We start from the raw sequence: 53,754 nt of genomic DNA, 5'->3' as shown, positions 1-53,754 counted from the left end.
GCTCGGGACGATGCTTCGCATCGCCCGGGGCGCGTCGACCTCTCCCGCAAGCGGGAGAGGTAACCGAACCAGCCATTCGACTTCGGCTTTTTCGGCCGCCCTCAGCTCTCCATCGCATTCAGCTTCTGCAATCTCTCCTGCATGACCTTCTTCAGATCATAGCCCGGGCGACGGAAGCTCGCATCGCGCGTGGCGAGGAAATCGCGCTGGGACTTGCGCAGGCCGTCCGCCGAGCGCTTGCTCGCGGATTTCAGCACCCGCTCGTAGGCCTCGGCGATCTGGCGGTCGAGCACGCCGAGCTGCTGATCGGCGCAGATCACCTTCTCGACCTCGCGCTTGGCGGAGGCGCAGTCGAACGACGGTTCGCTGGGGGCGGCGTTCAGCACACTGCGCGGCTCGCCGCCGAATTTTGCGATCTCGGCGATCATCGCGCGGCGGCCGTTGAGCGCGTTCTCATTGGCGGGATCGAGCCGCAACGCCACCTCGTAGTCGGCCAGCGCCTTCTTGCGCTCGCCCATCTTTTTGTGGAGCACGGCGCGGTTGTTGTAGGTCTTGGCAAAATTCGGATCGAGTTTCAGCGCGTCGTTGTAGTCCGACAGCGCAGCACCGAGCTCGCCCTTGAACTGGTAGGAGTCGCCGCGGTTGGTCAGGAAGTTCACCCGCTGCTCGAGACGGATCGCCTGATCGTAATCGGCGATCGCCTTGTCGTACTCCTTCATCGCGGCATAGGTGAGACCGCGGTTGTCGAAATACTCCGGCACCTTTGGATCGAGCCGGATCGCCTCGCTGTCGTCTGCGATCGCCTTGTCGAGCTCGCCGAGCTTCTTGTAGGCGGCGCCGCGGTTGGTGTAACTGCGCGCCCGGCTCGGATCGAGGCGCAGCGCCTCGCTGAGGTCAGCGACGGCCTTGTCGTAGTCGCCGCGCAGATAGAAGGTCGCGCCGCGGTCGGACCAAGCCTGGGCGAAATCCGCCTTCAGCTTGATGGCCTGATCGTAGTCTGCAATGGCGCGGTCGAAGCGATGCTGGTTGGTGTAGACGACGCCGCGCGACTCGAAAGCCTCCGGATCCTGCGGATCGAGCTCGATCGCCTTGGTCAGATCCGCCGCGGCGCGGTTGAGGTCGCCGCCGGCCTCGCGCAAGAGGTTGCCGCGCACGCGCCAGGCCTTTGCATTCTTGCCGTCGAGCGCGATGGCGCGCTCCAGATCGCGCAGCGCCTGCGACTGGCCTCCGGAGGTTCGCGCATTGGCTTCGGCGCGAGCGACGAGCGCCACGGAGCGTTCAGACGGCGGATTTGTCGCCTGGTCGATGATGGCGCTGCACGCGGAGATCAGGTCCGCGGGAGCAGCCTTGCTGCCGGGCACGCAATCGGTGCCGGCGGCGGCTGGAGCGACGAGGGCTACGCTCATTGCCGCGCCGAGGAAGAACGCGCGCAGCGAAATTTTGGCAAACGAGGGCATTTGCGCGGAATAGGGCGTGCCGCACATGGCATAGGGCTCCGTGACGTCGGGTTCTCACCGTTGTCGCGGCTGGCAAGGGATGGGTTCAAATCGGGGCATGTCAGGGCCGGAGAACTGCCTGCACACCCTCGCCCCGCTTGCGGTAGGGCTATCGCATATGATCTCTTGGAGCGGCTTGAGCAAGCGCCTCGTCCTTCGAGACGCCCGCTTCGCGGTCTCCTCAGGATGAGGCTAATTGGCATCGGGCTCGTTGAAAGCTGCCGCGCACTCCGCCCTCATCCTGAAGGAGCCCGCCAAAGCGGGCATCTCGAAGGATGGCCGCAGGGAATCCGCTTCCATATGCGATTGCACTGCCGCTTGCGGCGAGAGGAGAAGGTCCCGTCAATATCCGTCCACCCCGTTCAGCCGCTGCAAGCGCTCCTGCATCGCCTTCTTCAGGTCGTACCCAGGCCGGCCGTAGCCGGCGTTGCGGCGGGCAATGAAGTCGTCCTGCTCGCGTTGGAGCGCCTTGGCCTCGCCTGCATTGCGCGCCTCGCGGACCACGCGGGCATTCGATGCAAAGATCTCGCGGTCGAGATCGGCGAGCTCGCGATTGCCGCAGATCGCCCTTTCCACGGCGCGTCGCGCTCGCGCGCAATTGAAGCTGGGCTTGCCGGCGACTGCCATCTGCGCCCCGATCCGCTCGAGCTCGCGCGCCATCGCCTTGTGATTGGCCCGGGCCTTCTCGTGGTTGGGATCGATTCTGAGCGCCGCGCCGAAATCCTGCACCGCCTTGGGCTTGTCGCCCTTCTTCAGCCAGAGCTCGCCGCGCGCGTTGAAGATGTCCGCGAGGGTGGGATCGAGCAGAAGTGCGCGGCTGTCGTCGGCGATCGCGCGGTCGACCTGGTCGTGACGCGCATAGAACGCGCCGCGCGCGATCAGCGCCTTGATCAGGTCTTCCTTCGCGATCTTCTCATTGTCGATCACGGCCGCGCAGACCGTGATGGCCTTGTCCATGTCGTCGGCCGCGGTCGCCGCGAGGCATGGCGCGACGTCGACCTGCGGCACCGCGACCGGCTCGCCGCCCGTCGCGGCATGGGCCGCGGCGAGCGAGAGCGCGCAAAGCAGCCCGGCACATGACAATCGAATGAGAAAAGAACGCATGCTCGTTACAGTCGGAAAGTCTTGCCTTCAGCCTATCGTCAGCCTTGTCGTCGGCCTTGCCTTCAATCTTGCCTTGCTGCCCCACTATCCATCATTACGGCCGGATTGGTGCTAGCTTGTGGCGCCGCTCAAATCGGTTTCGGGGATCATCGTGTCGACATTCGAATGGATCATCGTGCTTCTGCTCGGCGCCGTTGGCTTATCGGCGCTGGCGCGGCGGATCAAGGTCCCCTACCCGACCTTCCTCGCCATCGGCGGCGCGCTGATCGCCTTCGTGCCGTCGAGCCCGTCCTGGACGCTGGAGCCGGACCTGGCTTTGGCGCTTTTTGTCGCACCGGTCCTGCTCGATGCCGCCTTCGACACCTCGCTGCGCGATCTGCGCAACAATTGGGTTCCGGTCTCGACCCTGGTCGTCGCCGCGGTCGGCCTCACCACGGTTGGCGTGGCCTATGTCGCGCACCGGCTGATGCCCGACATGCCCTGGGCCGCCGCGGTCGCGCTCGGCGCCATCGTGGCGCCGCCGGATGCCGCGGCCGCGGTCGCGATCCTGAGCCAGGTGAAGCTGCCCCACCGCATGGTCAAGGTCCTGGAGGGCGAGAGCCTGCTCAACGACGCGACCGCGCTGCTGATCTATCGCATCGCGGTCGGCGCGGTCGCCACCGAGCACCTGACATGGAGCCAGGTCGCACCGACCATGGCACTGGCGCTGGTCGGCAGCGTCATCGCCGGCCTGCTCGCAGGCCGCATCATTCCGCTGTTCATGGAGCGGGTGACGGAGGCGCCGAGTGCCATCATCGTGCAGTTCGCCACCACCTTCCTGGTGTGGATCGCCGCCGAGCATCTCGGCCTCTCCGGCATCCTTACCATCGTGGTCTACGCCATCACGGTCGCGCGCACGGCGCCGGCGCGCATCCCGGCGCGGCTGCGGGTGCCGTCCTATGCGGTCTGGGAGACGACGGTGTTCGTGCTCAACGTGCTCGCCTTCATGCTGATCGGCATGCAGATGCGGCCGATCTGGACGCGGTTAGATGCCGACGTGCGTTGGGAATATTGCGTCGCTGCCGCCTGGATCCTGCTCACCGTGGTCCTGGTCCGGCTGTGCTGGGTGACGTTCTACCGCACGACGCTGCGCGTGTTGGTCGCCCACGGCTTCTATCATCCGAAGGATCCAAGACAGGTCGCCTCGGCCAAGGGCGGTCTCATCATCTCCTGGTGCGGCATGCGCGGCCTCGTCACGCTCGCCACCGCCTTCGCCCTGCCGGAGAACTTTCCCTATCGCGACTTCATCGTCTTCATCGCCTTTGCAGTGGTGCTGGGTTCGCTGGTGATCCAGGGCTTGACGCTGCGGCCGCTGATCCTGGCCTTCGGCCTCAAGGACGATGATCCGGTCGGCATCGAAGTCGCGCGCGGACGCGCCATCGCCTATCGCGCCGCGCTCGATGCCATCGAGAGCGATCCATCGGAGGAAGCGGAGATCCTCAGGCTCGAATATCGCGCCATCCTGATGCAGGCCGAGACCGATCCGAACGGCGGCATCGCCAATGGCGAATTGCCCGCCGATCCCCTGCGCCGCCGCGCCATCGAGGCCGCGCGCAAATCGATCTTCGATCTGCGCGCCACCGAGGTGATCGGCGACGACGCCTTCCACAAACTCGAGGAAGAGCTCGATCGCGCCGAATTGAGCGCGGGGGGATAGGCCAAATCGGCCGTCGTCCCGGACAAGCGAAGCTCCAGACAACGCGCAGCGTTGACGGGAGCGGAGCGCCGATCCGGGACCCATAACCACAGGATGTGGTTTGACGAAGACTCGGAGTTACCAGCTCGTGCGGTAACTCAACCCTGTGGTTATGGGTCCCGGATCTGCGCGCGCTTGAGGGCGCGCTTGTCCGGGACGACAGCGGAGGGTGAACGGCAGGCGTTTGAACCAAACCGCTCCTTGCCAGACTCATTCCAGATGACGACCCTGATCGATGACCGTCGTGTCCGCGCGCGAGATGCGTCGCCTGCACGATATTTTTATCTCCACATGGCGCTCGCTTGCGCCGCCACCGCGTTTCTGGGCTTTGCACCGACCTATTGGGTGCCACTCGCCAACCGGACGTTTTCCGCAAGCCCCGTGATTCATTTTCACGGACTGTTGTTCTTCACCTGGTCGCTCTATTTCGTGCTTCAGACCTGGCTCGCAGCGTCCGGTCGCGTGGTCAATCACCGCTCGCTTGGCATCGCCGGTGTGTCGCTGGCGACCGCGATGACGATATTCGGCTTCCTCGCCTCCGTGCATGTGATGCAGCATTCCGCGGCGCTCGGGCAGAAGGAGGCCGGCATCGCATTCTCGATCGTGCCGATGAGCGGGATCGCGTTCTTCGCAATGGTGTTCGTGCTCGCGATCATGAACACGCGCAGGCCCGAGGTCCACAAGCGCCTGATGCTGCTCGCGGCGGTCTCGATCCTCGATGCCGCGATCGCGCGTTGGTTCCTCACCTTCCTCGCCCCTCCCGGACCGCCGGGCCCGCCGCCGGTGCCGGTCACCATCGCGCCGGCTGTCGTCGCCTCGCTTCTGCTCGTCGTCGCCATGGTGCGCGACTGGCGCACCGAGGGCCGCGTCCACCCGGTCTACATTTACGGCACGCTCGCGCTGCTGGCGGTGAAGGTGCTGAACTGGCCGGTCAGCGAGACGGCGGCCTGGCACGCGTTTGCGGGCGGGATTCTGGCGCTGGCGCAGTAGACGGCAGCCGAATATTCAGCGTCGTCCCGGCGAAGGCCGGGACCCATTACCCCGAATGCTGATTGTTGGAGCTGGCTGGAGCCACCAACCTTCTCAAAACCACTTGCTTGGTTATGGGTCCCGGCCCCCGTGCGCAATTGCGCACTAGGCCGGGACGACGGCTGAGATGGGACTACGCCCCCGCCTTGCAGGTGATCCCGCCGTCCACCACCAGCTCGATCCCCGTCACATATTTCGACTCGTCCGACGCCAGGAACAGTGCGGCGTTGGCGACGTCGAAGGCATCGCCCATGTGGCCCATCGGCACTTGCGCGTCGCGCGCGCGCCACATCGCCTCGACGTCGCCCTTGGCATAGCTCGCGGCAAGGCCGGCGGAGTGCTCGACCATCGGCGTCTTCATCAGGCCCGGCAGGATCGCGTTGACCCTCACATGATGGCGCGCGAACTCGATCGCGGTGGTGCGCGTCATCTGGTTCATCGCCGCCTTCGAGGTGCCGTAGGTGACGTAGGAGATGCCCATGTGGCGGATCGAGGCGATCGAGGAGATATTGATGATCGAGCCGCCACCCTGCTTCACCATGACGGGAATGACGTGCTTCATGGCGAAATAGGCGCTCTTGAGGTTGACGCTGAAGACGCGATCCCAGCTCTCCTCGGTCACCTCGACCACGCTGCCCATCTCGGCGATGCCGACATTGTTGTCGAGCACGTCGATGCGGCCATAGGCCTTCAGGCACGCCGCCACCATCGCCTCGATCTCGGCAGACCGCGAGACGTCGGCCGTGAACGCCGTCGCCTTGCCGCCCTCGCCGGTGATGATCTTCGCGGTCTCCTCGGCGGCCGCACCGTTGCGATCGACGCAAAACACCTGCGCGCCCTCGCGCGCAAAGGTCACCGCGGTTGCCTTGCCGTTGCCCCAGCCGGGACCAATCGAGCCGGCGCCTACCACCATCGCAACCTTGCCCTTGAGCCGATCCATCGCTTTTCTCCTTTGTTGTTCTTGTAGCCCGGATGGAGCGCAGCGTAATCCGGGATCACCGTCCCCGGATTGCGCTGCGCTCCATCCGGGCTACGGATCGTTGCAAATCTTCATCGTGGTGACGTTAGCACCGATCGGATGCCCGACAATCTCCGACAACGTCCGGCACTTGCCGTCATGACAGAGCCGCCACTCCCCCGCCGCGCCCGAATTGCCGAGCACGACCTCCGGCATCGGCGCGCGGTCCGGCCGCCACTGAAACCAGCCGCCAATCAGCCGCGCTTCGGGCGGCGGCTCCATGCCGGGGCCGGTGCCCTTGACGCGGGCCTGCACCAGTTCGAGACCGGCGGGCGTGACGCGCCAATCTTCCTGCCATTCGACCTTCGCGATCGAATGGGTCCAGGCCAACGTGAAGGCGGACAGCGCCAGCGCCTTCACGCCGCCTGCCGTTGCGAAGCAGAGGCTCACACCGCCTCGACCACCGCCGGCGGGCGCTGCCGCCATTGCCACAGCACGAGCGCCGCGGAGAGCACGAAGCCGGCAGTATCGCTGAACGGGAAGTCGCCGAGCAGGCAGAACGCGGCGCCGAGCGCGACCAGCCGCTCGATCAGCGACAGCCGCGTGAACAGGAAGCCGATTGCGACCATGCCGAACAGCGCGACCGCCACCAGCGCCTTCAGGCTCGCGAGCGCGACCGCGCCGTAGAAGCCGAGCTTGGCGGCCATGGGATCGCCGGCTTGCAGCATCAACGCCGGCGAATAGACGAAGATGAAGGGGATGACGTAGCCGGCGAGCGCGATGCGCATCGCCTCCCAGCCGATCTTGTCCGGGTTCTCCTTCGCGATCGGCGCCGCCGCAAGCGCAGCCAGCGCCACCGGCGGCGAGAGGTCGGCCATGATGCCGTAATAGAACGCGAACATGTGGCTCGCGATCAGGGGCACGCCGAGCTTGGCAAGCGCCGGCGCGGCGAGCGCGGCGGTGATGATGTAGGTCGGGATGGTCGGGATGCCGGTGCCGAGCAGGATCGACAGCAGCATGGTCATGATCAGTGCCAGAAACAGGCTCTTTTCGCCGAGGCCAATCACCCAGCCGCCGAAGATGGTGCCGACACCGGTCTGCGACATCATGCCGATGATGACGCCGACGATGGCGCAGGCCATGCCGACGGTGATGGCGGATTTGGCGCTCTCAGCAAGCGCATCGCGGCAGGCGCGCAACGCCGCAAAGCCGCCGCGCACGAAGGCGGTGATCACGATCAGCCCGACCACGACACAAGCAACCGGCACGATCTGAAGCCCGTCGCGCGACAGCGCGGCGACGACGAGCGCGAGGCCGATCCAGAAGATGTAGCGGATGACCGTCGCGGACACGCCGGCCGTGATGCTGGTGCCAAGGATCAGCGCCACCGTCAGCGCAAGGCCCATGCTGCCGGCATAGAGCGGCGTAAAGCCTTCGAACAGCATGTAGACGAGGGCGGCGAGCGGCAGCACGAGGTACCAGCGCGTCACCAGTGCCTTCCAGGCGCTCGGGATCTCCGAGCGCTTCATGCCGACGAGCCCGTACTTGCCGGCTTCCAGATGCACCATCCAGAACGCTGACGCGAAATAGAGGATCGCAGGAATCGCCGCAGCCTTGACGATCTCCGAATATTGCACGCCGAGCGTCTCGGCCATGATGAAGGCGACCGCGCCCATCACCGGTGGCATGATCTGTCCACCCATCGAGGCCGTCGCTTCGACGCCGGCGGCGAATGCGCGGCGGTAACCGAACCTGATCATCAAGGGAATCGTGAACTGGCCGACGGTGACGACGTTGGCGACGCCCGAGCCGGAGATCGTGCCCATCATGCCCGACGCAAACACCGCGACCTTGGCAGGACCGCCACGGGTGCGGCCGAACAGGCCGAGCGAGACGTCGGTGAACAGCTGGATCATGCCGGCGCGCTCCAGGAACGAGCCGAACAGGATGAACAGGAAGATATAGGTCGCCGAGACGTAGATCGGCACGCCGTAGAAGCCCTCGGTGCCGAACGACAGATGCGTGACGATCTGATCGAAATCATAGCCGCGATGGTTGAGCGGCGACGGCAGGTATTGGCCGAAGAACCAGTAGACGAGACACGCGCCGCACATCAGCGGCAGTGCCGCGCCCATCAGCCGCCGCGTGCCCTCGAAGATCAGCACGGCGAGCAGCGTGCCGACCACGAGATCGAGCCGCGTCGGATCGCCGTCGCGGGCGATCAGATCGGCATAGAAGATCCACTGATAGAGCCCACAGAAGAAACCCGCGCCGCCGATCACCCATCCGAGCGCACGGCCGAAATTGCTCTTCGCCGTGAAATTGGCGATCAGGCCGAAGGTGAGCAGAACGAGGAAGCCGACATGGACGCCGCGCACCACCTGGCTCGGCAAATAGTTGAAGGCGGCGACATAGAGCTGGAAGGTCGCAAACGCGATGCCAATCCAGTAGGCGAGATGGCCCCACCAGCCCGGACCAAAGCCTTCCGGAAAGCCGTGCTCGAAATTGTCGAACTCGACCTTGATGGGGGCCTCGGTGGCCTCTGCCTTTTCCAGCATTTCCAATCGTCCTCGGCCCAACGCGTATAATGAGAGTGGCACGGTCTACCCGCGCCGTCATGCCCGGGCTTGTCCCGGGCATCCACGATCTTTCTCGCTTAGCCCGAGAACGTGGATGGCCGGGACAAGCCCGGCCATGACGCTCGACACCGAGAGCTGACTACTTGATCAGCCCCTTTTCCTTGTAATAGCGGATCGCGCCGGGGTGCAGCGGAACCGGGCTCCCTGCCGCAGCAGTCTCGAGCTTGATCTCCTTGCCGGCCGCATGCGCGTTCGCGAGCTCGGGGAGCGACTCGTAGACCAGTTTTGTCATCTGATAGGCGAGATCGTCAGATACCGCGGAACTCGTGACGAGATAATTGACGACGGCAGCCGTCGGCACGTCCTTGTCCTGTCCGGTATAGGTGTTGGCCGGAATGATCGCGGAGATGAAGGGCGGGCCGATCTTGTCGACGGTCTCCTTCGGCACCGACACCACCGTGATCGGGCTTGAGGTCGACAGGTCCTTCAGCGAGGCGACGCCGAGGCCCGCCGATTGCAGCGTCGCGGCGAGCTGGCGGTTCTTCATGAGATCGACGGATTCGGCGAAGGGCAGATATTCGACCTTGCCGAGATCCTTGTAGCTCATGCCGGCGGCCGCGAGGATCGCGCGCGAATTCAGCTCGGTGCCCGACTTCGGCGCCCCGACCGACAGGCTCTTGCCCTTGAGGTCGGCGAGCGTCTTGATGCCGGACTCAGTGGTCGCGACGATCTGGATGTAGTTCGGATAGATCGCGCCGATGGTCCTGAGCTTGTCGAGCTTGGTCTTGAAGCCCGCCTCCTCCTCGCCGTTCCAGGCCGCTTTCAGCGAGTCACCCAGCGTGAACGCCAGTTCGCCGCGGCCCTGCTGCAGCAGGATGAGATTCTCGACCGACGCCTTGGTGGCCTGCACCTGCGTCTTCACGTTCGGAATCTTGTCGCCGTAGATCTTCCCGATCGCGACCCCGAGCGGATAGTAGACGCCGGAGGTGCCGCCGGTCAGCACGTTGATGAAGGATTGCGCATGTGCGCAAGGTGCCGACGCCGCCAGAGCAAGAGCCGCGGCCACGCCGAAGAACGTCCGTTTCATGGTTGTTGTACTCCCCCAAACCGGCGGCGAAATTGGCCGGATGAGGGCAGCGGGTCAACCCATCCAAAAGGCAAAACAGGACTGCGGTAAATGGCCGTTCCGGCTAGATTTTTGGGAACCCGGCGGTGCGGCGAGGTGGCGCAGCGGGATCCGAGTTGCGTTAAGTGCGATAGTGAGAGCGGCTTGCTCGGTCACCTCTCCCGCTTGCCGGAGAGGTCGCGCCGAAGGCGCGGGTGAGGGCTCTCTCCTCTTGGGGATTGTCCCATTGCGGAAACACCCTCTCCCCGACCCTCCCCCGCAGGCGGGGGAGGGAGCGCACCATCACTGGCAAGCCCTCACTGGAACGTCATGTCCAGGCATTTGGAGATGTCGGAGCCGAGGCCTGAGGAGATGATGATACAGCCGCGCACCTTTTGCGCGCTGACGTCGGTGGCCCAGATCGAATAGCCGCCGGGGCCGAAGAACGAGTTGGTGTTCGGCGGCTCGGTCTCGGTGGCGTCGAAATCGTATTTGCCGTCGGTCTCGAAGATGCGCGGCTTCTTGGTGCAGCCGCCGTCGGTCTGCACGTTGATGACTTCCTTGTTGTCGCGGGTCAGCGCCAGCGAGACCTGGCAGCGGAAATATTCCGAGGTCTTGGTGTTGAAGAGATAGGTGTAGGACTTGCAGGTGGCGGTGTTCAGCTTGCCGGGGGCAAGGCCGCGGCTGCACGAAATGCGCTGGTTGTGGCTGAGCTGGTAGTCATCGGCCCGCGCGGCCGGCGCCAGCGCCGTCAACGACAATGCAGCAGCCCAGCAAAGTTTGATCACATGGCGCATCCGAATCATCCCCTACCCATCATTTTGTCGAGTTGCGTTCTAGACGGAAAGCGGAACATAGTCGCGAGGGGACGAAGGGAAAATCACAAACTGCTGGGCAGGACGTGATGCGCTGCGGCGCTTTCGCAAATTGACCCGGAAATGCCGTTCGTGATTTGTTCAAGCCGGCACCCAGCGACGGGGAGGATGGATGATGGCATTTTCAACGAAGACATTTGCGCTTGCTTCAGCAGCACTCGTCACGGTGCTCGGCGCGTTTGCCGCGCCCGCATTGGCGCAAGTCCCGGCAACGCCGTGGGAGCTCAAGCCCGACATGGGCTACGCCTATGACAGGGACGGCAAGACCTATTCCTACAAGATGGGTACCAGCAATGCCGGCGAGCTGCTCAAGGGCGCCAAGAAAGTGCCGAAGGGCACGCTGTTCTTCATCGGCCACAACGGCCAGCTCTACATGCGCACCGGGCCGTATCTCGAAGGCGACGGCAAGTTCAAGTTCGGGCCGGATCAGTAGGCGCAGAGCCGAGAAACTGTAGGGTGGCAAAGGCGCGGCAGCGCCGTGCCCACCATCGGTCAGCGCATTCCGATCGAGAATGGTGGGCACGCTTCCGCCTTCGCTCTTCGAGCTACGGCGGACAAGTCGCTTTGCCCACCCTACGGCAGCTTCGCCGGGACGACACCTGATATCTAAAACGTCGCTGCCAGCTCCCTTGCGCCGGCTTTGCTGCCGTTCGAATCCATGCGCTCATCCGTCACGGCCAGCAGCTTCGCCACCGTGTTGTGGCGGATCGCGACCGGGTTGCGCTCGTAGCCGCCGCGCTGGAAGAAATTCGAAGTCGGCACTTGCTCGCGCATCGCCTGCGGCATCGTCACCATGTCGAGGCCGGTGCCGTCGCCGGTGAGGTTCATCATCTCGAGCTCGGCCGCGGTAAGCGGCCTTGTATAGCCCTTGGCGCGCGCGAACAACACCGAGGTCAGCAGCTTGTGGGTCTGCAGCATCGGGCCGACGTCGACGTCGAGCACCATCGCATGCATGGCCCAGCCCTGCGCCGTGTTGCCGATCTTCTCGTGCTCCGACCACGTATCGGGCACCGACTTCGCATGCGCGACCATTTTCTTCAGAACAGTGAGCTTGTGCTCGAGCGACTGGCGCGCCGGCCCTGAGCTGCGCGCCACCTTGTCCGAAAGCGCGCGGACGAATTCATGGCCCTGCTCGGCCAGCAGCTCGACGCTGTTGGTGGTCAGGAGCTGATTGTAGCCCATCGCAGTCGAGATCGCGCGCTTGCCGCCGTGCTCGATTCCCGCCTGGACGTCGTAGCTGCCGGTGCCGCCGGTCTCGAACGAATAGACCCGCACCGCCTGCTCGCGCGTCAGCCCCGAGGCGAGCGCGTAGCGCGCATAGGCGCGCTTGAACTCGACCTCACTGGTCGGGCGCTGCGGCGTGAACTGATAGAGCTCCTGCGCCGCGCGCAGGAAATCAGCGACCACCGGAATGGGTTTTCGGGGCGGACGCTCCGGCGCTTCCTCCGGCTCCGGGTTCACCGGCCGCTTCGGCCCGGTATAAAGCGGCGGATGCTCCAGCACGTAATCATCGAGGGTCACCTGCTGCCCGCTGCGCCGCTTGGCGTTGCGGGTTTTCCGCTTCTCGGAGATCTGGCTCCAATAGGCGCCCGCCTCGGCGTCGAAGGCGGCGCGCGCCGCCTGGTACTCCGCGAGCTTGCGGCGATATTCGAGCACGGCCGGCGAGGCCCCACCTTGCGCAAAAAACTGCGACAACAGCTGAGCATTGGCATTGCTGACGGCGGGCGGCAGCGCGTCTCCCTCACCGCCGCGCGCGGCGGGCGCGAGCAGCACGAGCGCGAATGGAACCAGCGTCAGGGCGCGTCGAATCGGTGTGTGATGCATGCTGCCCTCTTAGCAGGCATCCGGTAACCGTCACGTTAACGCGCCGTTTACCATCGTCATTTCCAGGCGAACACCGGCTGTTCCAGCTCGGTCACGCGGGTGTGCCGGCCCGCCAGCACCTCGCGGAACTGGTAGATCAGCGCCGCCGTCGGCGCGTGGATCAGGCTCATCTGGTGATGGAAGCGGATCACGCGGCGCGCGCTTTCCGGGATCGCGACGAAATCGAAAGCGTCCTCGCGCTCGATCGTGGCGAGCGCGATGCGATGGACGGACGCGACCTCGTCCGGGTTCGGCCTGATCGCGGCGCTCTCGGCGGCCCAGACCACGACCGGCGTGATCAGATAGCCGGAGCGTGTCGGATAATCGTCGAGCGTGCCGAGCACGTCGGCGCTGGTGAGGCGAAGCCCAAGCTCCTCATCGAGCTCGCGCCGCGCCGCCTCGACCGGCGTCTCGCCGGGATCGCAGCGTCCGCCCGGCAGAGCCCATTGGCCGCGATGGGCGCGCAAGTGCGATGCGCGCAGCGTGAGCAGCAGCGCAGTGTCGTCGCCCTCGCCTGCTGCGGTCAGCGCAACCGCCACCGCGGCACGCTTCAATGCCGGCTGCGCTTCTTCCTCAGGCAGGCGCGCGAAGGCCGCGCAGGCATCCGCGATATTCCGCCGTGTGGCATCGTCGAACGGTCTCATGATGCTTGACTACACCACGTCCGGCCTCGATGAAATGAGATCGAAGGTCCGCACCGGAATGGACGACGACATGACCAACAAGGCCGCCGCAAGGCTGAAATCAGACGGCTGGACCATCCTCGAGACCACGGGCTTCATGCACCTGATCGGCCCTTTGTGGGAGCGCAAGGTCGACGGCCATTACGAGTTCGCCCTCGCCACCGAGGACAAGCACCACAACCGCCGCGGCATGGTCCAGGGCGGCGTGATGATGACCTTCGCCGACCGCACCTGCGGCATGACCGCCCGCTACCTTTCCGGCAAGGAGTTCATGGCGACGGTGCAGCTCGACACCCATTTCGTCGAGGCCGGCCAGATCGGCGACATCCTGATCTCCCGCCCGCGCGTGGTGCGTTCGACCCGCAGCCTTATCTTCATGAGCACCGAGGTGACGGTAGACGATCGCTGCATCGTGATGGCGAATGGCGTGTTCAAGATTTTGAAGGGACCGGCGTAGGGTTCGTTCTCCGCCGCCCGCCACATACGCCGTTGTCGTCCCGGCGAAGGCCGGGACCCATACTCACAAAAGCAGTTTGGGCGAGGACTCGTAAATTCGGTACGCCTAGCGCCCGCAATCGATAGCTTTCGCGGTATGGGTCCCGGCCTTCGCCGGGACGACGTCGAGAGATTGCGGAGCCCAACAGGAAACGTCATTGCGAGCGCAGCGAAGCAATCCAGCATCTTTCCGCGGACGCAGCTCTGGATTGCTTCGCTGCGCTCGCAATGACTGACGTAGCTGGCTATGCTGGCACCAACGCAAGCGTTGAGGAAGCAACCATGCAATACCGCCAGCTCGGCCGCAGCGGCCTGAAAGTGTCGCCGATTTGTCTCGGCACCATGATGTTCGGCGGGCCGACGGATGAAGCCGCGTCCAAGCAGATCATCGCGAAAGCGTTCGATGCGGGGATCAACTTCATCGACACGGCGGATGCCTATTCGAAGGGCGCATCCGAAGAGGTCGTCGGCCGCGCCATTGCCGGCAATCGTCACGCCTGGGTGCTCGCCACGAAGCTCGCTAACTCAATGGGCGACGATCCCAATCGCGGCGGCCTGTCGCGGCGCTGGGTGTTGCAGGCCGCCGACGAGAGCTTGACGCGGCTCGGCACCGATCACATCGACATCTACTACCTGCACAAGGAAGACCATGCGACGCCGCTGGAGGAGACGGTACGCGCGATGGGCGACCTGATCCGCGCGGGCAAGGTGCGCTATTTCGGCGTCTCGAACTACCGCGCCTGGCGCGTCGCGGAGATCTGCAACATCTGCGACCGGCTCGGCATCAACCGGCCCGCGGTGAGCCAGCCCTATTACAACGCGATGAACCGCATGCCCGAGGTCGAGCACTTCCCGGCCTGCGCCTATTACGGCCTCGGCATCGTGCCCTACAGCCCGCTCGCGCGTGGCGTCCTCACCGGCAAGTACAAGCCCGATGCCGCGCCCGACAAGGAGACGCGCGCGGGCCGCAACGACACCCGCATGATGCAGACCGAATGGCGGCCGGAATCGCTTCAACTCGCGCAGGAGATCAAAGCCCACGCCGAGAAGAGGGGCATTACCGCCGGCCAGTTCGCGGTCGCCTGGGTGCTGAACTCCGCCTTCGTGACATCCATCATCGCTGGTCCCCGCACCGAGCAGCAATGGGACGACTACATCCGCGCGCTCGACTATCGCTTCACCGCGGAGGACGAGGCGCTGATCGACCGTCTGGTCATGCCGGGCCATCCCTCGACGCCGGGCTACAACGATCCGGCCTATCCGATCGAGGGACGCCGCGCGCGGACGGCTTGAACTCCGGAGACGACCATGGCGCTTGAAGACCGCTACGGCCTGCCGCTCTCCACCACATCCGATGCGGCAGCATCCGCCTATCGCGAGGGCGTCGACCTCATGCTCGCGGGGTGGACCGGCACGGCGGAGGCGCTGGAGCGCGCGATTGCGGCCGACCCGGATTTTGCGCTGGCCCATATCGCCCGCGCCCGCGTGCATGCCTTCTATCAGCAGGGCGATCTCGCGCGCAGCAAGGCGGCGGTCGCGCGCGAACTCGTTGCGAAGCGCGGCACGGAGCGCGAGCGCTCCCATGTCGAGGCGCTAGCGCTGGCAATCGAGGGCCGGCTGCCCGAGGCGATCGCAGCGATGCGCGAGCACGTCGAGACGTGGCCGCGCGATGCATTGGTGCTGTCGCTGCCGCTCGGCGCGTTCGGTCTGTTCGCATTCTCCGGCATGGCCGATCACGATCGCGCCCGGCATGAGCTCTGCGAGCGCGTTGCGCAGCACTATGGCGAGGATTGGTGGTTCCTCACCATGTGTGGCTGGGCGATGACGGAGAACGGCGATGTCGCCCGCGGCCGCAGCGTCACCGAGCGCGGCTTCAATCTGCGCCGCGCGAACGCCCATGCCGCGCATGCCGTGCTGCATGCGATGTTCGAGGACGGCTCGATCGAAGACGCCGATCGCCTCGTCGACGACTGGATCCCCTCTTACGACCGCGCCGGAATTTTGCACGGCCACATCCGCTGGCACCAGGCCCTCGGCGCGCTCGAGCACGGCGATGCGGCGCGTGCGCTGTCGATCTATGCCGACGTGCTCCAGCCGTCAGTCACGCAGGCGCCACCGCTCAACGTCGTCACCGACGGCGCCTCGCTGCTGTGGCGCCTGTCGGCCTACGGTCACGCCGTGCCCGAGGCGCTCTGGCGCGATGCCGGCGCAGCCGCGCAAAAACTATTCCCGAAATCCGGCCTGCCGTTCGCCGACGTCCACATGGCGCTGTTCGCCGCCGCAACGCAGAACCACGAGGCACTTGCCGCGCGCCTTGCGGTGATCGAGCAGCGGCTCGCGGACGGCAAGCTGCCGGCCGGCCCGGTGGTGCCCGCGATCTGCCGCGCGCTTCTGGCCTTTGCGAATGAGAATTACGCGGCCTGCGTGCAAACGCTGGCGCCGGTTCTCGCTGACGTCGTGCGCATCGGTGGCAGTCACGCCCAGCGCGAACTGATCGAGGATACCTATATCGTCGCGCTCATGCGCAGCGGCGAGCTTCCGCATGCCCGCGCCCTGCTGGAGGTTCGCCTGCACCGCCGCCCCTCCCTGCGCGATCGGCGCTGGCAGGCGGCGATGGCCTAGCCCTGCCACGAAAAAAACACCGGCCTGACGGCAAGTGCCACCGGATGGATTTGGGGCGATCTCGCGAATCGCCGTTGGGGTAGCGCGGTGGTATTCCAGTCGGGTTCGGCAAGACAAACGGGATCGCAACCAATTTGCGGTTCGATGGTTATCGGACGGAACTTTGCCGTTGCCCCGTGGCATGCGAGCCTGATGATGCGCCTCCGCCGACCGGTCCTGGCCGCAACTCTCATCGCCCTCGCAAGCCCTTGTTTTGGCGAGACTTCCGCCATCCCGGTCAACAATCCGCTGGCGCAGCAAAATTCCTTTATCGACCTGCTGGCGCTGATGTCGGGCAAGTGCAAGACGCTGAAGGTCGCCGGGCGCACCTATGGCTGCAAGACGGTGGCCTACGCCCATGGCGACAAGGGCCGGGTCAATTTCGCGGTCGCGGTCGACGATCCCGCCGACGCAAATCACGTGGTGTCGTTCTCCGGCGAGAACGGCAAGCGCGCCGACGACAATTCCTACGAGTTGCCGATTGATCGCATGCTGCTCAACTCCAAGGACCGTCCAAAGGTCGATGGCCTGCCGGTGCCGGCCGAGCAGACCTCCACCGGGGTCTGCCGCCAGACCGGCAATTTCGCCGCCAGGAAGGTGAACGACGTCACCTGCTCCGCCACCGACAGCGAGGGCCGCAAATACGAGCTCTTGTTCGTGTCCGACGGCACGCCGGTCAGCGTGCGCCGCATCCGGCAGTCGGCGCCGTCGATCCAGGATCCGTTCAAGTAGCGGCATCCTTGCCGCGCTCGCGTCGTCATCAAAGATGTCGCCAACGCGTCAATCGAGGCGAGGTGATGGCAGCATCGCGATCGAGGCCAGTGCTGCGGCAATAAATCCCACGACACGCAATCCTTCGCGCGAACCGGACGTCGCATGCTGCGTCGTTTCGACGCCGCATTAGCCGGAACGCGCCGGATGCTCATCTGTTGTCACACGACATTCAACTGGAGTGATGACATGAAGTATCTCTTTGTCGCGATAGCCATCGGTGCTGCGGCGCTCGCCGGCGGATCGGCGGCGAACGCGGCCAATAGTTCAAGCGCGAAGCAGAACGCGCAAGGCAGCCCATCGACCGACATCAGCGCGCAATACAGGCACCATTATTATGGCCATCGGCACCATCATCACTGGCGCCATCACTACGGCCATTATCGCCCGTATTACCGCAGCTACGGCTATTACCCGCGGCACCACGGCTATTATGGCGGCGGCCCGTACGGATATTACGGCGGCGGTCCCGGCGTGACATTCAGCTTCGGCGGCGGACGCTGGTGAGACAAAAGGCCCGCAGAGATGCGGGCCTTCTTTCTTAGCTCCGCAAGATTATCTCTGCCGTCTCCAGGCCGCTCGTCAGCGCCGCTTCGACCGTGCCCATGTCGCGGCCGCGATAGAGCGCTTCGCCGGACAACAGCACCAAGCCGTCGGCGCGGGCAAGAATCGCCTGCGCCTCGCGCGTCCGCGGCGTCGCCCAGGAATAGGCGCCGCGGGCGAAGGGATCCTGCGCCCAATTGGTCGCAGCCGCCGCCACGAGGTCGCGCGCGATATCCTCAGCTGACCGCTTGAAGATGGCGGCGAGTGAATCGAGCCCGGCCTCGATCAGTCCTTGCGGCTCGAGATGCGACAGCTCCTCCGTCCGCGGGCCGCCGAACCAGCCGGTGAGCAGCGGATGCTGGTCCGGGTATCGCGTCCACCACACCGGAATCACTTCGTTCGACAGCAGGAAGGTCATGTCCCCTAGATCTTCGCTGTGGTCGCGCCACCAGGGCCGCGCGAAGCGGAGCAGGATCTTGATGACGTTGCCGAAGCCGATGTCGTCGGCGGCAGCAAGCCTCGCGCCGACGTGTGCTGGCAGCGCGATCTCGCGCAGCAGCGGCAATGGCACGGTGAGGATCACGCGGTCGCACGCAAGCCCGTCGCCGCTGGCGCAGCGAACCCTCACGGCCCCGCCCTCTTCCTCGATCGCCGACACGGCGCAACCGAGTCGGATCGCAACGCCGCAGGCGCGGCACTCGGCCACCAGAGAATCGATCAGCGCGCCATAGCCACCATTGATGCGCGCCTGCGGAGCGTGACCGCCGTCCATCCACTCCTCGCGCAGCGCCAGCGTCGAGGCACGCGCGGGGTCTGCCGCATCATAGCCCTCGACCATTCGCTCGATGGAATGGCGCAGCCGCGCATAGTCCTCTCCGGCAAAATGACGGCGCAGGAAATCGGCGACGGCGAGATCGTCCTTCAAGTCCCGCAGCGCCGCTTGCAGCTCCGCCTCATGCGGATCGTGGCGGTCCTCACGCGAGAGGCTTGCACCGTCAAAGCTCCATTGCGTGCCTTCGATCTCCTGAAGCGACAGCCCGGACTCGCGCAGCAAAGCCCGCGTGACCGGCGCCTCGCCATGGACGAACTCGGCGCCGCCATCGGCGGGGTAGCCGAACTGCGCCGCCGGCAGCGGATGGATGCGCCCACCACAGCGCTCGCGCGCCTCCAGGATGGTCACGCGTCTGCCCGCACGCGCGAGCTCCCGCGCCGCCATCAGGCCGGCGGCGCCGGCACCGACGATGACGATGTGCTCCGATGGTCCCGACATGCCGGCGCGCTACTTGGCCACGGCCTGCGGATCGTTCTTGATCAGATAGCGCAGCAGCAGGACGCCGCCGCCGAGCTCCCGCGTGCTCTCCAGCGTCATCGCCGTGATCGGCGCGCGCTTGTCGCTGTCCGCTGCCGTCGAATCGAACACGAACGGTGCGCCGCTCGCGCCATCCACCGCGGGGCTGAGGATCAGGTTGAATTCGTCGATGAGACCGGCGCGCAGGAACGCGCCATTGGCAACGCCGCCGCCCTCCACCAGCAGACGCTTCACGCCGAGCTCACGGCTGAGAATGTCCAGCGTCAGCGCCAGATCGATCTCGGACTTGCCGGCAAAGACGTAGGACACGCCTTCGCCGCGCAGCCCTGCGAGATGCGAATCCGGCACGCTCTCGGTCAGCACGACGACAATTGGATCGCCGCCGATATCGGAGCGGCCCCAGCCGATCTTGCCCTGCGCGTCGAGCACGACACCGTAGGTTTTTGCATCGCGTCGTGCGAACCAGTTTTCGCGCGGATATTTCTCGCTCCCGATCGGGTACGGCTTGCCCTTGGCGAATTCCGAGCCGGTGACGCGGCCGATCACCCAGGCGTCGCCGCCGAGCTCGTCATGGATTTTCTCGAACCAGTCCGTGCCCGCACCCTTCGGACGCCAACGGCTGGGATGCGTGCGGCCATCCAGGCTGGAGTGCATCAGGCAGATGACATAAGGCTTCATGTGATTCTCCGGTCTCAGGCCACCGATCCGCCGCCCTTGGCGCGATCGTTCACGATCACCGCGAGCGGATTGAGCTTTGGCGGCGCGACGAGCTTGAGCGTGTTGGTGTCGTGGTGATTGAACGGCGCGCCGCGCACGAACAACTCGGTCTGGATCAGATAGGTCCAGCTGCCGTCGTCGTTGAAGCTGATGTCGCAGCGATAGGAATCGGTGCGGAAGGCCCGCTCCAGGAAATCGGTCGAGCAGATCCCGTAAGCGGTATCGCCGCGCTTCGCGATGACGGAGATCTTCCTGTCGTCCGGCCCGGCCTTGCCCGAGGCGAGCAGCACCTGCCCGCGCGGGATCGCCAGCGTTTGCATGATCAACCCGGTCGCCGGCTCCCATAGCCAGTAGCCGACCTGGTCGTGGAAGGTGATGTCCTCCTCGGGCGTGTTGATGTGGATGTGATAGCGCAGCCCGTAGAACAGCTGCGGCCCGTTGGCCTGCGGATCGATCGGATCCATGCGGATGCGCTCGATGAAGGTGCGCCGCTCCGGCCCCTCCGCCTTCGGATTGACGTCGATGCCCTTGTCCGCCTGCCAGCTGCCGGCGAGACGGCGGAGCGGGCCGAGATTGGCAAGGCCGTCGGGCGAGACCTCTTCGGGCTCGGTGAAGATGTCGGCAGGAAGGGGAAGCATGGATGTCCTCGCGTAGATTGCGAGGAGCAGCAATAGCACGGAGGCGGGAACGCGGCTCGTGCTCAAGTCTCACAATTGCGAATGGACGTAGGCGCCACGCGCAGACGGTTGTGGGAAAGAGCTTGCCAAGGGAGCGAAGCCGGGACGGTCAATTCCATCCCCGAGGGGGAGGATAGCACGCGCGAATTTAAGATCCGCGCTCTGCCTGTCTCGTCACGCGGCCGTCCGCCGTCTCCGCCGCGTGGCGGGAGCTTGCCACGACAGGCCCGCGAGCGGCACGGGCTTGCTGAAGTAGTAGCCTTGGCCGAGCGGAATTCCGAGCGAATGGAGCTGTCTGAGCTGTTCGGAGGTCTCGACACCCTCGGCGACGATCGAGAGCTTCAGGGTCTCGGCAAGCTGCACGATGGATTTCAGCACGGCGACGGTCTCGCGGCGGTCAATCCTGTCGATGAAGGATTTGTCGATCTTGACCTTGTCGAACGGAAAGGCCGTCAGATAGGACAATGACGAGTAACCGACACCGAAGTCGTCAAGCGCAATGGAGACGCCGAGCGCCTTGAGGCGCTGGAGCGTCTTGAGATTTTCCTGGGTGTCGGCGAGGAAAACGCTCTCGGTGATCTCGAGCTCGAGCCGGGTTTGCGGAAGTCCACTCTGCGCCAGTGCGAACGTCACGGTGTCGACGAGGTTGGTGCCGGCGAACTGCAGGGCGGACAGGTTGACCGCGACCTTGACGTCGTCCGGCATGGTCATCGCATCCCGGCACGCCTTGGTCAGGACCTGATTGCCGAGTTCAACGATCAGTCCACCCGCCTCTGCAACCGCAATGAACTCGGTGGGGGAAATGAAGCCCCTGGTGCCGTGATGCCAACGCGCAAGAGCCTCGACCGATTTCACACGGCCGGTGCCGAGCTCGGTCACAGGCTGATAGAACACTTCGATTTCCTCGCGCCAGATTGCCTCACGAAGCTCGATCTCGAGCACGTTGCGCTGATCCGCTTCGGCCTTGAGCTCCACCGAGTAGGTATGGAAGCAGTTCCGGCCGGCGTTCTTCGACTTGTAGAGCGCAAGGTCGGCATTACGAAGGATCTCATCGACGCGGCTGCCATGCTCGGGAGCCACGGCGATGCCGATGCTGCAGCCGATCACGATGGGATGATTGTCGATCTGATAAGGCTCGGCAATGGCCTGAACCAGCCGCGCAGCGAGGCTGGCGGCGCCGTCCTGCATCGCGCCCCGGCCCGGCGCAACGATCACGGCAAACTCGTCGCCGCCGATCCGCGCCGCCGTGTCGGCGTCACGGATCTGCGCCTTGATCCGGCCCGCGACCTGCTTCAGCAAGGCATCGCCACATTGGTGACCGAGCACGTCGTTGACGGACTTGAACTTGTCGAGATCCAGCAGGAGTACGGCGAAGGGAGCTCCCGAGGCGCCGGACGTCGCGAGTGCTTCGTCGATGCGCTCCTTGAACAGATTGCGATTGGCCAATCCAGTCAGACTGTCGTAATGCGCGAGCCTTTCGATCCGATCCTCGGATGCCTTGCGTTCGGTGATGTCTTCATGGGTGGCGACCCAGCCGCCGCCCTCGCGCCGTCCGTAGGAGATATAGGCAACCCGCCCATCCGGAAACTGCACGGTGTTCGAGGTGTGCTCCGACTTGGCGAGCCGATTCTTCAGATCGACCAGGTAAGCCTCGACGTCGAGAACGGCGGTCTGTTTTGCAAACACCTCGCGGAAGTCCATGCCGATCCGAATCTCCTCCGGCACGAGACCATAGAGTTCGAGCCATTGTTGATTGAATGCGATCAGGCGGTCGCTGCCGTCGAACATGCTCAAGCCCTGGGGAAGGTTTCTGAGCGCGTCTTCGAACTTGCTGGCGAATTCGCGCAGCTCGCGCTGGGCGCGATCCAGCGCCTGTCGGCGCCGCCAGTGGAACATCGTCGCAGTCAGAATGATGAACGTGAGCAGCAGCGCGCCGCCGAGATAGACCTTCTGCCTGATATCCGCGCGCGAATAGATCTCGCGTTCCGAGATACCTACGGTGAAGATGAGTGGAAAGAGCCGCGATCTGCGCGCGGTCACCAGCCTGTCATCGCGGTTGGGATGGTTTACGTTCCAATATTGGGCGTAGAAGCCATCCCGCAGCTCGCCTTCGACGCGGTTCGGCGCACGCTGCCCCAACACCGCGTCCTGGTTCATGCCCCGCGCGGCGAGCACGACCTGGTTCGCATTTCTGAGGACCAGCGTTCCTCCAGCGCCGAGCTTTGCGGTGTCGTAGAATCGACCGACGACATCGACGCTGATCGAGCCGACGACCACGCCCACGGGATTCCTGGCAAGATCGAAGAGCTTTCTTCCGATCTGTATGGTCCATTTGTTGGACGCGCGGCCCAGAACCGGTTTCGCCACGTAGAGGCGATCGTCGGCCTGCGACATGGTTTGAATGAAGTGCTCGCGATCGCCGAGATAGAGCGGCGGACCAGAATAGCCCACCGTCGTATCCGTCATGTAGCCATCCGACCCGATCAGCGCGAACTGGACCACGTCGCCGGTGGCGATGCGAGCCTTCTCGGACCAGAACTTCAGGCTGAAGGTCAACGGATCCTGGGCGTAGAGCGCTCGCACCACCAGCAACGACTGATCCACGCGCTCGAAGATGCGCTCGGTGTTTTCCTCGAACAATTCGGCGACGCTGTTGCCGTGCGACCGCGCCTGCTGGACCGCATCCGTCCGTTCCGATGACGTGATCGCGAAATAGCCGATCCAGACCAGGGGCAGGAAGAACAATGCGATCTGCAGCGGAGCATTCCGCAGGATCGTTCTGCCGGCTTTGCGGACGGAACTTGCGGGAATCACGACACGCGCCCTCGCCTCAGCCGCCAGGGCAGAACTGCGCTCGCCGCCAATGATGGCATCGCCTGTCTCCGCCTCGATTGAGACCGCCGCGGCCGAAAGCGGCGCGGGTGCTGTTCATAGCCCCAAGCTAGGCGGGACAGCCTTAAGTTTCTGTTTGGATAATGCTCAATTCTTTAGCTTACAACATCCGTATGACCACGGAGGTCGGCTGTTTTTGAGCAACCACGCGGTATTGGCAGGGCGATACCTTTGGTCGTCTGTACCGGCCGCTCAGATCGCGCGCGCAAGAACGATCGCGCCGGACAGGATGAGGACCGCGCCTGCCGCATAACTCAATCGTTGGCCGAACGGTAGCAGTTTCTCAGCGGCGACATAGAGCGCAATGCCGATGATCCAGGCCAGATTCATCACGCCGCCGACGAACAGCAATACCATCAGAAACCAGCAGCAGCCGACGCAGTAGCTGCCATGGCGAAGTCCCATCCAGAATGCTCCGCGCGTGCCGGGCCGCCAATGCCGGCTGAGAAACAGCAGCGGGCTCTCGCAGTAGCGCAAGCAGGCATGTTTGAGCGGCGTGAGCTGATAGAGGCCGGCGGCAAGCAGGATGATGCCGCCCAAAACCGCGCTGGTGCTGGCCATCGCCATCGACAACAACCCGAAGCGTTCGAGCGCCCATTGCGCCAGGACCGCAACGACACTGAACCCGGCCCATGTCACGAGATAGCCGGCGAGAAAGATCCAGGCATCGATTGCCGCCCGGGATGCAGTCTCCTGCTTGCGCTTGACGGTCGCATACAGGAGAACGGTCGGCGCCGCGCTCGGCGCCATCATCGCGATCATCATCACCCACCACATCACGAGCAACAGCGCTGCATAGAGCGGCGTCCACGGCATTGGCGCCATGTCCGGCATGTCGGCCATCATCTCGGTGTCCATGCCGGCGCCGCCGGCGAGATAGGCCCAGGCGAGCGCCACCACTGCGGCGGTCCCGATCGCGACGATCAGCCGGTCGCGGTGGAGCAGGTGTTCCAGCATCAAGCGCCCCTGCATGGACTTGCCCAGGATAGCGATGGAGAGCTGACACCGAGATCTTGTCTCGATGTCAGCGCCACATCATGCCGCAACGCCCTCGGGCGTCTGCACAACATTGGCGAGCGAGCTGTGCGTGCCCTTGGTCTCGAACGGGATCGCACCGGTCGAGCGGATGTTGGCGGACGCGACCTCGGCAGCCCTGTGCTCGAACCCCTCGGGCATCACCACTTGGATGCGGTGCGGCTCACCCGTCACCGGATTCTTGATCGGCTCGACGTCGGTTTCGAGCACGCCCGTGACGACGAGTTTTGCGACGCGTCCGTCCTTGTCGAAGGAAAATTCGAAGGGCGCAAAAATCGGATCGTGAATGGTGGTCACGATCAGGCTGAAGATGTGGAATAGCGTGCCCTCGGCCGAATGCTTGCCCGACAGAATGTTGAACAGCGCCTGCTGTTGCTCCGGTGTGGCGCGCTCGTCGACGATGGGCTGCATCTTGCCGTTGCCTTCATGCAGCGCGCCGGGGAAATCTACGACCACAGCGAAACAGAGGCCATCGAGCTTGACGCCCTCAAAATGTCCCGCGGTGATCCGCATGCCGACCATGCCCTTGCAGTATCCGTGGGTGGGGGGAGCATTGAAATCGCAGGGGCAACCAAACGCGCAGTTGCAATTCTTCATCCATTCGCCTTCGAGACGCCAGTCCGGTGCAGCCATGGCACATCTCCCAATGTGAGCGGGGAACGCGGCAGCCGTAGAGGATTTTGTTCAGCGTTATGTCGAGGCAATGCGAAAAAGTGCGAGCGGGATCGAGTCCGATCAGAAGGCCGGCATCGCGGGAAAGTCTGTGGCCAGCTGCCATTCACTGTCCTATGGCCAGGAGCATATCAGCGGCAGCCGGGCGCGTACAGCGAACGGACGCGGCAGAGCAGCCGGGCTTTTAGGACGTCCGAAATCAGAGGAATGGAGCTCTATTTAAAATATAGCTGCGAACTCCTATACGATTGAAATATCTATATAATTCCAACCCGCCGCCTTCCCGCTCATGGCCGCAGCGACGGCGAGTGCTTTCCATGAAGGCGGGATTGGCCTCGTCTTGCCATCACACCGAACCGTCCCTGGACCGTCCCTGGCAAAAAAGTCCGTGCAGCGGCGGCGTGCATGGATAGCGCTAGCGTAGCGCGTGCGTTGCGGCCGCCGCGCCTGAGATCACGGATGAGGTGAGCGCGGAGCACTCCGAACCTCCGACTCAGTTGCGGCATTCGAGGGCAAGGCCTATGCTGAAGGCCGGCAATCACGCAGCCGCCCATCGTGCGGCGGGGGCAGCCTCACGGTGGATGGTTGCATCCATCCGAAAGGCGAAGCCATGTCCATCGCCCCCACACTGCATCGGTATCTGGCTGCCGAGAACATCCAGTATGCCGAGATCCCGCACGATCTCACCATGTCATCCACGCGCACGGCGCAGGCGTGCCACGTCTCTGGCGATCGTCTCGCCAAGGCCGTCGTGCTGCGGCACGACGGCGGCTATATGCTCGCGGTCGTGCCGGCATCGCACCATCTCAACCTGCCGGACTTGAAGGAGAGGCTTGGCGAGGATCTCGCCATGGCCAACGAAACCGAGATCAACCAGCTGTTCATGGACTGCGCGCACGGAGCCATTCCGGCGGTCGGCCGGTGCTACGGGCTCGATCTCATCGTCGATGAAAGTATCCGGGCCCAGCCCGAGGTCTATATCGAAGCCGGCGATCACGAGACGCTGCTCCAGCTCACCCATGCGCAGTTCGAGCGCCTGACGGCCAGTGCACCGCATGGACGCTTCAGCATGCATGACTGACGCGGCATGGCGGCGAGATGATCCCGGTACGCACCGTCACGGCGCGCGTGCGGCCGCGCCCGGTTCGATGTATAGTCAATTCAGCGGGGGCTGCGTTCGCAACGGAGGTCCTCCATGAAAGTCAAAGACGTGATGCACAAGGGCGTCGATTGGGTCAGCCCCGACACCCCGATCATCGAGATCGCGAAGTTGATGCAAGGGCACGACATCGGCTGCATTCCGATCGGCGAAGGCGACCATTTGGTCGGGATGGTGACCGATCGCGATATCGTCTGCAAAGGTCTCGCGAGCAAGGACTTCAACGCCGCGCGCATGACGGCGCGGGACGTGATGACCGAAGGCATCCATTGCTGCCGGGAAGACGATGATCTGGCGAAAGCCGTGCATCACATGGAGACGCTGAAAATCCGCAGGCTACCCGTGATCAACAAGAGCAAGCGGATGGTCGGCATGATCAGTCTCGGTGATATCGGCCAATCCGCCACCCCTGATCTGTTGACGCAATGCGTCAAGAGCGTGTCGGCCCATCATCATTGAGGCAACGCCGGCTCGACTCCAGAACTTCGTCGGATCGCTCGCAGCCCCCGCGGGCGCGGGACGCGAAGAGCGCAGCTCGCGCCCATTCCCAGGTCCTAAGGACGTCAGTGAGGATAATCTTGGTCGGCAGGGCAACGCCCTGAACAAACCGTCATTAGCTCGGATGCAGCGACGACGGATACCCAATCTTCCCGGCGCGAGTCATTTGACCGCTCCCCCAGGGGTTTTTGCTGCGCACCTATTAGCGCGTTTTCACGAGAACAGGGATCGAACAAAGAGAGGGAAATGGTGCGCCGCTCCGAACAAAACTTCGAACTCGTATGTCATTGAATGTACTTACGATTTCTCATGACGCCGACGACCCGGCGGTCGTCGGGCTTTTCGCCACGACTCCACGCGCCTTGGCCGTTCGGAGTGATAGGATCAGGTGCCGAGGGCAGATTTCGCGGCGCCGGATCGCGGTCAAGATAACGGCGCTCGAAGCGATCAACTCCAGAAGCAAGCTGACGATCGCGATTGCGATCGGACGATGCGAGAGACGGAGGACGTTATGGAAGCGTGGCGTGACGACAAGGCCCGGTCGACCCTGATTCGCGATGCCGCGGGAAGCGTGCAGCTAGGCAACACGCCCCGGATTTTTGCCGAACTCCTGTTCGGCCACACCAATAGCGAGGATCTCGCCAACCACGACGCCGCTTCGCTGGCCTTCCTGGCCGAGCAGGCCTGGGAACATGTACAGCGGCGCACGGCAGGTCGCGCCGATATCCGCATCGTCAATCCGATGATGCCGGATGGCCGCGAGATCTCCGTGCTCGAAATTCTCAACGACAACATGCCCTTCCTGTTCGATTCCACGCTGGCAGAGCTCGCCGAGCAAGGCATCGAGGTCACCCTGGTCGCTCATCCTATCATCGCGGTGGAGCGCGACGAGCAAGGCAAGCTGGTTCGCTTCCATGGCGAAACCCTGCCGGAGGGAGCGAGGGGCGCGCGCGAAAGCCTCATCCATCTCCACATCACCCGCATCGACGTCGACGCCGACCGCCAAAGGCTGGTCGATGGGTTGACCATGACGTTGAATGACGTGCGCGCCTGCGTAACCGACTGGAAGCCCATGCGTGCCCGCATTGAGGAGGCGATCAAGGTCTTCTCGACCAATCCGCCGCCGCTGCCGATTGACGAGATCGCCGAAGCCAGCCAGTTCCTGCATTGGCTGTGCCTGGACAATTTCACCTTTCTGGGCGTGCGCGAATATCGCTTTTCGCCCGACAGCGATGCGTCGGACGACATCACGACCGGTGAGGGCCTCGGCATCCTGCGCGATCCCGAGGTGAAGGTCCTGCGCCGCGGTCGCGAAATGGTGGTGATGACGTCGGAAATTCGCGAGTTCATGCGGGAGCCGAGCCTCCTCATCGTCATCAAGGCCAACGTCTCCAGCCGCGTTCATCGCCGCATCCGGTTGGACTATGTAGGCATCAAGCTCTATACCGCCGACGGCCGGCTCGAAGGGGAATTGCGCCTCGTCGGTCTGTTCACGTCCGGCGCCTATACCCGCTCGGTCAAGCAAATCCCTTATGCCCGCCACAAGGTGGCGCAGGTGCTGCAGCGCGCCGGCTTCGACCCGAACAGCCATTCGGGCAAGGCCCTGACGCATATTCTCGAAGATTATCCGCGCGACGATCTGTTCCAGATCGACGTCGAAACGCTCTACAATTTCGTCATGGAGATCCTGATCCTCTATGAGCGCCCCCGTGTCCGGGCGCTGGCACGCGTGGACAAGTTCGATCGCTTCGTCTCCATCCTCTGCTTCATTCCGCGCGACAAATACGACACCGACGTGCGCACGCGCGTCGGCGCCTTCCTCTCGCAAGTCTACAAGGGGACCCTGTCGGCCTCCTACGTGTCCTTCCCCGAAGGATCACTGGCGCGCGTCCACTACATCATCGGGCGATATGAAGGTAAGGCCCCGGTCGTCGAGCGCGAGACACTCGAAGCCGGGATCAGCGCCATTGCCGAGTCCTGGGGCGACAAGTTGAAGGTCGCGCTCGCGGCGTCTGTCGACGGCATGCGGGCGCGCATGCTCGCAGGCCGCTATGCCCAGGCCTTTTCCGGCGGCTACACCGAGATATTCAGCGCCGAACAGGCGATCGCCGACATCACCACCATCGAAAAGCTCAACTCAGCCCGACCGGTGACGATTTCGGTTTACCGCCTCGAGGAGGACGACGATCCCAGGCGATTCGGCCTGAAGGTTTTCTCGGATGCCGCACCGCTGTCGCTATCCTATCGCGTGCCGGTGATTGAAAATCACGGCTTGAACGTGGTCAACGAACGCACCTATCAGATCGTGCCGCGCACCAGGCAGGCGCCGGTATGGCTGCACGATATGACAATCGAGACCAGCGACGGCAAGCCGATCGCACTCAGCCATGAATTCAACCATCGTCTGGAAGCCTCGATCATGGCGGTGGTCCGCGATCGCGCCGAATCCGACGGGTTCAACGCACTGATCCTGCGCACGGCCCTGAGCTGGCGGGAAGTATCGACGATCCGCGCGCTGTCGCGATACCTCCATCAGATCCGCGCCCCGTTCACCCAGGACTATATGTGGGAGACCCTGCGCAAGAACGCCGCGATTACCGCCAACATCGTCGCCCTGTTCCAGGGCCGCCTCGATCCGCGCCTTGGACTCACGGTTGCGGAGCGCTCGGCGCGCGAGATGGCCCTCGTCGCCGAGATCGAGGAGCAGCTCAAATCCGTCGCCTCGCTCGATGAAGATCGCATCCTGCGCCGCTTCACTAATCTGGTACAGGCAACCATCCGCACCAATTTGTGGCAGGTCGGTCAGGATGGACATCCGCATCCGGTGATCTCCTTCAAGTTCGACGCCCGCAAAATCGAGGCCCTGCCGGCACCGCGACCACTATACGAGATTTTCGTCTACTCACCCCGCGTCGAGGGCATTCATCTGCGCTTCGGCAAGGTCGCGCGCGGCGGTCTGCGCTGGTCCGACCGGCCGCAGGATTTCCGTACCGAGATCCTGGGCCTCGTGAAGGCACAACAGGTGAAGAACGTCGTGATCGTGCCGGTCGGGGCCAAGGGCGGCTTCGTGCCCAAGCGCCTGCCCTCGCCCTCCAGTCGTGACCACTTCATGGCGGAAGGCACCGAGGCCTATCGCATCTTCGTTCGCACGCTGCTCGAACTCACCGACAATCTTGACGGCGACGACATCGTGCCGCCCGACTCGACCGTGCGGCATGACGCCGACGACCCCTACCTGGTCGTCGCCGCCGACAAGGGCACCGCCACCTTCTCCGACATCGCCAATGCGATCTCGACCGAGAAGCACCATTGGCTCGGCGATGCCTTCGCCTCCGGCGGCAGCCAGGGCTATGACCACAAGAAGATGGGGATCACGGCGCGAGGCGCGTGGGAGGCGGTCAAGCGTCACTTCCGCGAGCTTGGCACCGACATCCAGACCAAGCCGTTCACGGTTGCCGGCGTCGGCGACATGTCGGGCGATGTCTTTGGCAACGGCATGCTGCTCTCGCCGGCGACGAAGCTCATCGCGGCGTTCGATCACCGCGACATCTTCATCGATCCCTCGCCTGATCCGGCGATCAGCCTCGCCGAACGCAAGCGCCTGTTCAACCTGTTGCGATCGAGCTGGCAGGACTACGACAAGTCCCTAATCTCGCAAGGCGGCGGCGTGTTCTCGCGCTCGCTCAAGGCGATCCCGCTTGCGCCGGAAGTGCGCACGCTGCTTGATCTCGACAAGCCGCAGGCCACGCCTTTCGAGGTGATGACGGCGATCCTCAAGGCCCGCGTGGACCTCCTGTGGTTTGGCGGCATCGGCACGTATATCCGCTCGTCCTCGGAAAGCGATGATCAGGCCGGCGACCGCGCCAACGATCCGATCCGCATCGCGGGCGCCGATGTCCGCGCCCGGGTGATCGGCGAAGGCGCCAATCTCGGCGTCACCCAGCGCGGCCGTATCGAGGCGGCGCAGAAGGGCGTGAAGCTCAATACGGACGCCATCGACAATTCGGCGGGCGTGAATACGTCCGACGTCGAGGTCAATATCAAGATCGCACTGGCGCGTCCCGAGCGCGAGGGGCGCCTCACCCCTGGCGACCGCAACGACCTGCTCGCCGCGATGACCGAGGAGGTCGGCGCACTGGTGCTGCGCAACAATTATCTTCAGACGCTGGCGCTCTCGCTGGCCGAACGGAAGGGCGTGGCCGAGATCGGCTTCCTCACCCGCCTGATGCAATCGCTCGAGCAGCGCGGCCTGCTTAGCCGCGCCGTGGAGTTCTTGCCCGACGATGCGGCGATCACTGAACGCACGAGACGCAACCAGCTCCTGACGCGGCCCGAGCTTGCCGTGTTGCTCGCTTACGCCAAGCTGACGCTCTACGACGACCTGCTCGCGACTGGCGTACCTGACGATCCCTATCTCGCCCGCGAACTATCCCAGTATTTTCCGCACCAGGTGCAGGAGAAATTCCCGACAGCGGTGCAATCGCACCGGCTCCGGCGGGAGATCATCGCCACCAGTCTCGCCAATGCCGTGATCAATCGGGGCGGCCCGGCCTGCGTCGTGCGCCTGACCGACGAGACCGATGCCGATATCGCCACCATCGTCACGGCCTTCGTGGCGGTGGATGAATCCTACGGCCTCAAGCGGCTCAATGCCGCGATCGATGCACTCGACACCCGCATCGACGGGCAGTTGCAGCTTGGCCTCTACGCGTCGCTTCAGGATCTCCTGCTCTCACGCATGGTCTGGTATGTGCGCAATGCTGACCTCAATGCCGGTCTGGACGCCGTGATCGCGCGCTTCGGTCCCGGAATCCGGGAGATCGCCGCCGGGCTCGACAAGACTCTGCCGCAGGACTTGCAGGCTGGGCGCACCAAGCGGCGGCGAGATCTGATCGATGCCGGCGTCCCGGCGGGCCTTGCCGCGGACCTCGCCGATCTCGACGCGCTCGTCTCCGCGCCGGATATCGTCACCGTCGCAGAGCGCACCAGCCGGGCCATCGGTGACGCCGCCGCGACCTTCTTCGCCGCCGAGGCCGATTTCAGGCTCGATCGCATCATCGCCGCCGCGCGCAGCGTGCCGGCCAGCGATAATTACGAACGTCTCGCCATCGATCGTGCCGTCGACCAGATCGCGGCCGCGGAAAGAGCGCTGGTCGCCAACATGCTGGCAAACGGCGAATCCGGCCAACAGGCCGCCGGCGACTGGCTCGCGGCTCATCCTGAGGCGATGCGCGTCCGCCGCTCGGTCGAGGAGATCGCGGCCAGCGGCCTGACGCTCGCCAAGCTCACGGTGGCAGCCAATTTGCTGGGAGACCTCGTCAAGACCTGAGGCGCGACGGCAGCACCGCGGTTCGCGACATAGAACGCGCACGAACGCTGATTTCGCAGCCGTCTCTCAGCTTCCAGGAAGGCCTACGAGGTCCGGCGAGCAAGCTCATAGTGCGCCATTCAGGATAAAACCGCGAACTCGTATGTTATTGAATTAGCTATATAATTTAAGACGTAAGCGCATTATGCAACTGAAATCGTAACGCACGACGTCACGACACCTTGCCCGGACGGGGTGGACCATACATTCCGTCCAGACCATGGCGTCGGCCAGCAACCGCTTTAGCCGCGTGTTCTCGTCCTCCAGCGTCTTCAGCCGCTTGGCCTCCGACACCTCCATACCGCCGAACTTCGTTGTTCATTGGTAGATGCTGGCGTCGCTAACGCCACGCTTGCGGCAGATCGGCGGCCGAAACGTCGGCCTCATGCTCTTTCAAAATTCCGATGATCTGCTCTTCCGAAAGGCGGCTACGCTTCCGTGGTCTGGTCCCGGTGCGGCGCGTCATCACCGCAGTCCGCGTCGAAGCGTCGCATCATTCCGAACATTCTTGCCAAACCCCTGCGCAAGACTTTGACTTGTTCCAATAAAAAAGAGCTGATCCGCAACGGATCGCTATTCCAAGGGGAGGAGGCAGCCATGACCAAATCAAAGAAGGGCAGCACTTCGAGCCGCCGCGGCTTTCTCAAGGTCGCTGCTGCGGGTGCCGCCGCGACGGTAGCCGCGCCGAGCGTCGTCAGCGCCCAGGGGCCGATCAGCATGCGCTGGCAAAGCACCTGGCCGTCAAAGGACATTTTCCACGAATACGCCCTCGACTACGCCAAGAAGGTCAACGACATGACCGGCGGCGATCTGAAGATCGAAGTGCTGCCGGCAGGCGCTGTCGTGCCCGCCTTCGGCCTGCTCGATGCCGTGTCCAAGGGCGTGCTCGACGGCGGCCATGGCGTGCTGGTCTATCACTATGGCAAGCAGACCGCGCTGGCGCTATGGGGCTCGGGCCCGGGCTTTGCGATGGACGCCAACATGCTGCTGGCCTGGCACCGCTATGGCGGCGGCAAGGAACTGCTCGAAAAGCTCTATGCGTCGATCGGCGCCAACGTCGTCTCGTTCCCCTACGGGCCGATGCCGACCCAGCCGTTCGGCTGGTTCAAGAAGCCGATCACCAAGCCCGAGGATGTCAAGGGTCTGAAATTCCGCACCGTCGGAATCTCCATCGACGTTTACTCGGGGATGGGCGCAGCCGTGAACGCGCTGCCCGGCGGCGAAATCGTAGCTGCCATGGACCGCGGCCTGCTCGATGCGGCCGAGTTCAACAACGCCACCTCCGACCGCGTGCTTGGCTTCCCCGATGTCTCCAAGGTCTGCATGCTGCAGAGCTATCACCAGAATGCCGAGCAGTTCGAGATCACGTTCAACAAGGACAAGTACAACGCGCTGCCGGACAAGATAAAGGCGATCATCGCCAACGCGGTGGACGCGGCTTCTGCGGATATGTCCTGGAAGGCGATCGACCGCTACTCCAAGGACTATGTGGAGCTGCAGACCAAGGACAACGTCAAGTTCTACAAGACGCCGGATGCCATCCTGAAGCAGCAGCTCGAGATCTATGACGGCGTGGTGAAGAAGAAGGCGGCGGAGAACCCGCTGTTCAAGGAGATCGTGCAGTCGCAGATCGAGTTTGCCAAGCGCGCGACGCAGTGGGAGCAGGATACGGTGGTGAGCCGCCGCATGGCCTACGATCACTATTTCGGGCCGAACGCCGCGGCCAAGAAGCTCTGACGCCGAAATAAAGCCGGCAGGGCGCCGTCCGGACCGACACCCGGGCGGTGCCTTGTGCTATGTTGGGGGCATATTTAATGCCGAACCTTATCAGATGAGCGTACAGCGTTTACTGCACACGATCGACGGCATCTCCACCTGGGTCGGCAAGGCGACCGCCTGGCTGATGATCCTGCTGATGAGCGTCGTCTGCATCGAAGTGTTCAAGCGCTACGCCGTGAACATGCCGACGGCCTGGATCTTCGACGCCGAGAACATGCTGTACGGATCGCTGTTCATGCTGGCCGGCGCCTACACGTTGGCGCAGAACGCCCATGTCCGCGGCGACTTCCTGTATTCCTCGATGCGCCCGCGCACGCAGGCCGCGCTCGACCTCGTTCTCTACTTCGTCTTCTTCATCCCGGGCATCGCCGCGCTGATCTATGCTGGCTACTTCTACGCTGCGGACTCCTGGGCCATCAACGAGCATTCCAACGTCACGGCCGAGGGCCCGCCGGTCTACCACTTCAAGACCGTCATCCCGATCGCGGGCGCGCTGATCATGCTGCAGGGGGTCGCCGAGATCATCCGCTGCGTCGTGTGCCTGAAGACCGGCGAATGGCCGAGCCGGCTTGCCGACGTTGCCGAGACCGATGTCATCGAGGAGCAGCTCGCGCACTCTGAATATGTCGACGAGGAATCGCGCAAGCTCGCCATCGAGGGCGCGCAGCGCATCGATGAATTGGCGCGGCAGCGCGGCATGGGCGGGGACCTGAACACATGAGCGATCCGGCACTCGGCCTGTTGATGCTGACGCTCATCGTCGTCGTCATCATGATGGGCTTCGCCACGGCGTTTACGCTGATGGGCCTTGGCATGTTCTTCGGCTTCATCGCCTTCTACGACCCGTCGCAGAACTGGACGCACAACAAGGTGTTCGAGCTGATGGTCCAGCGCAGCTACGGCGCGATGACCAACGACGTATTGATCTCCATCCCGTTGTTCGTGCTGATGGGCTATGTGATGGAGCGCGGCGCGCTGGTCGACAAGATGTTCTATTCGATCCAGCTCGCCTTCCGCCGCGTGCCCGCCTCGCTGGCGGTCGCGACCCTGATCGTCTGCACATTCTGGGGCATCGCCTCAGGGCTCGTCGGCGCGGTAGTGGTGCTGATGGGCGTGATCGCCTTCAACCCGATGCTGCGCGCCGGCTACGACGTGAAGCTCGCCTCCGGCGTCATTACTGCGGGCGGCACGCTCGGCATCCTGATCCCGCCCTCGGTGATGATCATCGTCTACGCCGCGGTCGCGGGCCAGTCCGTGGTCAAGCTCTATGCGGCCGCGATGCTTCCGAGCTTCTTCCTGGCGTTCCTCTATCTCGTCTATGTCATCGGCTGGGCGATGATCAACCCGAAGATCGCCCCGCCGCTGCCGGAGGAACAGACCCGCGTCCCCGTGCCGGAATGGATCACGAAGTTCTCGACCCTCTACTCGCCGAACCTGTTCGTCGGGCTGTCCAAGGCGCTGTTGTCGCCGACAAAAGCGAAGGCGCTCGCGATCGACGGCAAGCCGATGGGCTATGGCGCGATCGTGCAACACTTCCTCATTTCGCTGGTGCCATTCCTGTTGACCGCCATCACGCTCGGCACGGTCTGGTGGTATGTCGTGATCCACCAGCAGGCCGGCGCCGCGAGCGGAGCCGTCGAAGGCCTGCAGCAGCTCGGCAGCCCGGTCGAGCCGAAGGAGCTGTCGCCCGCCGAAAAGGGACCGGACACCCAGTTCTACATCTGGTTCGCGATATCAGCCGCCGTGCTGGCGGCGTGGACGGCGCGCTCTTACTTGCGCATGAACGGCGAACGCTTCGAAGTGTTGAAGCTCTTGACGTCGTCGGTGATGCCGCTCGGCATCCTCACCGTCGTGGTGCTGGGGGTGATCCTGTTCGGCATCACGACCGCGACCGAGTCCGCCGGCGTCGGCGCCGCCGGCGCCTTCATCCTCGCGTTCCACGCCCGCACGCTCGACTGGAAGCGCACCAAGGAAGCGGTGTTCCTGACCGCAAAGACGACCGCGATGGTGTGCTGGCTGTTCGTCGGCTCGGCGCTGTTCTCGGCGGTGTTCGCCATTCTCGGCGGTCAGGCGCTGCTGGAAAGCTGGGTGCTGTCGCTCAACATGACGCCCGTGCAGTTCATGATCTTGTCGCAGGCGATCATCTTCGTGCTGGGCTGGCCGCTCGAATGGACCGAGATTATCATCATCTTCGTGCCGATCTTCCTGCCGATGCTGAAGCACTTCAACATCGATCCGATCCTTTGGGGCACGCTGGTGTTCGTGAACTTGCAGGCCGCGTTCCTGTCGCCGCCGGTCGCGATGTCGGCGTTCTATCTCAAGGGCGTCGCCCCGAAGCACGTTACGCTGAACCAGATCTTCGCCGGCATGATGCCCTACATGCTCGTCGTGATCCTGTGCATGGTGATCATGTATCTCTGGCCCGGCATGACGCTGTGGCTGCCGAACTATCTGTACGCGAGTTGAGGCGCAGCGGTGAGCACCGGGCGCTTGTCAAACGCAAATGGTGCCCAGGGGCGGAATCGAACCACCGACACTGCGATTTTCAGTCGCATGCTCTACCAACTGAGCTACCTGGGCGTGCTCCAAGAGAGGGGCCAAAGCCCATCGAGCGGGCGGTTTATAGTGGGCTAGAAGCGGCCTGTCCACCCGGCTTCGCCAACAGGCTTCGCCGGGCGCGGCCCGGCTGTGCACAAGGTGACTTGGGCTTGCTGCGGCTGGCACGCAGCGGGCTGAACGCTCAAATAAATATTTGATATTGTTTAGCTATTCTACGTCATCGGTCTCGTCGTCGCGGCCGGGGATGACGTAGGAGCCTTTCAGCCAGCGGTTCAAATCGACGTCGCGGCAGCGCGAGGAGCAGAACGGGCGGGTGGCCTCTGACTGCGGCTTACCGCAGATCGGGCAGGTCTTGAGGGGGGCAGCGGGCGTTTTGACGTGATCGTTCATGGTCGGGGCAGCTTACACGAGGTGAGGCAGTTCAAGCGTCTGCCGGCAAACGGGTTCCTCGGTCGGGCACGCAGGCGCGACGCCAGGGCCCCGCGGGCCAATTCTACTGTGCATAGGGTTGTGTTCGCGTTTGTTGTCGGCGGCGCTGTGGTGCTCACACCGCGGTGGCGTTGAGCCAGCCGAAGCGGGTCGGAAAGCCCTCGCCGCCGAGCAGGGCCGTGGTCTCGTACAGCGGCAGGCCGACCACGTTGGTGTAGGAGCCGACCATCTTGACCACGAACGAGCCGGCGATGCCCTGCACGGCATAGCCGCCGGCTTTGCCGCGCCATTCGCCGGAGCCGATATAGGCCTGGATGTCGTCTTCCGAGAGGCGCTTGAAGCGGACGCGGGTCTCGACCAAGCGCTGGCGGAAGGCCTCGCGCGGCGTCACGAGGCAGATCGCGGTGTAGACCCGGTGGTTGCGGCCCGACAGCAGCCGCAGGCACTGCGCGGCTTCGTCGACCAGGTTGGCCTTGGGCAGGATGCGGCGGCCGACCGCCACCACGGTGTCGGCAGAGAGGATGAAGGCGCCGCGCAGCTCGTCATCCAGCTGCACCGATTTCAGCGCCGCATCGGCCTTGACCCGGGCGAGGCGGTTGGCGCAGGCGCGCGGCAGCTCGCCCCGCTTCGGCGTCTCGTCGACGTCGGCCGGCCGGAGCGCGTCCGGCTCGATGCCGGCTTGGTTGAGCAGCGACAGGCGTCGCGGCGAACCGGAAGCAAGTACGAATTTGGGGCGGCCGAGCATCAGGTGATTTGGGGGATGAAGCAGGAGTGAATTGCGCGCGGAACCTATCGGAAGGGGGCCGTTTTCACAACCCGGGAACCCGGTCTTTACTGATTCGTGGCTTCCGACATGCGTGTGCCCGCAGTCTGTGACGCGGGTGTTACGCCTTCTTCGCCTCTCCCCCCGCGCGGGGAGAGGCCGGAATTCAAGCGTGCTTGAATTCCGGGTGAGGGGGACTCTCCACGATTCTCACTATCACCGTTCTCGCGGAGACTCCCCCTCACCCCCAACCTCTCCCCGCAAGCGGGGCGAGGGGGAAGATACGCCGCGTCCGGGGCACGAGATCAGCCTGACGCAGCGCCCGCCTTCGCGAACCGCCGGCGGATGCGCATCAGGAGCTGATCGCAGACCTCGCGATAGGCGGCGAGCTTCTGGTCACGGCTGCCTTCGATGGTGGTGGGATCCTGCGTCGGCCAGTATTCGACGTCGGCGGCGAGCGTGCGGGTCAGCTCCAGCGCCCTGTGGTGCGCCTCCGGCGACAGCGTGATGATGAGGTCGAAGTTCAATCCCTCCCAGTCCTCCAGTTCCTCGAAGGTCTGCGGCCTGTGGGCGGAGATGTCCTGGCCGAGCTCGGCCATCACGGACACCGCAAACGGATCGAGGTCGCCCTTCCTGGTGCCGGCCGACCTCACGTAGAGGCCCTGCGGAAACATGTGCTGCAACAGGCTCTCAGCCATCGGCGAGCGCACGCTGTTCATCGCGCAGGCGAACAGCACCGATTGCGGATCGCGTGCGCGTGGCGGACCCGCCATCGCACTTAGCCTCTTTCGATAGAGGGCGTGGCCTTTTCGGAAAACCGCTGCACACTTTTCCGGGCCATGCCCTAGCCCTTCCAGTGCAGGACGGTAATGAGCGTGAACAGTCGCCGCGAGGTCTCGAAGTCGACCCGCACTTTGCCCTTCAGCCGCTCCTGGAGCGTGCGCGATCCCTCGTCATGGATGCCGCGGCGGCCCATGTCGATGGCCTCGATCTTGTCCGGCGTCGCGGTCCGGATCGCCTGATAGTAGCTGTCGCAGATCATGAAATAGTCCTTCACGATCCGCCGGAACGGCGTCAGCGACAACAGATGCGCGACCACCGGTGTGCCGTCCTCGCGGCGGATGTCGAACATCAACCGGTTGCCGGTGATGCCGATATGCAGCGTGAACGGGCCCTGCCCGTCGGCGCCGTCGGGCGCGAACAAATTCTGCTCGATCAGGTCGTAGATCGCGATCGCGCGCTCATGCTCGATGTCCGGCCCGGAACGGCCGATCGAGTCTTCGTCGAGCGTGACGCCAACGATGCGATTGTTGGAGTCGTCCTGTTCGGGCGGCTTTATCATGACAGATTGAGGCGCAGTCCAATCGAGCGCGAATGGGCGTCCAGCCCCTCCGCTTGTCCGAGCGTCATCGCGGCCGGGCCCAGCGCACGCAGCTGATCCGGGCCACATTTCAGGATCGAGGTGCGCTTCATGAAGTCGTGCACCGACAGGCCTGAGGAGAATCGCGCCGAACGCGCAGTGGGGAGCACGTGGTTGGAGCCGCCGACATAGTCGCCGATCGCCTCCGGCGTATGTGCCCCCAGGAACACCGCACCGGCGTTGCGGATCTTTGCGGCGAGCGCATCGGGATCAAGAGTCATGATCTCGAGATGCTCGGCGGCGATCGCATCCGCGAGCGGGATGGCGTCAGCAAGATCCTTGACCATGATGATGGCGCCGAAATCAGCCCACGAGGCGCTGGCGATCGCGGCGCGCGGCAGCGTCTTCAGCTGCGCTGCGACCGCCTTTTCGACGTCGGCGGCAAGCCGCGCGGAATCGGTGATCAGGATCGATTGTGCGCTGGCATCGTGCTCGGCCTGCGCCAGCAAGTCCGCGGCGATCCAGTCGGCATTGCCGGTGTCGTCGGCGATCACCAGCACCTCGGAGGGACCGGCGATCATGTCGATGCCGACCTTGCCGAACACCAGCCGCTTGGCGGCGGCGACATAGGCGTTGCCGGGACCGACGATCTTGGCGACCGGCGCGATCGTTGCGGTACCGTGCGCGAGCGCGGCCACCGCCTGGGCGCCGCCGACCCGGTAGATCTCCGTGACGCCGCCGAGCGATGCCGCCGCCAGCACCAGCGGGTTGAGCTTGCCGTCGGGCGAGGGCACCACCATGACCAGGCGCACAACGCCGGCGACCTTCGCGGGCACGGCGTTCATCAACACCGAGGACGGATAGGCCGCGGTACCGCCGGGCACGTAGAGGCCGGCGGATTCGATCGCGGTGTAGCGCCAGCCGAGCTCGACGCCGAGCGGGTCGGTGAAACGCTCGTCCGTCGGGAGCTGGCGGCGGTGATAGGTCTCGATGCGGTCGCGCGCGAGCTTCAGCGCGTCCAGCGTCGCGGCATCGCAGGCCTTTGTCGCGGCTTCGATCTCGGCGGCGGTGACGCGCAGCCCCGATGCATCCAGCGCCAGCCGGTCGAACTTTGCCGTGGCCTCGAGCAGGGCCGCATCGCCCCGCCTGGCGACATCGTCGACGATCGCGCGCGCGGCGGCCTCGACGTCGGCGGAGACCTCGCGCTTGGCGGCGAGGAAGGCCGCGAATCGCTGGTCAAAATCGGCGCTGCTGCGGTCGAGACGAACGGGCATTCTGGCTTGGCTTCTGGCTGGTCTTTTGGGCGGATTGGCTCACCCGACCCCCTGCTCAATGGCGCGGCGGGGAAGCGGCGTCAACCCTTGGGAGATGTCGTCCCGGCCTAGTGCGCAATTGCGCACGGGGGGCCGGGACCCATAATCCCAAGGCTTTGTTGTTGAACACGGATGTGGCTCCGACTTGCTCAATAATCACCATCGGTGGCTATGGGTCCCGGCCTTCGCCGGGACGACGCTTGAGCTAATTGGCTGGTATACCGGCCACTTCACCCCTCCCCGTCGATCCCTGACCCCGTTCCCAGCGCGTCCGCCCCGAGGTCGGTCAGCTCGCATTCCAGGCATTCGACGTCGAGGCGGATGGCGCCGCCCTGGGCGAACAAAAGCAGGGCACTGCCGCCGGGCTCCTCGCTGCGGCCATCCTGGGGGTGAAACTCGATGCCGACGAGGTCCAAGACTTTGTCCGGCGTGGCGAGGTCGATGTTGCGCGATTTGCAGGCAAGCACGCGGTCGAAGCGGAGCGCAGCGACCAGCCGGCGCGGCTCGGCCTCGCCTTCCAGCGTCTGCTCCCAGTCCAGCCGGCTCATGCCGATGACAAGCCGTTTCTCGCTCTGCCGCCAAATGATGTCGGAGGCCTGGACACGGGCGTCCTGGACATGGGTCGAGATCACCGCGAGATCGTCGGCGTCGAGTGCGATCAGTTTGAGCTGGGGAGACATCGCCGGCGCTTCTCCTTCAGGGCGGACGGGGCTCAACGCGCGCGGGCGCCGAAATTTCCGCGGCAAGCTAACTGTCCCGTAGACTAGAGGCTATTGATATCCTCCATCCTCCATCCTCCATCCTCCGTCTCCAGCACGTTCCGCGGATACCCCTCCCGGGCGGCGCACCCCTCACCCGTCTCGCCGCTACGCCATAGCCGATGCGAAGCATCGGCGTTCTAAGGACGGCGGCCGAAGGCCGCCTATGCCACCCTCTCCCGCAAGGGGCCCGCAAGGGGAGAGGGTAATCGTGAAGCTTTACTCCTTGAAGAACGCCAGGAGGTCCGCGTTGATGGTCTCGGCGTGCGTGGTCGCATGCCGTGCGGGAAGCCCTTATAGGTTTTCAGGATGCCCTTCTTCAGCAGCTTGGCCGACAGCGGTGCGGAATCGGCGTAAGGCACGATCTGATCGTCATCACCGTGCATCACCAGCACCGGCACCGTGATCTTCTTCAAATCTTCGGTGAAGTCGGTCTGCGAGAACGCGACGATGCCGTCGTAATGCGCTTTCGCGCCGCCCATCATGCCCTGGCGCCACCAGTTCTGGATCACCGCCTCCGACGGCTTGGCGCCGGGACGGTTGTAGCCATAGAACGGGCCGGCGGGCAGGTCGCGATAGAATTGCGTGCGGCTGGCGGCGAGTTGCGCCTGGAGACCGTCGAACACGCTCTTCGGCAGGCCGCCGGGATTGGCGGGGGTCTGCACCATCAGCGGCGGCACTGCGGACAGGATCGCCGCCTTCGCGACGCGGCTCTCGCCGTGACGCGCGATGTAGTGCACGACCTCGCCGCCGCCGGTGGAATGGCCGACATGAATCGCGTTCTTGAGATCGAGATGCGCGGTGAGCGCGGCAAGGTCGTCCGCGTAGTGATCCATGTCGTGGCCGTCGGCGACCTGCGTCGAGCGGCCGTGACCGCGGCGGTCATGGGCGATGACCCGGTAGCCGTGCGTGACGAAGAACAACATCTGCGCGTCCCAGTCGTCGGCCGAGAGCGGCCAGCCATGGCTGAACACGATCGGCTGGCCCGAGCCCCAATCCTTGTAAAAAATCTCGACGCCGTCTTTGGTGGTGATGGTGGGCATGGATTGCTCTCTTTCGGTGAAAATCATCTGCGCGACGCGCGAACAAGCACGCGCCGATGATCCGCAGATAGTTGCGCGAGACCCCGAATGCGATGCCTCGCATCAACCCGGAAGCTTGAGAATCGTGTGATCAAGCAAACGCCATCGGCCTGAAGCGGCGCCAGGCACCGATGGTGAGCAGCACGAAGAACACCAGCACGATGCCCTGGACCACTGCGAACACCGGCCCCGACGGCGGCGCCGGCGGCACGGCGGGCGCGAGCGCGGCGAGCGCCGGCACCTTCAGGAACGATTGGATCACCAGCACGAAGACATTGAAATAGAGCGAGACCATCGCGGTCACGATGTAGACCGGGCGCCAGACGCCTTGGAGCTTCATGCCGTAGAGCGCGATGCAGGCGATCGCGAGCAGCACCAGCGAGATGATACCGATGATGTGCGAGGGCAGCAGCTCCTTGAAGGGAAACAGGAAGCCGGTTGCGCTGGTGAGGATCGTGAACAGCAGGAAGATCGCGGTGAGGCCCGGCATCGACTTCGAGCCGAGCAGGCCGAACATCACGACGAGGCCGGCGGCGATGGCGATCAGGCTAATGATGACATGGATCAGCGTGAAGGCGGGCAGGCTCAACCCAAGCACCATGACATCTCTCCTACTCTCCGCACTGAGACGATCAGAGTAGTATTACGGTCCTCATGGGATTGCCACCGGCATTGGTGTCACACAGGTGCGGGCAGCCATGCGTGATCGTGCGAATTGACAAACGCATGGCTGAACTTTTTGCATCGTCGTCACAAACGACGGCAGGCTTTCGACGAATATTGAATCGACGATTCAAACTTCCTTGGTGTCGAAGATCAGCAGGTCGGCGCCGCCGCTGGCGAATTTCGGCACGTCAGCGCCGGTCGCCTTGCCTTCCGGGCTGCTGAATGCGGCTTGGATGTCGGCCACGCTGTCAAAGGTGAGGATGGCGACGAGATGGATTCCGGAAGGGCCAGTGGGGGAGCTGACCGGTCCCTTGCTGACGGCGTATTTCTTCAGGCCGGGAAGTTTCTTGGCGAGTGGAATGTGCGTCTCGGCATAGTACTTGTCGAAGGCAGCAGCATCCTTGGGCGTTTTGTAGAGCACGACGATTTCAGCCATTTAGTCCTCCCTATGAATCTTTTGTTCGTTCCACGAGCAATACGCCTCGCGACGATAGTCTGCACCAAGCGGCGCGAAGGCAAGCCACATTCGTCTTGCCATTCCCTTGTCTTGTCCTTGCCTAAAGCGCCGGTTTTGCGGCGTCGCCGAGATAGCCGTGCAGGGAGGCGACGACCTGCGCGCCTTCGCCGATGGCGCCGCCGACGCGCTTGACCGAGCCGGAGCGGACGTCGCCGACGGCGTAGACGCCGGGCACGGAGGTCTCGAGCGGCGCCACCAGCTTGCCCTGGTTCTGCTCGGACTGCGCGCCTGTCACGACGAAGCCGCCGCGATCGAGCGTGACACCGCAGCCGTCGAGCCAGGAGGTCGCGGGATCGGCGCCGACGAACAGAAAGAGATTGCGGATGTCGGCGGCATCCTCGTCGCTGGACAAGCGGCTCTTCCAGCGGATGCGCCGCAGCAGCGCGGCCTCATCGCCTTCGAGCGCCGTGATCTCGGTGTTGAACATCAATTCGATGTTCGGCGTCGCTTCGATGCGCTCGATGAGATAGCGCGACATGCTGGCGCCCAAGCCACCGCCGCGGATGATCATCAAGACTTTCTTCGCATGACCCGAGAGGAATACGGCGGCCTGGCCGGCCGAATTGCCGGCACCGACCAGCGCCACCTCCTCGCCGGCGCAGAGCCGCGCCTCGACTGGCGAGGCCCAGTACCAGACGCCGCGTCCCTCGAACTTGTCGAGGTTCGCGATCTCCGGCCGGCGATAACGCGCGCCGCTCGCGACCACCACCGCGCGTGAGCGCAAGGGATCGGCGCCGTCGAGCGCCACCGAAAATGCGCCGTCCTTGCGCGTGCAGTCGAGCGACTTCACCGTCACAGGAATCATGATGTCGGCGCCGAACTTCTGGGCCTGGGTGAAGGCGCGCGCGGTCAGCGCCTGGCCGGAAATGCCGGTCGGAAAGCCCAGATAGTTTTCGATGCGCGCGCTGGCGCCGGCCTGGCCGCCGAAGGCGCGGGTGTCGAGCACGGCGACGGACAGCCCTTCGGACGCCGCATAGACGGCGGTGGCGAGCCCGGCCGGTCCGCAGCCGACGACAGCAACGTCGTAGATGCGGTCGCCCTTCGCCCCGCCGATCATGCCGATGGCGCGCGCAAGCTCGGTTTCATTGGGGTTGCGCAGCACCGCGCCGCTCGCGGCGACGACCAGCGGCCAGTCTTCCGGCTTCGGCGAATAGCGCGCGATCAATTCGGCCGCATCGCGATCATTTTCGGGATCGAGCAGATGATGCGGCTGGCCGTTGCGGGTGAGAAAGCCCTGCAAGCGCACCACGCCCGCCGAATGCGACGGACCGATCAGCACGGGACCGCCGATGCCGCCCTGGATCAGATTGACCCGGCGCAGGATCAACGCGCGCATGATGCGCTCGCCGAGCTCGGCCTCGGCGACCAGCAGCGCGCGCAGCCGCTCCGGCGGCAGCAGCAGCGTCTCGACATCGCCCTCGGCGCGGCCGTCGACCAGCGCCGGCTGTCCCGAGAGCTGGCTGAGCTCGGCCAAAAATTGCCCCGGCCCCTGGTCGATCACCGGGGTGACATGGCCAAGACCATCGCGCTGGGTGATGGCGACATGGCCCTTCAGCACGACGAACATGCCGGGTCCCGGCTTGCCGGTCTCGAACAGGAACTCGCCGTCGGCATAGCTGCGGACTTCGCCGAAGTGCCTGATACGCTCGATCTCGGCAGGCGTCAGCGCCGGAAAGGTCTGCTCGGGGCGGGTGAACCGCGACATCAGCGCGTCGCGATCGGTTCGTTGCTGTCCGTCCTGCCCCATTGCCACTGTCGTGCACTCCAAAATGTTAGCCGTCGGCCTTGCCGACGGTCCCCTCATTTGGGGACTCATCGTCGTTCTGCGAGGGCTCGGCCATTGCGGCGCGTTCGCGCGCCTGCACCTTCCGCCGCTTCAGGTTTTCGCGCAGGGCGGATTTCAGCCGGTTCTGCTGCCCATCCTGGCCGCGTGCTGCGGCTTTATCGGTCTCGTCGGTCATCATCCGGGCTCGTCAAGAAAGGGCCGCGTCGCGCTTTAGCATGCCCAAGGAATACGACAGCTCAAGAGGCCCGCGCGATCCGATCGTGCGAACTTCAAAATGGGCCAAATCCGATGGCGCAGCCAACTGGCCAATTGGCTGGGGACACCACTGGGACCAAAATCGTCCAAAATCGGTCATTTCGGGGCAAAAAGGCCACCTCCGCTCGGCAACGGGGCCGATTTTCTCGATTTGGCGGGGCCGGCAAGCTTGCACATGAGGGGGCCTTGTGGCATCCATCGCCCCGCTTGGCGGGCCCAATCGCGGCCCGATTCTGTGCCAGCATCTGCTGCCGTAGCTCAGTGGTAGAGCACTCCCTTGGTAAGGGAGAGGTCGACAGTTCAATCCTGTCCGGCAGCACCAGTGTTCCACACATGACAAGGCGTTCTCGCGGCGTGAAGTGCCCGAGTTTTGCTCTATTCCGTGCCCCTCTTCGGTGAAGAGGGCGCAGGGAAGGCCGGGTGCCGGCTGGCACCCAGGTCCGCTGCGCGAAGAATTTGCACACGCAAATGCGCAGGCGGAGAACAGGTGGGCCGGAAAACACCCGGCCTTCCCTGCGCGATGGTTTGACGGCTTATGCCTGCTCTCCCCGGAGCCGAGTTCCTTCTGGCCTCCGTCACCTCGCGAATTGACGATGCCTCGAGACCCGGTTGAGCCCAGAAGCATCTCCGCAAGGCTTGACCGTAGCAACGACGGTCAGGACCCACACGGTTTTGCCGTACGCAGCGGTCCGGCTTCGCCCAAAGGCTTCGCCGGACACGGGCGCCGTCCGTCCGCACGCAGCACGACCTCACGAGGTTCATCTCGCCCTGGCCCCACCTTCGCGTGCCCGACGCTGCCGCGTCCACCGCACCCCGGCCCACGTTTCGTTACGACGTACGATCGTCCCTCTCCCTGGGCCGGGATGGCAGGGAGAATGCCGCAATTCCGAATTTCGGTAAAGTGGAATATTTTTGCGGCGGGGGATTGACGGGATTTTGCGGGAGGCGGGTGTGTTGCCCGACGGGTCAACGTATCAGCTTATGACCCCCATAGCGAACTCGCGAGTCCAGCCCCAACGTGGAATATGATATTCTCTTCATCCACTCATTCGGGCATATAGGGAACCTATGCAGTTGCAATCGACCCTGACTTGTCCGGCCTGCTCCCATCAGGCCTCTGAGATTATGCCAACCGACGCTTGCCAATTCTTTTATGACTGCCCGGCGTGCGGTACGAGACTCAAGCCCAAGCCTGGGGATTGCTGCGTATTCTGCTCCTACGGAACTGTCCCCTGCCCGCCGATACAGGGCACCGTAAAGGCGCCTGCTGTGGCTGAGGCCAGTCTCGCCCGCGTACCGCCATGACTTCGGCTCCTGACGTGCTGCGCAGACGAAGAATCCGTTTATCCCCGAGGTCCCCACAGAATTAGGGCCGCTCCGACAAGGCAGACGCAAGTGCCACCGATATCCCAACGGTCCGGACGTAGGCCTTCGACCGCCCAAAGCCAGCCGAGCGAAGCCACGATGTAGATTGCTCCATATGTCGCGTAAGCCCGCCCTGCCGCACTCGACGACCTGACGAAGGCAACCGAGAAGACCACCGAAAAGACGGATCGCCCCTCTGCTTGCGGTGTCTGTTCTTAAAGCGTGTGCAAGCTCGTAGGATGGGTCGAGCGAAGCGAAACCCATCAAGGCCTTGCTCAGTGGCGAAGCATGATGGGTTTCGCAAGTGCTCTACCCATCCTACGTGCTGAACGGCCATGTCGCCTGAACGCACGTGGTGTTTGGACCCTCGTTGGGGTAATTTTTTTGTTGCAACTGATAACCGCGAGCGCATCATTTCCGCCGCGACATCAAGGGAGGACGATCATGACCTTCCGCGCACGAAGCCGTTTTGCTTTCTTCGTTTTATTCTCGCTGCTGACTACGGCAGACGTAGTTCGCGCAAGCAGTGAGGATGAAGTGAAGGCTCTTTTCGCGAGATTTGTCGCCGCACAAAACGCTCACGACCTCAAGGAGGTTGGCGAACTCTTGCACGATTCGGCTCAGTTTTTGTGGATCACGCGTGGCGCGCCTATCTGGGGCCATGACGCAGCAATCAAGCGTTTCGAGGCCCTGTATAAAGGCACTTGGTCCCTCGACCCGAAGATGGACGAACTGAAGGTGATCGAATTGCGGACGGGGGTCGCGCAACTCTACGTGCCGGTGACCTTCATGATTTCACCGTCTGGGCAGACTGCGCAGCCTACACGGTTTCTGATGAATCAAGTGCTGGTGAAGACGGGTGACGGTTGGAAGATCACGAGCATTCTTCCAATTCCTGCGCCTCAGCCATAAACCAGATTTTTTCGAATGGGCTACGGACTATGTGGTGACGAGCTTATCGAAAAGATGCAGTCGCACTGTCCGTTTGCCCCCCAAATTCGTGGTGATAGTGTCACAATCCGCGGTCTGTCCGGGAGGACACAATGGGATGGTTTGACCGGCTGTTTGGAAGGACGTTGGCGCCTACGACCCCACTCTTTGCGAGATTTAGGCGAAAATCACGGGCAGCGACTGATCCTGATCTTCTGAAGATTGCCAAAGACCGAAAAGGGCATGTCTCGCGGAGAGCCGTGAGAGATGAATATAATCGGCTGCTTCTGGAGAAGTACGCGCACGATAAGTCGTGACGTCTAAAGCGCGATGAGATGAGTGGCGTAGCCCGGATGGAGCGAAGCGTAATCCGGGGCCATTAGCCGCGGACGCAATCGTCCCGGATTGCGCTTCGCTCCATCCGGGCTGCGAACTGCATCGCAGATAGAGTTTCATCTCGCAGGCGTTTGCTCTTCGCCCACCTGCTGTGCGGCGAAGCGATCGTCAGCACGGCGTAGCCGTCGGCAGAGCTCGCGATTGATGTTCTGCAGGACGATCACATAGGCGTGGATGTCGGCCTTGTAGCAAGCATAGAGCTTTTGGGCGGTCAGCTCGTACAGCACGGTCGGGCTCTCCGCGACCACCGTGGCGGAGCGATTTTGCATTTCAATCAGCGTCATCTCGCCGAAGAAATCACCGCGCTCCAGACTGGAAATCGGAATGACGCTCCCCTTATTGGTCCGTTTGCTCACCGAGAGCCGACCGGATTTGACGATGAACATCGAGCGTCCCGGCTCGCCCTCCGCCACGACGGTTGCTCCGGCATCGAAGCGGCGCTCGACCAGCATCGAAATCAGGAGGTCGAGGCTTGGGTCCGGAAGACCGCCGAAGAACGGCGTCGCGAGCAGGAACGCCTTCAGATCGGGAGCGCTGACAGACATCGCGCGAGAATACGCCCCATCGCCATCTGCAGCAAGCAGAGCTCGTAGGATGGGGAGAGCCGACGCGAAACCCATCGGCCTTGTCCGATGGCGACACATGATGGGGTTTCGCAAGTGCTCTCTACCCATCCTGCGCGCTGCCACTACATGTGTTTCTTGCCGACGCGCATGATCGCGCAGCCCCTCCACACCGGTACCCCGACATGATCCCTATCTCCATCCTCGACCTCGCGCCCATCCGCCAAGGCGGCGATGCCGCGCAGGCGTTTCGCAACTCGCTCGATCTCGCGCAGCACGCCGAGAAATGGGGCTACAAGCGGTTTTGGCTGGCCGAGCATCACAACATGACGGGGATCGCGAGCGCGGCGACGTCGGTGGTGATCGCCCATGTCGCAGGCGGGACGAAGACGATCCGCGTCGGCTCCGGCGGGATCATGCTGCCGAACCATTCGCCGCTTGTCATCGCCGAGCAGTTCGGCACGCTGGAATCGCTTTATCCCGGGCGGATCGATCTCGGACTCGGGCGCGCGCCGGGCACCGACCAGTTCAAGGCGCGGGCGCTGCGGCGCGATCTTGCCACGGCTGCAGAGAACTTTCCGCATGACGTGCTGGAATTGCAGGCGCTGCTCGGCGATGTGCAGCCGAACCAGGCGATCCGCGCCGTGCCCGGCATGGGGGCCAAGGTGCCGCTGTGGATCCTGGGATCGAGCACCTTTGGCGCGCAGCTGGCGGCGATGCTCGGCCTGCCGTTCGCCTTCGCCTCGCATTTCGCCCCGCAGATGATGATGCCTGCGCTGCGCGAATATCGCGCGCGCTTCGAGCCATCAGCGCAGCTCGACAAGCCCTATGCGATGATCGGCGTCAATGTCTTCGCCGCCGACAGCGACGCGGAGGCGCAGCGGGTGTTCTCATCGCTGCAGCAGCAGTTCATCAATCTGCGCCGCGGCACGCCCGGCCCGCTGCCGCCGCCGGTGGACGACATGGACGCGCTGTGGTCGCCGGCGGAGAAGGCCGGCGTCGGCCAGGCGCTGTCCTGCTCCGCGGTCGGCTCGCCCGCCGTGGTCGAGGAGAAGCTGAAGGCGCTGATCGCCGACACCGGCGCGGACGAAGTGATGACCACGGGGCAGATCTACGACCACGCCGCGCGGCTGCGCTCGTTCGAGATCACGGCGGAGGTGCGGGATCGGCTGGCGGGGCGGTGAGCGCTGGAGGCCTGTCAGATCAGGCCTGGCTGCTGCAACGGACGAAGGTGCGCTCCCTCCCCCGCTTGCGGGGGAGGGTTGGGGAGAGGGTGCCTCCGCAATGAGACAATCCCCGAGAGGAAAGAGCCCTCACCCCGACCCTCTCCCGCAAGCGGGAGAGGGAGCGCACCGCGTTCGTGGCGAGACTCGAGCCCTCTAATCCGCAAAGCCGAACAGCTTCGCCGGATTGTGCACCAGGATCTTCTCCAGCTCCGCCTGGTCAGGCGCGTAGCGGTACATCAGCTCGAGCAGGTCGGCGTCATTCGGCGGCTGCTTGACGGAGACCGGGTGCGGCCAGTCGCTGGCCCAGACGCAGCGATCGAGAGCCGCCTCGATATAGGCGCGCGCGATCGGGATCACGTCGTCGTAGGGGGCCCCAGTCTTCGAGGTCTTCTCGCCGAGCGACAGCATGACCCAGAAATTGCCCTTGCCGAGCAGCTCCAGCATCTTGCGCAGATTCGGATCGTTCCTGCCGGCTTCGGGATCAGGGCGCGCCATGTGGTCGATCAGCACGGGCACGTCGAGATTCTCGTATTTGGCCACGCTGGACATGATGCCGTCCTTCTCGGGCTGGATCTTGACGTACCAGCCAAGCTCGCGGATGCGCGCGATGGCGCGGGCGAAATCGGCATCCGACAGCACGGCGCCGAGCTCCTGGCGGAAGCTGAAGCGCGCGCCGCGCACGCCGGCGTCGTGCAGCTTGGCCAGATAAGAGTCGCTCGCCTCCGCGAACACCAAGGCGTTGGCGCAGCCGCGATAGTTCGAGCCCATCGCAGCGAGGCCGTCGAGCACGACGGCATGGTCCGCGCCGTAAGTCGTGGTCTGCACGATGATGCCGCGCTCGATGCCGAGCGTCTTGTGCATGCGCAGCGCCGACTCCCAGGTCGCGGACGGCATCCGATAGGCCGCACCGGGACGCTCCGGATATTTGTCGATCGGACCGAGCACGTGAAACTGGCTGTCCACGGTCTTCGGCGGCGGCGCCTTGACCGGGCGGCGCGGATTGGGATCGAACGGCAGATAGGTCGGCATGCGCAAAACTCCCTCAGTCGATCACGGCGGTGAAGTCGCACTGCACCAGCGCGCCGCCGTCCATGTTGTCCATCGGCAGCGCGTGGCGCGCCGGTCGCGAATGCTCGTCCGGAAACATTTTTAGCCATTCCACATTGACGGGACCGCGCTGCGAACGGTCCTTCAGCCACACCGTCATCTTGATGATGTCGTCCGTGGTGCCGCCAGCCGCTTCCACCGTCGCCTTCATATGCGCGAACATGTTGGCGCATTGCGCATCCAGGCTCGACGGCATTTCGCCGGTCGCGCCGTCACGGCCGAGGATGACGCCCGACATCACGAGATTGCCGATACGGCAGGCATTCGGAATCGGATTGGCATGCTTGAAGCCGCCGATATGGATGCTCTTGCGCCGCGCGTGACCATTCATGGTGCGCTCCCTCTCACGTGTTGATTCAGACGAACTGGCACGACACCGAGCCGAAGGTGCCGTAATCGGCATGGAAGGTGTCGCCGCGGCGGATGTCGACCGGACGCGTGAACGATCCCGCCAGCACCACTTCGCCGGCGGCGAGATGTTCGTCATGCGGCGCAAGGCGGTTGGCGAGCCAGGCGATGCCGTTGGCGGGATGATTGAGCACGCCGGCGGCAAGCCCGGTCTCCTCGATCTCGCCGTTGCGGAACAGGAGCGCGCCGATCCAGCGCAGGTCCGCATCGAGAGGGCGGAACGGCCGGCCGCCGAGCACCAGCGCGGCATTGGCCGCATTGTCCGAGATCGTGTCCATGACCTTGCGGGTCTTGCCGGTCTCGGGATCGACGCGGTGCATGCGCGTCTCCAGGATCTCGAGCGCCGGCGTCACATAGTCGGTGGCGTTGAGCACGTCGAAGATGGTGCAGTCGGGCCCGCGCAGCGGTGCCTTCAGCACGAAGGCGAGCTCGACTTCGATGCGCGGCGCGTGGAAGCGGTCGAACGGAATCGGTGTGGCATCGGCATAGAACATGTCGGCGAACAGCACGCCGTAGTCGGGCTCATTGATGCCGACTGCGTTCTGCATCGCCTTCGAGGTCAGGCCGATCTTGTGGCCCTTGATGACGCGCCGCGGCCGAGCTGGAGCTTGGTCCAGGCGCGCTGGACCGCGTAGGCATCCTCGATGCTGAAGTCCGGATATTCTTTCGTGAACATCGGGATCAGCGCCTTGGTGCGCTCGGCTTCATCGAGGCGCGCGGCGAGACGTTCGATCGTCGCACCATCCAGCATGACTTAGCTCTCCGCGACGACGGTGTTGCGCAACACGCCGATGCGGCTCGACTCGACCTCGACGACGTCGCCCACCCTCAACCAGCGCGGCGGATCGAAGCGCGCGCCCGCCCCGGTCGGCGTGCCCGTCACGATCATGTCGCCGGGCTTCAATGTGGCAAAGGTCGAGAGATAGGAGATCAGGAAGTCGAACGGGAACATCAGTCGCTCGGTCGTCTCCTGCTGCCGCACCTCGCCGTTGACGCGCGTGACGATGTCGTGAGGCCCGCGCGGGTCGAGCTCGTCCGCGGTGACGATCCACGGGCCGATGCTGCCGGAGCGGTCGAAATTCTTGCCCTGCGTGACGTTGAACTTGCCGTGGCGCAGCCAGTCGCGGATCGTGCCCTCGTTGCACAGCGTCATGCCGAAGATGTGGCCCCAGGCCTTGTCGCGCGGGATGTGACGGCCGCCCTGCCCGATCACGATGACGAGCTCGCCTTCATAGTCGAGCTGGTCCGAAATCTTGGGCTTCTCGATCGGCTGGCCGGAGCCTGATATCGAGGACATGCTGCGCACGAACAGGCTGGGATATTTGGGCAGGTCCGAATTGTCTTTGTACTCGGCGTTGCGCTCGGCGTAGTTGACGCCGATGCACCAGAGCTTTTCCGGCGCCAGCACCGGCGGCAGCAGGGCGAGTTTTTCCAGCGCGTAGTCGGGCTGTTGCCCGGCGACTGCCTCCTGCGCATCGGCGAGCGCGTTGGCCGCGATCAGCGCCTTTACATCAGAGAAATCGCGGCCGATCCGCTTGGTCAGATCGACGACACCGCCGTCAACGGCCGCACCGTAGCGCGGCTCTCCGTCCACGAGATAGCTTACGAGTCGCATCGTCGTTCTCCAATGATGTCGCGGGCGCGGCCGCGGCCAGCGCGCTCAGTCGGTCGATTTGGGAGTCTGGAACACGGGGTTCAGCGTCACGATCTCGCCGAGCCGGGCGTAGCGCGGGCCGCCGATGCGCGCGATCGGATCGAGCGCCTTTGTCTCGACCTTGCCGTCCTTCACGAGGCCGTCGCGAATGTGGAACATGACGACCTCGCCGACGATGAGCCGGCTGCGGGCCTCGCCGAATTCCAGGCACTGTCGAAAGCGGCATTCCATTGCAACCGGCGCGGCGGCGAGCCGACGCACCTTGATGAGCTCGCAGGGCAGCGTTTCGAGCCCGAGATGCTCGACCTCGCTGATTTCAGGTGGATGCTCGATCGAGCTGTCGTGCATCGCGGACATCAGCGGGGTATCGGCGATGTGGATCACATATTCCTCGGTATCGAGGATGTTGTGCGCGGTGTCCTTGTAGTCGGCGCCCTTGCGGCCGACGCTGATGGCGAGCATCGGCGGCTTCTGCGAGACGAAGGTGAAGGCGCTGAACGGCGCGAGGTTGAGCAGGCCGGAGCGCGACAGGCTCGTCACCCAGGCGATCGGGCGCGGCACCACGATGCCGGTCATCAGGCGGTAGATGCGCTCGGCGCCGAGCTCGCTGGGAT

Annotated in this window: 48 protein-coding genes, 2 tRNA genes and 3 pseudogenes; 18 read left to right on the top strand and 35 right to left on the bottom strand. The window is 64.1% G+C overall.

What is annotated here, in order from left to right:
* Positions 1–101: 101 nt before the first annotated feature.
* Both CWO91_RS20220 and CWO91_RS20215 read right to left on the bottom strand, forming a co-directional pair.
* A complete protein-coding gene (locus tag CWO91_RS20220) occupies positions 102–1,484 on the bottom strand; it encodes a tetratricopeptide repeat protein (protein WP_130215615.1) in 1,383 nt (460 codons plus the stop codon).
* A 354-nt stretch (positions 1,485–1,838) separates the two neighbouring features.
* A complete protein-coding gene (locus CWO91_RS20215; RefSeq protein ID WP_130215614.1) occupies positions 1,839–2,600 on the bottom strand; it encodes a tetratricopeptide repeat protein in 762 nt (253 codons plus the stop codon).
* A 118-nt stretch (positions 2,601–2,718) separates the two neighbouring features.
* Between CWO91_RS20215 and CWO91_RS20210 the strand changes: the two genes are divergently transcribed.
* Together CWO91_RS20210 and CWO91_RS20205 are read left to right on the top strand one after the other, a co-directional pair.
* Positions 2,719–4,296 (top strand): cation:proton antiporter, encoded by a 1,578-nt coding sequence (locus CWO91_RS20210; protein ID WP_130215612.1) that lies wholly within the window; start codon positions 2,719–2,721, stop codon positions 4,294–4,296.
* A 258-nt stretch (positions 4,297–4,554) separates the two neighbouring features.
* The gene (locus tag CWO91_RS20205) at positions 4,555–5,325 is read left to right on the top strand and encodes a hypothetical protein (RefSeq protein ID WP_130215610.1); all 771 of its coding nucleotides are present in this window, start codon (positions 4,555–4,557) and stop codon (positions 5,323–5,325) included.
* 172 nt (positions 5,326–5,497) lie between these two features.
* Here CWO91_RS20205 and CWO91_RS20200 read toward each other — a convergent pair whose 3' ends face one another.
* From CWO91_RS20200 to CWO91_RS20180, 5 genes are all read right to left on the bottom strand, one after another.
* The gene (locus CWO91_RS20200; protein WP_104464937.1) at positions 5,498–6,304 is read right to left on the bottom strand and encodes an SDR family NAD(P)-dependent oxidoreductase; all 807 of its coding nucleotides are present in this window, start codon (positions 6,302–6,304) and stop codon (positions 5,498–5,500) included.
* Positions 6,305–6,394: 90 nt separating this feature from the next.
* Positions 6,395–6,808: a DUF1850 domain-containing protein gene (locus tag CWO91_RS20195; protein ID WP_130215608.1), complete on the bottom strand. Its 414-nt coding sequence runs from the start codon at positions 6,806–6,808 to the stop codon at positions 6,395–6,397.
* A complete protein-coding gene (locus CWO91_RS20190) occupies positions 6,769–8,880 on the bottom strand; it encodes a TRAP transporter permease (protein ID WP_165405567.1) in 2,112 nt (703 codons plus the stop codon). The genes CWO91_RS20195 and CWO91_RS20190 overlap by 40 nt, the downstream gene beginning before the upstream one ends.
* A gap of 160 nt (positions 8,881–9,040) precedes the next feature.
* Positions 9,041–9,988, bottom strand: a complete 948-nt coding sequence (locus CWO91_RS20185; RefSeq protein ID WP_091895128.1) for a TAXI family TRAP transporter solute-binding subunit — start codon at positions 9,986–9,988, stop codon at positions 9,041–9,043.
* Between the two features lie 335 nt (positions 9,989–10,323).
* On the bottom strand, positions 10,324–10,803 hold the full coding sequence (locus CWO91_RS20180; protein ID WP_130215606.1) for a hypothetical protein: 480 nt from the start codon (positions 10,801–10,803) through the stop codon (positions 10,324–10,326).
* A 193-nt stretch (positions 10,804–10,996) separates the two neighbouring features.
* On the opposite strand from CWO91_RS20180, the gene CWO91_RS20175 reads away from it, so the two are divergent.
* Positions 10,997–11,314: a hypothetical protein gene (locus CWO91_RS20175; protein WP_130215629.1), complete on the top strand. Its 318-nt coding sequence runs from the start codon at positions 10,997–10,999 to the stop codon at positions 11,312–11,314.
* Between the two features lie 173 nt (positions 11,315–11,487).
* On the opposite strand, the gene CWO91_RS20170 is transcribed toward CWO91_RS20175, so the two are convergent.
* Both CWO91_RS20170 and CWO91_RS20165 read right to left on the bottom strand, forming a co-directional pair.
* The gene (locus CWO91_RS20170; protein ID WP_130215604.1) at positions 11,488–12,705 is read right to left on the bottom strand and encodes a hypothetical protein; all 1,218 of its coding nucleotides are present in this window, start codon (positions 12,703–12,705) and stop codon (positions 11,488–11,490) included.
* A 56-nt stretch (positions 12,706–12,761) separates the two neighbouring features.
* Positions 12,762–13,391: an NUDIX hydrolase gene (locus tag CWO91_RS20165; RefSeq protein ID WP_130215602.1), complete on the bottom strand. Its 630-nt coding sequence runs from the start codon at positions 13,389–13,391 to the stop codon at positions 12,762–12,764.
* Positions 13,392–13,458: 67 nt separating this feature from the next.
* Here CWO91_RS20165 and CWO91_RS20160 point away from each other — a divergent pair, with 67 nt between their 5' ends.
* The 5 genes from CWO91_RS20160 to CWO91_RS20140 all read left to right on the top strand — a co-directional run bounded on the left by CWO91_RS20160 (position 13,459) and on the right by CWO91_RS20140 (position 17,861).
* Positions 13,459–13,884, top strand: a complete 426-nt coding sequence (locus CWO91_RS20160) for a PaaI family thioesterase (protein ID WP_165405571.1) — start codon at positions 13,459–13,461, stop codon at positions 13,882–13,884.
* Between the two features lie 320 nt (positions 13,885–14,204).
* Positions 14,205–15,215, top strand: a complete 1,011-nt coding sequence (locus CWO91_RS20155) for an aldo/keto reductase (protein WP_130215600.1) — start codon at positions 14,205–14,207, stop codon at positions 15,213–15,215.
* A 15-nt stretch (positions 15,216–15,230) separates the two neighbouring features.
* Positions 15,231–16,544 (top strand): tetratricopeptide repeat protein, encoded by a 1,314-nt coding sequence (locus CWO91_RS20150; protein WP_130215598.1) that lies wholly within the window; start codon positions 15,231–15,233, stop codon positions 16,542–16,544.
* 195 nt (positions 16,545–16,739) lie between these two features.
* A complete protein-coding gene (locus CWO91_RS20145) occupies positions 16,740–17,315 on the top strand; it encodes a hypothetical protein (RefSeq protein WP_165405570.1) in 576 nt (191 codons plus the stop codon).
* Between the two features lie 228 nt (positions 17,316–17,543).
* Entirely contained in the window at positions 17,544–17,861 is a 318-nt protein-coding gene (locus CWO91_RS20140; protein ID WP_165405565.1) for a hypothetical protein, read from the top strand.
* A gap of 34 nt (positions 17,862–17,895) precedes the next feature.
* Here CWO91_RS20140 and CWO91_RS20135 read toward each other — a convergent pair whose 3' ends face one another.
* From CWO91_RS20135 to CWO91_RS20110, 6 genes are all read right to left on the bottom strand, one after another.
* Positions 17,896–19,167: a flavin monoamine oxidase family protein gene (locus tag CWO91_RS20135; protein ID WP_130215594.1), complete on the bottom strand. Its 1,272-nt coding sequence runs from the start codon at positions 19,165–19,167 to the stop codon at positions 17,896–17,898.
* Positions 19,168–19,176: 9 nt separating this feature from the next.
* Positions 19,177–19,884, bottom strand: a complete 708-nt coding sequence (locus CWO91_RS20130; RefSeq protein ID WP_130215592.1) for a RibD family protein — start codon at positions 19,882–19,884, stop codon at positions 19,177–19,179.
* Positions 19,885–19,898: 14 nt separating this feature from the next.
* Complete coding sequence (locus tag CWO91_RS20125; protein WP_130215590.1) at positions 19,899–20,561, bottom strand: FABP family protein; 663 nt, start codon at positions 20,559–20,561, stop codon at positions 19,899–19,901.
* Positions 20,562–20,774: 213 nt separating this feature from the next.
* A complete protein-coding gene (locus CWO91_RS20120; RefSeq protein ID WP_130215588.1) occupies positions 20,775–23,345 on the bottom strand; it encodes a bifunctional diguanylate cyclase/phosphodiesterase in 2,571 nt (856 codons plus the stop codon).
* A 339-nt stretch (positions 23,346–23,684) separates the two neighbouring features.
* Positions 23,685–24,449, bottom strand: coding sequence for a DUF2182 domain-containing protein (locus CWO91_RS20115; RefSeq protein ID WP_245471305.1), 765 nt, complete (start codon positions 24,447–24,449; stop codon positions 23,685–23,687).
* 78 nt (positions 24,450–24,527) lie between these two features.
* The gene (locus CWO91_RS20110) at positions 24,528–25,160 is read right to left on the bottom strand and encodes a DUF1326 domain-containing protein (protein ID WP_130215584.1); all 633 of its coding nucleotides are present in this window, start codon (positions 25,158–25,160) and stop codon (positions 24,528–24,530) included.
* 649 nt (positions 25,161–25,809) lie between these two features.
* Here CWO91_RS20110 and CWO91_RS20105 point away from each other — a divergent pair.
* The 3 genes from CWO91_RS20105 to CWO91_RS20095 all read left to right on the top strand — a co-directional run bounded on the left by CWO91_RS20105 (position 25,810) and on the right by CWO91_RS20095 (position 32,185).
* Complete coding sequence (locus CWO91_RS20105; protein ID WP_208753047.1) at positions 25,810–26,280, top strand: aminoacyl-tRNA deacylase; 471 nt, start codon at positions 25,810–25,812, stop codon at positions 26,278–26,280.
* A 114-nt stretch (positions 26,281–26,394) separates the two neighbouring features.
* Positions 26,395–26,817 (top strand): CBS domain-containing protein, encoded by a 423-nt coding sequence (locus CWO91_RS20100; RefSeq protein ID WP_130215582.1) that lies wholly within the window; start codon positions 26,395–26,397, stop codon positions 26,815–26,817.
* A gap of 550 nt (positions 26,818–27,367) precedes the next feature.
* Positions 27,368–32,185, top strand: a complete 4,818-nt coding sequence (locus tag CWO91_RS20095; RefSeq protein ID WP_245471304.1) for an NAD-glutamate dehydrogenase — start codon at positions 27,368–27,370, stop codon at positions 32,183–32,185.
* Positions 32,186–32,440: 255 nt separating this feature from the next.
* Here the strand turns inward: CWO91_RS20095 and CWO91_RS20090 are convergent.
* A pseudogene (locus tag CWO91_RS20090) lies at positions 32,441–32,690 on the bottom strand (transposase); the annotation flags it as partial.
* A gap of 131 nt (positions 32,691–32,821) precedes the next feature.
* Between CWO91_RS20090 and CWO91_RS20085 the strand changes: the two are divergent.
* From CWO91_RS20085 to CWO91_RS20075, 3 genes are all read left to right on the top strand, one after another.
* On the top strand, positions 32,822–33,961 hold the full coding sequence (locus CWO91_RS20085) for a TRAP transporter substrate-binding protein (protein WP_130215578.1): 1,140 nt from the start codon (positions 32,822–32,824) through the stop codon (positions 33,959–33,961).
* Positions 33,962–34,055: 94 nt separating this feature from the next.
* Positions 34,056–34,724, top strand: coding sequence for a TRAP transporter small permease subunit (locus CWO91_RS20080; RefSeq protein WP_130215576.1), 669 nt, complete (start codon positions 34,056–34,058; stop codon positions 34,722–34,724).
* A complete protein-coding gene (locus tag CWO91_RS20075; RefSeq protein WP_130215574.1) occupies positions 34,721–36,469 on the top strand; it encodes a TRAP transporter large permease in 1,749 nt (582 codons plus the stop codon). The genes CWO91_RS20080 and CWO91_RS20075 overlap by 4 nt, the downstream gene beginning before the upstream one ends.
* Positions 36,470–36,507: 38 nt before the next feature.
* On the opposite strand, the gene CWO91_RS20070 is transcribed toward CWO91_RS20075, so the two are convergent.
* The 12 genes and pseudogenes from CWO91_RS20070 to CWO91_RS20015 all read right to left on the bottom strand — a co-directional run bounded on the left by CWO91_RS20070 (position 36,508) and on the right by CWO91_RS20015 (position 45,411).
* Positions 36,508–36,583 (bottom strand) — tRNA-Phe (locus tag CWO91_RS20070).
* A gap of 186 nt (positions 36,584–36,769) precedes the next feature.
* Positions 36,770–36,952, bottom strand: coding sequence for a DNA gyrase inhibitor YacG (yacG, locus tag CWO91_RS20065; protein WP_130215572.1), 183 nt, complete (start codon positions 36,950–36,952; stop codon positions 36,770–36,772).
* A 154-nt stretch (positions 36,953–37,106) separates the two neighbouring features.
* Entirely contained in the window at positions 37,107–37,736 is a 630-nt protein-coding gene (locus tag CWO91_RS20060) for a Maf-like protein (protein ID WP_130215570.1), read from the bottom strand.
* Positions 37,737–38,059: 323 nt separating this feature from the next.
* The gene (locus CWO91_RS20055; RefSeq protein ID WP_091895171.1) at positions 38,060–38,527 is read right to left on the bottom strand and encodes a low molecular weight phosphatase family protein; all 468 of its coding nucleotides are present in this window, start codon (positions 38,525–38,527) and stop codon (positions 38,060–38,062) included.
* A gap of 71 nt (positions 38,528–38,598) precedes the next feature.
* Positions 38,599–39,096 (bottom strand): UPF0262 family protein, encoded by a 498-nt coding sequence (locus tag CWO91_RS20050; RefSeq protein ID WP_130215568.1) that lies wholly within the window; start codon positions 39,094–39,096, stop codon positions 38,599–38,601.
* Positions 39,093–40,388: a histidinol dehydrogenase gene (hisD, locus tag CWO91_RS20045; RefSeq protein ID WP_130215566.1), complete on the bottom strand. Its 1,296-nt coding sequence runs from the start codon at positions 40,386–40,388 to the stop codon at positions 39,093–39,095. The genes CWO91_RS20050 and hisD overlap by 4 nt, the downstream gene beginning before the upstream one ends.
* 269 nt (positions 40,389–40,657) lie before the next feature.
* A complete protein-coding gene (locus tag CWO91_RS20040) occupies positions 40,658–41,107 on the bottom strand; it encodes a DUF2948 family protein (RefSeq protein ID WP_130215564.1) in 450 nt (149 codons plus the stop codon).
* Between the two features lie 297 nt (positions 41,108–41,404).
* Positions 41,405–42,228: pseudogene (locus CWO91_RS20035) on the bottom strand (alpha/beta fold hydrolase).
* Positions 42,229–42,358: 130 nt separating this feature from the next.
* Positions 42,359–42,868, bottom strand: coding sequence for a hypothetical protein (locus CWO91_RS20030; protein ID WP_130215562.1), 510 nt, complete (start codon positions 42,866–42,868; stop codon positions 42,359–42,361).
* Between the two features lie 192 nt (positions 42,869–43,060).
* Positions 43,061–43,369, bottom strand: a complete 309-nt coding sequence (locus CWO91_RS20025) for an EthD family reductase (RefSeq protein ID WP_128942883.1) — start codon at positions 43,367–43,369, stop codon at positions 43,061–43,063.
* A 121-nt stretch (positions 43,370–43,490) separates the two neighbouring features.
* A complete protein-coding gene (locus CWO91_RS20020; protein WP_165405569.1) occupies positions 43,491–45,197 on the bottom strand; it encodes an FAD-dependent oxidoreductase in 1,707 nt (568 codons plus the stop codon).
* Positions 45,198–45,222: 25 nt separating this feature from the next.
* Positions 45,223–45,411 (bottom strand): hypothetical protein, encoded by a 189-nt coding sequence (locus CWO91_RS20015; RefSeq protein ID WP_130215621.1) that lies wholly within the window; start codon positions 45,409–45,411, stop codon positions 45,223–45,225.
* A gap of 327 nt (positions 45,412–45,738) precedes the next feature.
* On the opposite strand from CWO91_RS20015, the gene CWO91_RS20010 reads away from it, so the two are divergent.
* Positions 45,739–45,813, top strand: a tRNA-Thr gene (locus CWO91_RS20010).
* A gap of 746 nt (positions 45,814–46,559) precedes the next feature.
* Positions 46,560–46,796 (top strand): GDCCVxC domain-containing (seleno)protein, encoded by a 237-nt coding sequence (locus CWO91_RS44355; protein WP_130215556.1) that lies wholly within the window; start codon positions 46,560–46,562, stop codon positions 46,794–46,796.
* Positions 46,797–46,834: 38 nt separating this feature from the next.
* On the opposite strand, the gene CWO91_RS19990 is transcribed toward CWO91_RS44355, so the two are convergent.
* The gene (locus tag CWO91_RS19990) at positions 46,835–47,032 is read right to left on the bottom strand and encodes a hypothetical protein (protein WP_130215554.1); all 198 of its coding nucleotides are present in this window, start codon (positions 47,030–47,032) and stop codon (positions 46,835–46,837) included.
* A gap of 268 nt (positions 47,033–47,300) precedes the next feature.
* Here CWO91_RS19990 and CWO91_RS19985 point away from each other — a divergent pair, with 268 nt between their 5' ends.
* The gene (locus tag CWO91_RS19985) at positions 47,301–47,768 is read left to right on the top strand and encodes a nuclear transport factor 2 family protein (RefSeq protein WP_130215552.1); all 468 of its coding nucleotides are present in this window, start codon (positions 47,301–47,303) and stop codon (positions 47,766–47,768) included.
* A gap of 470 nt (positions 47,769–48,238) precedes the next feature.
* On the opposite strand, the gene CWO91_RS19980 is transcribed toward CWO91_RS19985, so the two are convergent.
* Positions 48,239–48,727: a cyclic nucleotide-binding domain-containing protein gene (locus tag CWO91_RS19980; RefSeq protein ID WP_130215619.1), complete on the bottom strand. Its 489-nt coding sequence runs from the start codon at positions 48,725–48,727 to the stop codon at positions 48,239–48,241.
* A 203-nt stretch (positions 48,728–48,930) separates the two neighbouring features.
* On the opposite strand from CWO91_RS19980, the gene CWO91_RS19975 reads away from it, so the two are divergent.
* Positions 48,931–49,929 carry an LLM class flavin-dependent oxidoreductase gene (locus CWO91_RS19975; protein WP_130215550.1) on the top strand — a complete coding sequence of 333 codons (999 nt, stop codon included), beginning with the start codon at positions 48,931–48,933 and terminating at the stop codon, positions 49,927–49,929.
* Positions 49,930–50,124: 195 nt separating this feature from the next.
* Here the strand turns inward: CWO91_RS19975 and CWO91_RS19970 are convergent, their stop codons facing one another.
* From CWO91_RS19970 to CWO91_RS19950, 5 genes and pseudogenes are all read right to left on the bottom strand, one after another.
* Positions 50,125–51,000, bottom strand: coding sequence for an amidohydrolase family protein (locus tag CWO91_RS19970; RefSeq protein WP_130215548.1), 876 nt, complete (start codon positions 50,998–51,000; stop codon positions 50,125–50,127).
* Positions 51,001–51,013: 13 nt separating this feature from the next.
* Positions 51,014–51,409: a RidA family protein gene (locus tag CWO91_RS19965; protein WP_130215546.1), complete on the bottom strand. Its 396-nt coding sequence runs from the start codon at positions 51,407–51,409 to the stop codon at positions 51,014–51,016.
* Positions 51,410–51,434: 25 nt separating this feature from the next.
* A pseudogene (hpaH, locus tag CWO91_RS19960) lies at positions 51,435–52,237 on the bottom strand (2-oxo-hept-4-ene-1,7-dioate hydratase).
* Positions 52,238–52,240: 3 nt separating this feature from the next.
* On the bottom strand, positions 52,241–53,101 hold the full coding sequence (locus tag CWO91_RS19955) for a fumarylacetoacetate hydrolase family protein (protein WP_130215544.1): 861 nt from the start codon (positions 53,099–53,101) through the stop codon (positions 52,241–52,243).
* 45 nt (positions 53,102–53,146) lie between these two features.
* Positions 53,147–53,754: flavin reductase family protein (locus CWO91_RS19950; RefSeq protein ID WP_208753046.1), on the bottom strand; the 608-nt coding region annotated here is incomplete at its 5' end.

Source organism: Bradyrhizobium genosp. SA-3 (assembly GCF_004212635.1).
Lineage (GTDB): Bacteria > Pseudomonadota > Alphaproteobacteria > Rhizobiales > Xanthobacteraceae > Bradyrhizobium.
This window is presented reverse-complemented; position numbering and strand designations above follow the sequence as displayed.

Excerpts from the sequence above, each read along its gene's own strand:
- CWO91_RS20130 (WP_130215592.1), bottom strand. The coding sequence starts at position 19,884 with ATGAAGCCTTATGTCATCTGCCTGATGCACTCCAGCCTGGATGGCCGC.
- CWO91_RS19980 (WP_130215619.1), bottom strand. The coding sequence starts at position 48,727 with ATGTCTGTCAGCGCTCCCGATCTGAAGGCGTTCCTGCTCGCGACGCCG.
- CWO91_RS20040 (WP_130215564.1), bottom strand. The coding sequence starts at position 41,107 with ATGTCTCCCCAGCTCAAACTGATCGCACTCGACGCCGACGATCTCGCG.
- CWO91_RS20190 (WP_165405567.1), bottom strand. The coding sequence starts at position 8,880 with ATGCTGGAAAAGGCAGAGGCCACCGAGGCCCCCATCAAGGTCGAGTTC.
- CWO91_RS20140 (WP_165405565.1), top strand. The coding sequence starts at position 17,544 with ATGAAGTATCTCTTTGTCGCGATAGCCATCGGTGCTGCGGCGCTCGCC.
- CWO91_RS20050 (WP_130215568.1), bottom strand. The coding sequence starts at position 39,096 with ATGATAAAGCCGCCCGAACAGGACGACTCCAACAATCGCATCGTTGGC.
- CWO91_RS20180 (WP_130215606.1), bottom strand. The coding sequence starts at position 10,803 with ATGCGCCATGTGATCAAACTTTGCTGGGCTGCTGCATTGTCGTTGACG.
- CWO91_RS20145 (WP_165405570.1), top strand. The coding sequence starts at position 16,740 with ATGCGCCTCCGCCGACCGGTCCTGGCCGCAACTCTCATCGCCCTCGCA.
- CWO91_RS20205 (WP_130215610.1), top strand. The coding sequence starts at position 4,555 with ATGACGACCCTGATCGATGACCGTCGTGTCCGCGCGCGAGATGCGTCG.
- CWO91_RS20075 (WP_130215574.1), top strand. The coding sequence starts at position 34,721 with ATGAGCGATCCGGCACTCGGCCTGTTGATGCTGACGCTCATCGTCGTC.
- CWO91_RS19975 (WP_130215550.1), top strand. The coding sequence starts at position 48,931 with ATGATCCCTATCTCCATCCTCGACCTCGCGCCCATCCGCCAAGGCGGC.
- CWO91_RS19955 (WP_130215544.1), bottom strand. The coding sequence starts at position 53,101 with ATGCGACTCGTAAGCTATCTCGTGGACGGAGAGCCGCGCTACGGTGCG.
- CWO91_RS20100 (WP_130215582.1), top strand. The coding sequence starts at position 26,395 with ATGAAAGTCAAAGACGTGATGCACAAGGGCGTCGATTGGGTCAGCCCC.
- CWO91_RS20030 (WP_130215562.1), bottom strand. The coding sequence starts at position 42,868 with ATGGTGCTTGGGTTGAGCCTGCCCGCCTTCACGCTGATCCATGTCATC.
- CWO91_RS20195 (WP_130215608.1), bottom strand. The coding sequence starts at position 6,808 with ATGGCGGCAGCGCCCGCCGGCGGTGGTCGAGGCGGTGTGAGCCTCTGC.
- CWO91_RS20020 (WP_165405569.1), bottom strand. The coding sequence starts at position 45,197 with ATGGGGCAGGACGGACAGCAACGAACCGATCGCGACGCGCTGATGTCG.
- CWO91_RS20155 (WP_130215600.1), top strand. The coding sequence starts at position 14,205 with ATGCAATACCGCCAGCTCGGCCGCAGCGGCCTGAAAGTGTCGCCGATT.
- CWO91_RS19985 (WP_130215552.1), top strand. The coding sequence starts at position 47,301 with ATGACCTTCCGCGCACGAAGCCGTTTTGCTTTCTTCGTTTTATTCTCG.
- CWO91_RS20150 (WP_130215598.1), top strand. The coding sequence starts at position 15,231 with ATGGCGCTTGAAGACCGCTACGGCCTGCCGCTCTCCACCACATCCGAT.
- CWO91_RS20080 (WP_130215576.1), top strand. The coding sequence starts at position 34,056 with ATGAGCGTACAGCGTTTACTGCACACGATCGACGGCATCTCCACCTGG.
- CWO91_RS44355 (WP_130215556.1), top strand. The coding sequence starts at position 46,560 with ATGCAGTTGCAATCGACCCTGACTTGTCCGGCCTGCTCCCATCAGGCC.
- hisD (WP_130215566.1), bottom strand. The coding sequence starts at position 40,388 with ATGCCCGTTCGTCTCGACCGCAGCAGCGCCGATTTTGACCAGCGATTC.
- CWO91_RS20110 (WP_130215584.1), bottom strand. The coding sequence starts at position 25,160 with ATGGCTGCACCGGACTGGCGTCTCGAAGGCGAATGGATGAAGAATTGC.
- CWO91_RS20200 (WP_104464937.1), bottom strand. The coding sequence starts at position 6,304 with ATGGATCGGCTCAAGGGCAAGGTTGCGATGGTGGTAGGCGCCGGCTCG.
- CWO91_RS19965 (WP_130215546.1), bottom strand. The coding sequence starts at position 51,409 with ATGAATGGTCACGCGCGGCGCAAGAGCATCCATATCGGCGGCTTCAAG.
- CWO91_RS20055 (WP_091895171.1), bottom strand. The coding sequence starts at position 38,527 with ATGGCGGGTCCGCCACGCGCACGCGATCCGCAATCGGTGCTGTTCGCC.
- CWO91_RS20115 (WP_245471305.1), bottom strand. The coding sequence starts at position 24,449 with ATGCTGGAACACCTGCTCCACCGCGACCGGCTGATCGTCGCGATCGGG.
- CWO91_RS20160 (WP_165405571.1), top strand. The coding sequence starts at position 13,459 with ATGACCAACAAGGCCGCCGCAAGGCTGAAATCAGACGGCTGGACCATC.
- CWO91_RS20220 (WP_130215615.1), bottom strand. The coding sequence starts at position 1,484 with ATGTGCGGCACGCCCTATTCCGCGCAAATGCCCTCGTTTGCCAAAATT.
- CWO91_RS20085 (WP_130215578.1), top strand. The coding sequence starts at position 32,822 with ATGACCAAATCAAAGAAGGGCAGCACTTCGAGCCGCCGCGGCTTTCTC.
- yacG (WP_130215572.1), bottom strand. The coding sequence starts at position 36,952 with ATGAACGATCACGTCAAAACGCCCGCTGCCCCCCTCAAGACCTGCCCG.
- CWO91_RS19970 (WP_130215548.1), bottom strand. The coding sequence starts at position 51,000 with ATGCCGACCTATCTGCCGTTCGATCCCAATCCGCGCCGCCCGGTCAAG.
- CWO91_RS20135 (WP_130215594.1), bottom strand. The coding sequence starts at position 19,167 with ATGTCGGGACCATCGGAGCACATCGTCATCGTCGGTGCCGGCGCCGCC.
- CWO91_RS20060 (WP_130215570.1), bottom strand. The coding sequence starts at position 37,736 with ATGCTCGGCCGCCCCAAATTCGTACTTGCTTCCGGTTCGCCGCGACGC.
- CWO91_RS20170 (WP_130215604.1), bottom strand. The coding sequence starts at position 12,705 with ATGCATCACACACCGATTCGACGCGCCCTGACGCTGGTTCCATTCGCG.
- CWO91_RS20095 (WP_245471304.1), top strand. The coding sequence starts at position 27,368 with ATGGAAGCGTGGCGTGACGACAAGGCCCGGTCGACCCTGATTCGCGAT.
- CWO91_RS20215 (WP_130215614.1), bottom strand. The coding sequence starts at position 2,600 with ATGCGTTCTTTTCTCATTCGATTGTCATGTGCCGGGCTGCTTTGCGCG.
- CWO91_RS20015 (WP_130215621.1), bottom strand. The coding sequence starts at position 45,411 with ATGACCGACGAGACCGATAAAGCCGCAGCACGCGGCCAGGATGGGCAG.
- CWO91_RS20125 (WP_130215590.1), bottom strand. The coding sequence starts at position 20,561 with ATGCTTCCCCTTCCTGCCGACATCTTCACCGAGCCCGAAGAGGTCTCG.
- CWO91_RS20025 (WP_128942883.1), bottom strand. The coding sequence starts at position 43,369 with ATGGCTGAAATCGTCGTGCTCTACAAAACGCCCAAGGATGCTGCTGCC.
- CWO91_RS20105 (WP_208753047.1), top strand. The coding sequence starts at position 25,810 with ATGTCCATCGCCCCCACACTGCATCGGTATCTGGCTGCCGAGAACATC.
- CWO91_RS20175 (WP_130215629.1), top strand. The coding sequence starts at position 10,997 with ATGGCATTTTCAACGAAGACATTTGCGCTTGCTTCAGCAGCACTCGTC.
- CWO91_RS20185 (WP_091895128.1), bottom strand. The coding sequence starts at position 9,988 with ATGAAACGGACGTTCTTCGGCGTGGCCGCGGCTCTTGCTCTGGCGGCG.